This window comes from Pseudomonas sp. LBUM1643, assembly GCF_059716215.1.
The window spans coordinates 690,068-746,764 of the sequence record NZ_CP166813.1; the positions used below are offsets into that span (position 1 = coordinate 690,068).

50 protein-coding genes, 2 tRNA genes, 2 rRNA genes and 2 pseudogenes (2 of these 56 only partly in view) are annotated in these 56,697 nt (G+C 59.2%); 29 read left to right on the top strand and 27 right to left on the bottom strand.

Features of this window, described 5'->3' with window-relative positions:
• The 6 genes from ACA063_RS02985 to ACA063_RS03010 form a co-directional block, all read left to right on the top strand.
• Positions 1–65 carry the end of an NUDIX hydrolase gene (locus tag ACA063_RS02985; protein WP_497664734.1) on the top strand. It extends 484 nt beyond the left edge of the window, so the window shows 65 of its 549 coding nt (coding positions 485–549); its start codon lies beyond the left edge, outside the window; it ends in the stop codon at positions 63–65.
• A gap of 384 nt (positions 66–449) precedes the next feature.
• Positions 450–821: a translation initiation factor Sui1 gene (locus ACA063_RS02990; protein ID WP_090176030.1), complete on the top strand. Its 372-nt coding sequence runs from the start codon at positions 450–452 to the stop codon at positions 819–821.
• A 213-nt stretch (positions 822–1,034) separates the two neighbouring features.
• Positions 1,035–2,948, top strand: coding sequence for an arginine decarboxylase (gene speA / locus ACA063_RS02995; RefSeq protein WP_497664735.1), 1,914 nt, complete (start codon positions 1,035–1,037; stop codon positions 2,946–2,948).
• Between the two features lie 234 nt (positions 2,949–3,182).
• Positions 3,183–4,499 (top strand): type VI secretion system Vgr family protein, encoded by a 1,317-nt coding sequence (locus ACA063_RS03000; RefSeq protein WP_497664736.1) that lies wholly within the window; start codon positions 3,183–3,185, stop codon positions 4,497–4,499.
• On the top strand, positions 4,496–5,278 hold the full coding sequence (locus tag ACA063_RS03005; protein ID WP_497664737.1) for a DUF4123 domain-containing protein: 783 nt from the start codon (positions 4,496–4,498) through the stop codon (positions 5,276–5,278). Before ACA063_RS03000 ends, ACA063_RS03005 begins: the two co-directional genes overlap by 4 nt.
• A gap of 62 nt (positions 5,279–5,340) precedes the next feature.
• A complete protein-coding gene (locus ACA063_RS03010) occupies positions 5,341–6,171 on the top strand; it encodes an alpha/beta hydrolase (protein ID WP_497666463.1) in 831 nt (276 codons plus the stop codon).
• Here the strand turns inward: ACA063_RS03010 and ACA063_RS03015 are convergent.
• Both ACA063_RS03015 and ACA063_RS03020 read right to left on the bottom strand, forming a co-directional pair.
• Positions 6,165–7,514, bottom strand: coding sequence for an MATE family efflux transporter (locus ACA063_RS03015; protein WP_497664738.1), 1,350 nt, complete (start codon positions 7,512–7,514; stop codon positions 6,165–6,167). The two genes, ACA063_RS03010 and ACA063_RS03015, sit on opposite strands and share 7 nt — an antisense overlap.
• Before the next feature lie 98 nt (positions 7,515–7,612).
• Complete coding sequence (locus ACA063_RS03020; RefSeq protein WP_162439119.1) at positions 7,613–7,906, bottom strand: hypothetical protein; 294 nt, start codon at positions 7,904–7,906, stop codon at positions 7,613–7,615.
• A 300-nt stretch (positions 7,907–8,206) separates the two neighbouring features.
• On the opposite strand from ACA063_RS03020, the gene ACA063_RS03025 reads away from it, so the two are divergent.
• The 8 genes and pseudogenes from ACA063_RS03025 (at position 8,207) to ACA063_RS03060 (ending at position 13,092) form a co-directional block, all read left to right on the top strand.
• On the top strand, positions 8,207–8,509 hold the full coding sequence (locus ACA063_RS03025) for a MazG-like family protein (protein WP_162439118.1): 303 nt from the start codon (positions 8,207–8,209) through the stop codon (positions 8,507–8,509).
• Positions 8,509–9,258, top strand: a complete 750-nt coding sequence (locus ACA063_RS03030; protein ID WP_194691520.1) for a methyltransferase domain-containing protein — start codon at positions 8,509–8,511, stop codon at positions 9,256–9,258. The genes ACA063_RS03025 and ACA063_RS03030 overlap by 1 nt, the downstream gene beginning before the upstream one ends.
• Positions 9,259–9,270: 12 nt before the next feature.
• Positions 9,271–9,894, top strand: a complete 624-nt coding sequence (locus ACA063_RS03035; RefSeq protein ID WP_497664739.1) for a DUF4136 domain-containing protein — start codon at positions 9,271–9,273, stop codon at positions 9,892–9,894.
• A gap of 54 nt (positions 9,895–9,948) precedes the next feature.
• Positions 9,949–10,506 carry a DUF4136 domain-containing protein gene (locus ACA063_RS03040; RefSeq protein ID WP_497664740.1) on the top strand — a complete coding sequence of 186 codons (558 nt, stop codon included), beginning with the start codon at positions 9,949–9,951 and terminating at the stop codon, positions 10,504–10,506.
• Between the two features lie 391 nt (positions 10,507–10,897).
• Positions 10,898–12,160, top strand: a complete 1,263-nt coding sequence (locus ACA063_RS03045; RefSeq protein WP_497666464.1) for a pilus assembly protein TadG-related protein — start codon at positions 10,898–10,900, stop codon at positions 12,158–12,160.
• A pseudogene (locus ACA063_RS03050) lies at positions 12,141–12,347 on the top strand (response regulator); the annotation flags it as partial. The gene ACA063_RS03045 and the pseudogene ACA063_RS03050, both read left to right, overlap by 20 nt.
• A gap of 58 nt (positions 12,348–12,405) precedes the next feature.
• The gene (locus ACA063_RS03055) at positions 12,406–12,609 is read left to right on the top strand and encodes a Flp family type IVb pilin (protein WP_497664741.1); all 204 of its coding nucleotides are present in this window, start codon (positions 12,406–12,408) and stop codon (positions 12,607–12,609) included.
• Positions 12,610–12,678: 69 nt separating this feature from the next.
• Positions 12,679–13,092 (top strand): response regulator, encoded by a 414-nt coding sequence (locus ACA063_RS03060; RefSeq protein ID WP_497664742.1) that lies wholly within the window; start codon positions 12,679–12,681, stop codon positions 13,090–13,092.
• 135 nt (positions 13,093–13,227) lie between these two features.
• Here the strand turns inward: ACA063_RS03060 and ACA063_RS03065 are convergent, their stop codons facing one another.
• The 4 genes from ACA063_RS03065 to ACA063_RS03080 all read right to left on the bottom strand — a co-directional run bounded on the left by ACA063_RS03065 (position 13,228) and on the right by ACA063_RS03080 (position 19,913).
• Entirely contained in the window at positions 13,228–14,898 is a 1,671-nt protein-coding gene (locus ACA063_RS03065; protein WP_497664743.1) for a ShlB/FhaC/HecB family hemolysin secretion/activation protein, read from the bottom strand.
• A gap of 138 nt (positions 14,899–15,036) precedes the next feature.
• Positions 15,037–16,665, bottom strand: coding sequence for a collagen-like triple helix repeat-containing protein (locus ACA063_RS03070; protein ID WP_497664744.1), 1,629 nt, complete (start codon positions 16,663–16,665; stop codon positions 15,037–15,039).
• 1,037 nt (positions 16,666–17,702) lie between these two features.
• Positions 17,703–18,557 carry a MaoC family dehydratase gene (locus ACA063_RS03075; protein ID WP_497664745.1) on the bottom strand — a complete coding sequence of 285 codons (855 nt, stop codon included), beginning with the start codon at positions 18,555–18,557 and terminating at the stop codon, positions 17,703–17,705.
• A gap of 3 nt (positions 18,558–18,560) precedes the next feature.
• Positions 18,561–19,913 carry a 3-oxoacyl-ACP reductase gene (locus tag ACA063_RS03080; protein ID WP_497664746.1) on the bottom strand — a complete coding sequence of 451 codons (1,353 nt, stop codon included), beginning with the start codon at positions 19,911–19,913 and terminating at the stop codon, positions 18,561–18,563.
• Between the two features lie 354 nt (positions 19,914–20,267).
• Here ACA063_RS03080 and ACA063_RS03085 point away from each other — a divergent pair, with 354 nt between their 5' ends.
• Positions 20,268–21,545 (top strand): acetyl-CoA C-acetyltransferase, encoded by a 1,278-nt coding sequence (locus ACA063_RS03085; protein WP_497664747.1) that lies wholly within the window; start codon positions 20,268–20,270, stop codon positions 21,543–21,545.
• Between the two features lie 108 nt (positions 21,546–21,653).
• Here the strand turns inward: ACA063_RS03085 and ACA063_RS03090 are convergent, their stop codons facing one another.
• Both ACA063_RS03090 and ACA063_RS03095 read right to left on the bottom strand, forming a co-directional pair.
• Positions 21,654–22,421: a methyl-accepting chemotaxis protein gene (locus ACA063_RS03090; protein ID WP_490148251.1), complete on the bottom strand. Its 768-nt coding sequence runs from the start codon at positions 22,419–22,421 to the stop codon at positions 21,654–21,656.
• Between the two features lie 90 nt (positions 22,422–22,511).
• Positions 22,512–23,600 (bottom strand): annotated as a pseudogene (locus tag ACA063_RS03095) (cache domain-containing protein); the annotation flags it as partial.
• Between the two features lie 356 nt (positions 23,601–23,956).
• Here ACA063_RS03095 and ACA063_RS03100 point away from each other — a divergent pair.
• Positions 23,957–24,850, top strand: a complete 894-nt coding sequence (locus ACA063_RS03100) for a PA4780 family RIO1-like protein kinase (RefSeq protein ID WP_497664748.1) — start codon at positions 23,957–23,959, stop codon at positions 24,848–24,850.
• A gap of 143 nt (positions 24,851–24,993) precedes the next feature.
• Entirely contained in the window at positions 24,994–26,211 is a 1,218-nt protein-coding gene (locus tag ACA063_RS03105; protein WP_497664749.1) for an MFS transporter, read from the top strand.
• Here the strand turns inward: ACA063_RS03105 and cueR are convergent.
• The 3 genes from cueR to ACA063_RS03120 form a co-directional block, all read right to left on the bottom strand.
• A complete protein-coding gene (gene cueR, locus ACA063_RS03110) occupies positions 26,165–26,578 on the bottom strand; it encodes a Cu(I)-responsive transcriptional regulator (protein ID WP_497664750.1) in 414 nt (137 codons plus the stop codon). The two genes, ACA063_RS03105 and cueR, sit on opposite strands and share 47 nt — an antisense overlap.
• On the bottom strand, positions 26,578–28,968 hold the full coding sequence (locus tag ACA063_RS03115; RefSeq protein WP_497664751.1) for a heavy metal translocating P-type ATPase: 2,391 nt from the start codon (positions 28,966–28,968) through the stop codon (positions 26,578–26,580). The genes cueR and ACA063_RS03115 overlap by 1 nt, the downstream gene beginning before the upstream one ends.
• Positions 28,969–29,174: 206 nt before the next feature.
• Positions 29,175–29,558, bottom strand: a complete 384-nt coding sequence (locus tag ACA063_RS03120) for a hypothetical protein (protein WP_162440095.1) — start codon at positions 29,556–29,558, stop codon at positions 29,175–29,177.
• 150 nt (positions 29,559–29,708) lie between these two features.
• Between ACA063_RS03120 and ACA063_RS03125 the strand changes: the two genes are divergently transcribed.
• Together ACA063_RS03125 and ACA063_RS03130 are read left to right on the top strand one after the other, a co-directional pair.
• Positions 29,709–29,906 (top strand): heavy-metal-associated domain-containing protein, encoded by a 198-nt coding sequence (locus ACA063_RS03125; protein ID WP_497664752.1) that lies wholly within the window; start codon positions 29,709–29,711, stop codon positions 29,904–29,906.
• 95 nt (positions 29,907–30,001) lie between these two features.
• Entirely contained in the window at positions 30,002–31,198 is a 1,197-nt protein-coding gene (locus ACA063_RS03130) for a multidrug effflux MFS transporter (protein ID WP_497664753.1), read from the top strand.
• 8 nt (positions 31,199–31,206) lie between these two features.
• On the opposite strand, the gene ACA063_RS03135 is transcribed toward ACA063_RS03130, so the two are convergent.
• From ACA063_RS03135 to ACA063_RS03145, 3 genes are all read right to left on the bottom strand, one after another.
• A complete protein-coding gene (locus ACA063_RS03135; RefSeq protein WP_194691499.1) occupies positions 31,207–31,380 on the bottom strand; it encodes a hypothetical protein in 174 nt (57 codons plus the stop codon).
• A 167-nt stretch (positions 31,381–31,547) separates the two neighbouring features.
• On the bottom strand, positions 31,548–32,561 hold the full coding sequence (locus ACA063_RS03140; RefSeq protein ID WP_497664754.1) for a zinc-binding alcohol dehydrogenase family protein: 1,014 nt from the start codon (positions 32,559–32,561) through the stop codon (positions 31,548–31,550).
• A gap of 35 nt (positions 32,562–32,596) precedes the next feature.
• Positions 32,597–32,890: a putative quinol monooxygenase gene (locus ACA063_RS03145; RefSeq protein ID WP_497664755.1), complete on the bottom strand. Its 294-nt coding sequence runs from the start codon at positions 32,888–32,890 to the stop codon at positions 32,597–32,599.
• A 116-nt stretch (positions 32,891–33,006) separates the two neighbouring features.
• Here ACA063_RS03145 and vimR point away from each other — a divergent pair, with 116 nt between their 5' ends.
• Positions 33,007–33,936, top strand: coding sequence for a transcription regulator VimR (vimR, locus tag ACA063_RS03150; RefSeq protein WP_497664756.1), 930 nt, complete (start codon positions 33,007–33,009; stop codon positions 33,934–33,936).
• A gap of 232 nt (positions 33,937–34,168) precedes the next feature.
• Positions 34,169–34,903 carry an ArsR/SmtB family transcription factor gene (locus ACA063_RS03155; protein WP_497664757.1) on the top strand — a complete coding sequence of 245 codons (735 nt, stop codon included), beginning with the start codon at positions 34,169–34,171 and terminating at the stop codon, positions 34,901–34,903.
• A gap of 157 nt (positions 34,904–35,060) precedes the next feature.
• Here the strand turns inward: ACA063_RS03155 and ACA063_RS03160 are convergent, their stop codons facing one another.
• The 3 genes from ACA063_RS03160 to ACA063_RS03170 form a co-directional block, all read right to left on the bottom strand.
• Complete coding sequence (locus ACA063_RS03160; RefSeq protein WP_162440102.1) at positions 35,061–36,014, bottom strand: adenosine deaminase; 954 nt, start codon at positions 36,012–36,014, stop codon at positions 35,061–35,063.
• An 82-nt stretch (positions 36,015–36,096) separates the two neighbouring features.
• On the bottom strand, positions 36,097–37,062 hold the full coding sequence (locus ACA063_RS03165) for an isopenicillin N synthase family dioxygenase (protein ID WP_497664758.1): 966 nt from the start codon (positions 37,060–37,062) through the stop codon (positions 36,097–36,099).
• 143 nt (positions 37,063–37,205) lie between these two features.
• Positions 37,206–38,288, bottom strand: a complete 1,083-nt coding sequence (locus ACA063_RS03170) for a BMP family ABC transporter substrate-binding protein (RefSeq protein WP_497664759.1) — start codon at positions 38,286–38,288, stop codon at positions 37,206–37,208.
• Positions 38,289–38,585: 297 nt separating this feature from the next.
• Between ACA063_RS03170 and ACA063_RS03175 the strand changes: the two genes are divergently transcribed.
• Positions 38,586–39,677, top strand: a complete 1,092-nt coding sequence (locus tag ACA063_RS03175) for a calcium:cation antiporter (RefSeq protein ID WP_497664760.1) — start codon at positions 38,586–38,588, stop codon at positions 39,675–39,677.
• 127 nt (positions 39,678–39,804) lie between these two features.
• Here ACA063_RS03175 and ACA063_RS03180 read toward each other — a convergent pair whose 3' ends face one another.
• The 3 genes from ACA063_RS03180 to ACA063_RS03190 all read right to left on the bottom strand — a co-directional run bounded on the left by ACA063_RS03180 (position 39,805) and on the right by ACA063_RS03190 (position 42,491).
• On the bottom strand, positions 39,805–41,163 hold the full coding sequence (locus tag ACA063_RS03180; protein WP_497664761.1) for an 8-oxoguanine deaminase: 1,359 nt from the start codon (positions 41,161–41,163) through the stop codon (positions 39,805–39,807).
• A gap of 253 nt (positions 41,164–41,416) precedes the next feature.
• On the bottom strand, positions 41,417–42,103 hold the full coding sequence (locus tag ACA063_RS03185) for an SDR family oxidoreductase (protein ID WP_497664762.1): 687 nt from the start codon (positions 42,101–42,103) through the stop codon (positions 41,417–41,419).
• A gap of 22 nt (positions 42,104–42,125) precedes the next feature.
• On the bottom strand, positions 42,126–42,491 hold the full coding sequence (locus ACA063_RS03190) for a MerR family transcriptional regulator (RefSeq protein ID WP_497666465.1): 366 nt from the start codon (positions 42,489–42,491) through the stop codon (positions 42,126–42,128).
• A gap of 83 nt (positions 42,492–42,574) precedes the next feature.
• On the opposite strand from ACA063_RS03190, the gene ACA063_RS03195 reads away from it, so the two are divergent.
• Positions 42,575–42,997, top strand: coding sequence for a hypothetical protein (locus ACA063_RS03195; RefSeq protein WP_497664763.1), 423 nt, complete (start codon positions 42,575–42,577; stop codon positions 42,995–42,997).
• 82 nt (positions 42,998–43,079) lie between these two features.
• Here ACA063_RS03195 and ACA063_RS03200 read toward each other — a convergent pair whose 3' ends face one another.
• The 7 genes from ACA063_RS03200 to ACA063_RS03230 form a co-directional block, all read right to left on the bottom strand.
• The gene (locus tag ACA063_RS03200; protein ID WP_497664764.1) at positions 43,080–44,006 is read right to left on the bottom strand and encodes an ABC transporter permease; all 927 of its coding nucleotides are present in this window, start codon (positions 44,004–44,006) and stop codon (positions 43,080–43,082) included.
• Positions 44,006–45,112, bottom strand: coding sequence for an ABC transporter permease (locus tag ACA063_RS03205; protein WP_497664765.1), 1,107 nt, complete (start codon positions 45,110–45,112; stop codon positions 44,006–44,008). The genes ACA063_RS03200 and ACA063_RS03205 overlap by 1 nt, the downstream gene beginning before the upstream one ends.
• A gap of 11 nt (positions 45,113–45,123) precedes the next feature.
• On the bottom strand, positions 45,124–46,689 hold the full coding sequence (locus tag ACA063_RS03210; RefSeq protein WP_497664766.1) for an ABC transporter ATP-binding protein: 1,566 nt from the start codon (positions 46,687–46,689) through the stop codon (positions 45,124–45,126).
• 553 nt (positions 46,690–47,242) lie between these two features.
• Entirely contained in the window at positions 47,243–47,824 is a 582-nt protein-coding gene (locus ACA063_RS03215; RefSeq protein WP_194691489.1) for an IMPACT family protein, read from the bottom strand.
• Between the two features lie 7 nt (positions 47,825–47,831).
• Positions 47,832–48,482 carry a TetR/AcrR family transcriptional regulator gene (locus tag ACA063_RS03220; protein ID WP_497664767.1) on the bottom strand — a complete coding sequence of 217 codons (651 nt, stop codon included), beginning with the start codon at positions 48,480–48,482 and terminating at the stop codon, positions 47,832–47,834.
• A gap of 87 nt (positions 48,483–48,569) precedes the next feature.
• The gene (locus tag ACA063_RS03225) at positions 48,570–49,964 is read right to left on the bottom strand and encodes a uracil-xanthine permease family protein (RefSeq protein WP_497664768.1); all 1,395 of its coding nucleotides are present in this window, start codon (positions 49,962–49,964) and stop codon (positions 48,570–48,572) included.
• Between the two features lie 124 nt (positions 49,965–50,088).
• A complete protein-coding gene (locus tag ACA063_RS03230; RefSeq protein ID WP_497664769.1) occupies positions 50,089–51,009 on the bottom strand; it encodes a LysR family transcriptional regulator in 921 nt (306 codons plus the stop codon).
• 141 nt (positions 51,010–51,150) lie between these two features.
• On the opposite strand from ACA063_RS03230, the gene aptA reads away from it, so the two are divergent.
• From aptA to ACA063_RS03260, 6 genes are all read left to right on the top strand, one after another.
• Complete coding sequence (gene aptA, locus ACA063_RS03235) at positions 51,151–52,500, top strand: omega-aminotransferase AptA (RefSeq protein WP_497664770.1); 1,350 nt, start codon at positions 51,151–51,153, stop codon at positions 52,498–52,500.
• Between the two features lie 70 nt (positions 52,501–52,570).
• On the top strand, positions 52,571–54,064 hold the full coding sequence (locus ACA063_RS03240) for a CoA-acylating methylmalonate-semialdehyde dehydrogenase (RefSeq protein WP_490148249.1): 1,494 nt from the start codon (positions 52,571–52,573) through the stop codon (positions 54,062–54,064).
• A 568-nt stretch (positions 54,065–54,632) separates the two neighbouring features.
• Positions 54,633–56,169: ribosomal RNA gene (locus tag ACA063_RS03245) — 16S ribosomal RNA — on the top strand.
• A 122-nt stretch (positions 56,170–56,291) separates the two neighbouring features.
• A tRNA-Ile gene (locus ACA063_RS03250) sits at positions 56,292–56,368 on the top strand.
• A 10-nt stretch (positions 56,369–56,378) separates the two neighbouring features.
• A tRNA-Ala gene (locus ACA063_RS03255) sits at positions 56,379–56,454 on the top strand.
• 239 nt (positions 56,455–56,693) lie between these two features.
• A 23S ribosomal RNA gene (locus ACA063_RS03260) occupies positions 56,694–56,697 on the top strand; it runs 2,888 nt beyond the window's last position.
• Together the 16S and 23S rRNA genes with 2 tRNA genes alongside form the textbook arrangement of a ribosomal RNA operon.

The window sequence follows — 56,697 nt, forward strand, 5'->3', positions numbered from 1 at the left end:
ATTGCCCGGACTCCCTGGCTGCATTGAAGCGCTATCTGAGAGCCCGCGGCGATGACGTCGCATAAGAGGCATAAATTGGCGCCGATTGGCTCTTAGCAAGTCGGCTTTTTGTCGTTACACTGCGCGACCTTTTAAAGCTGAACCGGGTTTGCAAGCGTTGTAGGCGGTGTCGGAGCCGTAGGAATTGAAGGAGCTGTAGGACCTGTAGGACCTGTCGAGTGCAACGAGGCTGCGATCTTTTGATCTTGTTTTAACGCTAACGTCAAAAGATCGCAGCCTCGTTGCACTCGACAGCTCCTACAAAGGTCCCACGGTCCCACGGCCTCACGCTTATACGCTCCACAAAGGGTTTTACCGTTTCAGTAGCGCTGCCCCTGCCTGAGTGGGGCTTCGCGGTCGATGGCACCCAAGTGCTGCGGCCAGTCTTTGTCCTCCCAAGAGGATTGCCGGTGGCCAAAAAAGCCGCATCCTTCGCCGCCCTTGGTGGCCTGGTATTTTCCACCGACGCAGGTCGTCATTGCCCGGATTGCAGTAAACCGGTGGATGCCTGCATCTGCAAACAGACCGTTATCCCGGCTGGCGACGGCATTGCTCGCGTGCGCCGCGAAAGCAAGGGCCGTGGCGGCAAGACGGTGACGACCATCACCGGGGTGCCATTGGCTGAAGATGCGCTCAAGGACCTGGCCACGACGTTGAAGAAACGCTGTGGCACGGGTGGGGCGTTGAAAGACGGGATCATCGAAATCCAGGGCGATCATGTCGAGCTACTCTTGGCCGAGCTGATCAAACTCGGTTTCAAAGCGAAGAAGTCCGGCGGCTAGCAGCCTCTGTGAAAACCACCCTCGGCTTGATCCGGTCCTCACAGCAGGTCCGGTGTCGCCCACATGGTTTTCACAGAGCCTGTTCTGACCGGTTTCTAAACTCACTGCGGTCAGCGAGGTCTATCCCTCGTTGACGAACCGTCATTTTCATTCTTTAGACTGCGCCGGCCTGAACCCAGGCGACGCTCTATGACTTCTTTATAGGGGACTTCAATGTCCGTACGACGCACACGCAAAGACGATGGCAGCCAATGGACAGTTGCGGACAGCCGCAGTGTTTACGGGATTCGCCATTGGGGGGCCGGGTATTTCGCGATCAATGACGCCGGTCGCGTCGAAGTTCGTCCGAACGGTCCGACCAGTTCGCCTATCGACCTGTTCGAGCAAGTCGACCAGCTGCGCAAGAGCGGCTTGTCCTTGCCATTGCTCGTACGTTTCCCGGATATCCTGCAAGACCGCGTGCGTCAGCTGACCGGCGCATTCGATGCGAACATCGAGCGTCTGGAATACCAGAGCAAGTACACCGCGCTGTACCCGATCAAGGTTAACCAGCAGGAAGCGGTGATCGAGAACATCATCGCCACGAAGGACGTGTCCATCGGCCTGGAAGCCGGGTCCAAGCCTGAGTTGCTGGCTGTACTGGCGTTGGCACCGAAGGGCGGCACCATCGTCTGCAACGGTTACAAGGACCGTGAGTTCATCCGCCTGGCGCTGATGGGCCAAAAGCTTGGTCACAACGTCTTTATCGTGATCGAGAAAGAATCCGAAGTTGAGCTGGTGATCGAAGAGGCCGCCTCGCTGAAGGTCAAGCCTCAGGTCGGTCTGCGGGTGCGCCTGTCGTCCCTGGCTTCGAGCAAATGGGCTGACACCGGCGGCGAGAAATCCAAATTCGGTCTGTCGGCGGCACAGCTGCTGTCGGTGGTCGAGCGATTCCGCGCCGCGGGGCTGGACCAGGGCATTCGCCTGCTGCACTTCCACATGGGTTCGCAGATCGCCAACCTGGCGGACTACCAGCACGGTTTCAAGGAAGCGATCCGTTACTACGGCGAGCTGCGTAACCTGGGCCTGCCGGTCGATCACATCGACGTCGGTGGTGGTTTGGGTGTCGACTACGACGGTACCCACTCGCGCAACGCCAGTTCGATCAACTACGACATGGACGATTACGCCGGTGTTGTGGTCGGGATGCTCAAGGAATTCTGCGACGCGCAGAGCCTGCCGCACCCGAACATTTTCTCCGAGAGCGGCCGTTCCCTGACCGCTCACCACGCCATGCTGGTGGTGCAGGTCACCGACGTCGAGAAGCACAACGACGACGTGCCGCAGATCGAGAACAAGGAAGCGCTGCCGGAAACCGTGCAGTGGCTGGTTGACCTGCTGGGTCCGACCGACATCGAGATGGTCACCGAAACCTATTGGCGCGCGACGCACTACATGAGCGACGTGGTCACCCAGTACGCCGATGGCAAGCTGACCCTGGCCGAGAAAGCCCTGGCCGAGCAATGCTACTTCGCCGTGTGCCGTCGCCTGCACAACTCGTTGAAAGCCCGTCAGCGTTCGCACCGTCAGGTGCTCGACGAACTCAACGACAAACTGGCTGACAAGTACATCTGCAACTTCTCTGTATTCCAGAGCCTGCCGGACACGTGGGCCATCGGCCAGGTTCTGCCGATCCTGCCGCTGCACCGTCTCGACGAAGAGCCGCTACGCCGTGCGGTATTGCAGGATCTGACCTGCGACTCCGACGGCAAGATCAAGCAATATGTCGACGAGCAGAGCATCGAGACCAGCCTGCCAGTGCACGCGCTGAATGAAGGTGAAGACTACCTGTTGGGGATCTTCCTGGTGGGTGCCTACCAGGAAATTCTCGGTGACATGCACAACCTGTTCGGTGACACCGACTCGGTGAACATCTACCAGAATGCCGACGGCAGCGTGTACCACGCGGGTATCGAAACCCACGACACCATCGAAGACATGCTGCGCTACGTACACTTGTCGCCCGAAGAGCTGATGACCCACTACCGTGACAAGTGCGCCAGTGCGCGCATCACCGCGGCAGAGCGTACCCAGTTCCTCGATGCTCTGCGTCTGGGCCTGACCCGCTCGTCTTACCTGTCTTCTTGAGGTAAGTCTGCGTTTCACCTGGCTGTCTGAAAATTTCCCGCGTACTGCGGGAAACTTCAGACCGCCCGGTGCGACGTTTCTTTTTTGCCTGCCGAAATTTCCTGCTTTCTGGCGATTAAAACCCTATCGTCCTCTTTTCGCGTAGGTCATTTCCTAAGTTGTAATTCGGCACTCTACTCGGCCATGTCTCTCAGCGAGAATCCACGGCCGCCCCCCTCTTGTAGAGAATCGCCGATGTTCAATCCAGTCAACGAACGTTCATTTCGTCTGGATGTAGCAGGTCTGCACCACCCCCTTGAAGTCCTGTCTTTTACCGGTCGAGAAGCCATCAGCGAGCCTTTTGTGTTCGACGTGGAGCTGCGGGTAGATGACCCGGCGCTGGACCTTGCCAGTCTCCTGTACCGCTCGGTTTTTTTGAGTTTTGGTTCAGCGGGTAACGGTATTCACGGACAGCTGCATGAACTGGTTCGGCAGGAACATGGCTCGACGCCGTGGTGCTGTCGGGTGCGTCTGGGGCCGCGGCTCGGTTGTTTGTCCCAGCGCTACAGCCAGCGAATGTTCAGTGCCAACTCGGTGCCGCAAATCCTCAGCCAGGTGCTCCGTGAGCACGGTATTGCCGACGGGGATCGGCGTTTCGAGTTGAGTGGCGATTATCCGCTGCGTGATTTTTGTACGCAGTACCAGGAGTCGGACCTGCAGTTTCTTCAGCGACTCTGCGCTGAAGCGGGACTTCACTATTACTTCGAACATCGCCCGCGTGGGCATTGCCTGGTTTTCGGTGATGCTCAGGGCCGCATTCCAATGGGTGGGCGTGAAATGTTCCAGGCGGCGGGCGAGCAACCGGCGGTGCGTCAGTTCGGACTTCAAGAGGGCCAGGCCCTTCAGGCCGATGCCTACGGTCGTACAGATGTGATGACGTTGCGCAGTGGTCAGTTGATGCAGTTGTGCGCACACCCGATCGCGCGGTGGAATCAGCTCTGGCTGTTGACCCGTATTGAACATCGATGGAGTCGGGAGCCGATGACGCCCTACAGCAACCAGATCCACGCCGTTGACTGCGAGCAACCCCTCGTCGTGCCCAAACCGGCCGTGAAACCACGGATGCACAGCCTCCAACGGGCCTGGGTAGTCGATGTCGATGAAGCACGGCCCGATGCATCCCGGTCAGTGGCCGTGCAGTTTGACTGGCTGTATCAGGGCGAAGGTGCAACGCCCAGCCACTGCTGGCTGCCATTGGCCGAGGAGCTGTGCCCCTCATCCGCAGCACTATTGCCCGAAGGGGCTGAAGTGGTGGTGAGCTTTATCGAGGGTGATCCGGATCAGCCGGTCATCGCGGGATTTCTCCAGGCGCCTGCGACCGCAGAGCACGCGCTAGAGCCCGAAACGGAACAGAAATCCGGAACGGTCGAAAATTTAGCAGCGCTGCTGCACTCGGGCGAGCCTTTAGTGCTGCTTTGCCTGATACCCGGCGGCGGCAGTTTTCACCATTGTGCGCAGACCCTGTGCACCTGTCGGGTCGCAATGGGGACAGGCCGGAGCGACGCCGCATGAGTGGCGCATTGGCGCAATGGCTGTTGTTCGACGGAACCGGTGTGCCACAGACGAGTGCAACGCTGCACAGCTCATTTGCCCATGTGCAGCGTTTCTGGATATTCGAAGGTACGGAACTGCATGCGTTGCGCGAGCAGGGCCCAGTTCTGATTGACCTTGCTGGCTGTCCCCATCTGACTGAGTCATGCCACAGCGAAGCGCACCTGTGGCCCGGCTTGTTGCTGTTCAGTGAGGCTTCGGCTGCGCAGTTGCTTTTCCATCTGCGGCGGATGCTCACGGTGTCGATCGGTCTGCACCATCGAGCCCTGTTGAGTTACTACAACCCGTACACCGCGAGTTATTTTTTCGACGCCTGCGATGCCCGTGAATTGAGTTGCTGGCTGGGACCGGTTCGCCAGTTACGCTGGTTTGGCGGGACGTGGGCCGACCGGGCGATCGGCAGTCAGGGTTGGCAACAACTGAGCAATCCCGGGCTTGTCGTCAGCCCGCTGGGCATTGAGGAAAGCCTCAGCCCGCGCCAGCTGGAGAAGCTGCAAACCTGTTTGCTGGAACAACACACCTGGCATTGGTGCCAATCAACGGGCACCGATTATCACCACCTGTGGTCCCATGTTCAGGAGGGCCTGGCGCTGGGTTTCAGCGAACGCCCGGTACTCGATGACTGGTTGTGGCTACGCTTGCAATACCCCCACGCATTACTGGCAACACCGCTGCCGGGACTGACTCAGCTGGAACGTCTCGAATGCCTGCGTTACCTGTGGCAGAACCATAAACTCTGAACCCGAGGTTCACCTTGATGGCGAGCAAGATCCGACGATTGTTCAACCTGGCCATCGGGGCAATGTTACTGGTGGGGGCGACCGCCTGTTCACCGCTGAAGATGCTCAATGCCCTGACTCCGGACGGTACCTTCGACAAAACCGAAGGCATTGCCTATGGCAGTGATCCCCGGCAAAAACTCGATGTGTATGTGCCACACCACCCCATGGAAAACGCTCCGGTGGTGGTGTTTTTCTATGGCGGCAGCTGGAACAGCGGTTCACGGGCCGATTACGGTTTCGTTGGCGAAGCTCTGGCATCGCGGGGGATCGTGACCGTGCTGGCGGATTATCGCTTGTACCCGCAGGTTCGCTATCCGGCCTTTCTTGAAGATGGAGCGAAGGCCGTCGCCTGGACGCATGAACATATCCGGGAGTATTCCGGCAATCCGCAGCGGTTGTACCTGATGGGCCACAGTTCCGGCGCGTACAACGTCGCGATGCTGGCTCTGGACCCGAAGTTGCTGGAGACGGTTGGGCTGTCGCCACACAACATCAGCGGCTGGATTGGTCTGGCAGGGCCGTACGATTTTCTTCCGATCGAAAATCCTGACGTGCGCCCGGTGTTCTTTTGGCCGAACTCGCCACCCCAGTCACAACCCGTCAATCATGTCAGCCGCGGCGCTCCGCCAGCCTTGCTGATGGCTTCGCGCGACGATGAGCTGGTCAACCCGACCCGCAACACCGGTGGCCTGGCGTTGAAATTACGTGAAGCCGGGGTGCCGGTTCAGGACCTGTATTTTGCGCGCACCGGTCATGCCACGCTGGTGGCGACACTGTCACGACCGATGCGTGGACTGGCGCCGGTGCTGGATGAGGTCACAGGCTTTATCAGAGCGACGCCGACTCAGTGAGTTTTACCCGCGAACCAGCCATCGTCCTTGCGTAAATACCAGGCAAACGCGGCAAGCGTCAGGCTGCGCAGCAACATGAACAAGAGGAACGTGATCCACAGGCCATGGTTGCCCAAGCCTTGCAGCGCCCAGGCAAATGGCAGCAGCAACACCACCGTCAACAGCATCCCGTTGCGCATTTCCCGGGCGCGTGTGGCGCCGATGAATAACCCGTCGAGCAGGTAGCTCCACACGGCAATCAACGGCAACGCGGCCAGGTAGGGCAGGTAGATGAACGCCGTGTCGCGCACGCTTTGAATATCGGTCTGCATCTCGATGAACAAATGCCCGGCGAACAGGAACAGCACGGCAAAGCCCAGGCTCGCCAGCAACGACCAGCCGCAGGCCACCACTAAAGAGCGGCGCAACGCATTCCGGTCCCGCGCACCAATGGCATGCCCGCACAGGGCTTCCACGGCATGCGCCAATCCATCGAGCGCGTGGGCCGTCAACAGCAAGCCATTGAGCAGCAGCGCGTTGGCGGCCACCGTGGCATCGCCCAATCGAGCGCCCTGCACGGTGATCAGGAAAAACACCGATTGCAGTGCGAGGCTGCGAATGAAAATGTCGCGGTTGACCGCCAGCAGTGGCCGCCAGCTCTGCCAGATCGCCAGCGCGGCCCAGGCAATGTGCCCGGGGTAGGCGCGCAAGGCTTTGCGGGTCAGCAGCAGGCCGATGAGCGCGCCTGTCCATTCGGCGATCACCGACGCCCGAGCGGCACCGACCACTCCCCATTCCAGTCCCAACACGAACCACAGGTTCAAGGCGATGTTGACCAGGTTGGTGCTCAGCAGAATCGCCAGCGGCGCCCTGGCATTCTGCGTACCCAGGAACCAGCCGACCAATGCATAACTGGCCAGCGCCGCCGGGAGACCGAAAAGCCGCGTGTGGAAGAACTCGCGAGTCAGCTGATCGAGCTCCGCCGAGGGCTGCATGAAATGCAGCGCGACGCCGCTCAAAGGCACGCCCGCTGCACCCAGGACAATTGCCAGTCCCATGGTCAGCAACAGACCCTGCAATAGAATCTGCCGCAACGCTGCGCCATCACCTCGCCCGGCTGCCTGCGCCGCGAACCCGGTGGTGCCCATACGCAGGAAGCCCATGCCCCACGCGAGAAAGGTGTACAGACTGGCCCCGACTGCAACCGCGCCCAGTTGATGGGCATGGGGCAAGTGGCCGATGACAGTGCTGTCGACCAGCGCCACCAACGGTACGGAAATGTTCGAGAGAATCATCGGGGCGGCCAGTGCCCAGACCCGACGATGGGTCGGGCGGTCGCGCCAGTCAGTGATCAGGTTGGACATGCAGGCTCCTTGGGGGAGCGGGCATTGTAGCGACACATTTGGAATCTACAGCGATCCATTTGTGGGAGCTTGGCTCCCACAGGGGAGGAGGGCGGGGGTTAGTGGATTATCCAGCTCAATAACCAAAGCCCCAGCAGCAACCAGATGATCCCCATGATGATCGACGCATTCATGAACGCCCTGATTGCTGACCACAGCAACATCAGGCCCAGGATCAAGGCAATGATGCTGATGATCGAGGTGTCCATTCCCAGCGCCCGGGAAAGCCCTTCGACGAAGTTGGCGCCAGCATGGCTCAACAGGTTGAACAGACCGCTGAGGCCGTCAACGATAAAGCGGATAACCGAGCCGAGTGCCTGGCCGAGCCATTCGAAAAAGCTTTCTACCTGCATGTGGGCGTCCTTGAAAAAATGATGGAATGATTGCCTTGCTTGAGCCTTGGCCATAGATCGCGGCGTAGGAGCTGCCGAAGGCTGCGATCTTTTGATCTTGATCTTGATCTTGATCTTGATCTTGATCTTGATCTTGATCTTGATCTTGATCTTCATCGTTCAATAGATCAAAAGATCGCAGCCTTCGGCAGCTCCTACAAGGGATGCGACTTTTGATTATGGGGCAAAGTTCTGCTGCGCATCGATACACTTGCCATCGCTGGCCATCCCCCCGAAGCTATACGCCTTCAGGAGAGCCCGATGAACCTTGTTGAACTGACCCAACGCCTGCACGCCATCCGTGATCGCAATGACTGGCGGCAATTTCACAGCCCCAAGAACCTGGCCATGGCCGCGAGCGTCGAAATGTCCGAGCTGGTGGAGATTTTCCAGTGGCTGACCGAGGACCAGTCCCGCCAGCTACCAGCGGACAAGCTCGCCCACGCCGGGCAGGAAGTGGGCGACATCGTGCTTTATCTATTGCTGTTGTGCAGTGAGTTGGGGTTGGACATGAATGAAGTGGTACGCAGCAAACTCGCGGACAGCGAACGGCGGTTCAGCTGATGAGCGACCGTCATTTCGATCAGTTGGCGACGCGCTTCGCTGAAAAAATCTATGGCGGCGCCAAGGGCGCGATCCGTCTCGCCGTGCTGCAGGCGGACCTCGCTGAAACCCTGCCGGACCGCCCCTTGCGCGTTCTCGACATCGGCGCCGGGCTGGGCCACATGTCGTTGTGGCTGGCCCAGCGTGGCCATGACGTCACGCTCGCCGAGCCCGCCGAACCCATGCTCGAAGGTGCTCGCCAGCGCTTCGCCGAGGCCGGCCAGAACGCCACGTTCATTCAAGCACCCTGGCAGGACCTGCTCGGCCAGCTCACCGAACCCTATGATCTGGTGCTGTGTCACGCCGTTCTGGAATGGCTGGCCGAACCCCACGCGATCCTGCCAGTACTGCATCAACTGACCAAACCCGACGGCTGGTTGTCCCTGGCGTTTTATAACCGCGATGCGCTGGTCTATCGCAACCTACTCAAAGGCCACTTCCGCAAAATGCGCAAGAACGACATGGCCGGCGAAAAGCAGAGCCTCACACCACAACAGCCCCTTGATCCGCGCGAACTCGCGGCGCAACTTGAAAGCCTGTGGCGGGTCGAAACACAGAGCGGGGTCCGGGTTTTCCACGACTACATGCCGGTGGAGTTCCAGGCTCGCGTCGAGTTGGTGGACTTGCTTGAAATGGAGCTGGCTCACCGTCGTCACCCAAGCTTTGCCGGGCTTGGGCGCTACTTGCACTGGATCTGTCGGCCAGTCTGATCGGAGCACGAAATGAAAAGTCGTTCAGGGTTACTGGTGATCTGTCTGGGGTTGGCCGCCTGCCAGGGCAGCAATCCTTATGTGGCAACGTCCAAACCCTTGCCGCCCGCACCTCCGCAAGCGGCCACCACTTTCGACCGCAGTGCCTACCCGGCACCCCCTCGTGACTATGGACGCTACCGCAGTTGGGCCTGGTTGAACGGGCAACTGCCGCCGGGAACTGCGTGGGCGGATTCCGCGCAGGTCGCCGAAGCCGTCAGCAACGCCCTCGACCAGCGCGGCTTGCGCCCCTTGCATGACAATCGTCCGGCCGACCTGTTCGTCAGCGCCGATCTGCGCGTGGAAACCCGTTTGCGCCAGGTTCAGGACGACTATTACGGCGGCGGGTACTACGGCGGGGGAGGCGGATACAACCGTTGTTGTGGCAGCGGTTATGGCGTCTACAACAATGTGCCGATCGTGCGGACCTATCAAGAACAGGTCGTGGTTGTGCACGTCGGCCTGTTCGACGCACAAAGCGGCCAGCCGGTGTGGAGCGCCAGCGCTGAAACCAGCGATACGGGCACTCAAAGTGCGCGAGCGGATGCGATCAGGAAGGCTGTGGAAAAGGCCATGTCGGCGTATCCTCCCAGTTAGCTTCTGTAGATAAAAAGCATTGCGCAGGTTCATGCCGTTCACCGGAGAAAAATCATGTTCCGCCGACTCGTTTTACTGGTTGTGGTTGCGCTGCTGAGCGCCTGCGCCTCGGATCAAGTCAATCACGACTTTGACGCCAGCCGCGACTTTGCCGCCTACCGCGGCTGGAGCTGGAAGGAACCCGCCCTGCAATATCGCCCTGATGACCCGCGGATCAAGAGTGACCTTACCGAGCAACGCATTCGCCAGTCGGTAAGCGAACAGCTCGATCAACGTGGCCTGCGCCCAGCGGCTGCTGGCACTCGAGGCGACTTGAACGTGCAGACCTACCTGATCATCGAAGAGCGCCAACAACAGGTGACCACCAATTACGGCGGCGCCTGGGGTGGCCCTTGGAATGGTTACTACGGCGGCCCGATGTACAACGAAACCCGTAACATTACCTACAAAGTGGCGACGATCCAGATCGACATGCTTGACGGCAAGGACGGCAAGTTGGTGTGGCGCGGCAGTGACGAGCAAATGCTCACCCGCTCACCGAACCCGACCGAACGCAGCAATGCGATACGCGAAACGGTCGGTCGGATATTGGCCAATTACCCGCCAAGATAGTCATTTGCCGTAAAGGTTTGTAGGAACCCGTAGGGGCAGGTAGGGGCAGATAGGGGCAGATAGGGACCAGGTTGGGGCAGGTCGGGGCCTGTAGGAGCTGTCGAGTGAAACGAGGCTGCGATCTTTTGATCTTGCTCTTGAAAAACAAAATCAAAAGATCGCAGCCTCGTTTCACTCGACAGCTCCTACAGGTTTCTACAGGTTCTACAGGTTCTACAGGTTCTACAGGTTCTACAGGTTCTACAGGTCCCTACAGGCTCGCATCAGCTCTTGCCACCGACAGGTCTACCAAGATGCCAGCAACGACACCAACCCTTGTCTACACTGATTTTTACCCACGGAGGTAACCCTCGGCAGTACGCCGGCAAAGGAGTGCGCGATGTCTCCCCGCATGCAGTTTCGCGGCCCGACCGCTCAACGCGGCGCGATCGGTTTGATGGCGGCGCTGACCCTCGGCCTGGCGATGATGTTCATGTTGCTGGTGGTCGATAGCGGTCGGCTATACCTGGAGCAGCGCAAGTTGCAACGGGTGGCTGATGTGGCTGCGCTTGAAGCGGTCAGCCGAGGCGGTAACTGCAAAGCTGGCCTCTCGGCGGCAACGTTTGTCCGGCAAAGTGCCGCGCGCAACGACTTTGTCGCCGCTACCGATAAAACACTGGTCACTCAATGCGGCTACCTGCTGACCGGGGCCGACTCTTTGCGCACGTTCAACGTTGACCCGGACAAGTCTTCCGCCGTGCGGGTAGTCGCTGGACATACCGTCCTCACGAGTTTGGCCGCCGGTGTTTTTGCCTTGTTTTCCAGCGGCCCCGTCATTCTCAATACAACACTCAGCGCGACAGCGGTTGCCGCGGCGCCATTGCCACCCACGGCTCAATTGAGTATCCGAAGCACCGTCGCCGATGTCAGTTTGCTGAACCCTCTTTTTTCAGCCCTGCTGGGGAGTTCGGTGAACCTGACGGTGGCCAGTTGGAATGGGTTGTTATCAGCGCACCTCAATTTGCTGGATTACTTGAATCAGCTAGCCGTTGATTTACAGGTGACAGCAGGTGATTACGATCGGCTTCTCGCTGCTGACGCCACGATCAAAAAACTGCTTCAGGCCGCTGCTACCGTTGCGACGCGCAATGGTGCAACCGCTGAAGTCGTCGCAGGACTTAATGCCTTGACCTCCGTGGCGGTCAACCCTGGCACCCTGCATTTAGGCGATATTCTCAAACTTCAGACAGGTGGAAATTCCTCTGCGTTGAATGCCGATCTAAACGTCTTTCAATTGGTTCAAGGGTTCGTCCAGTTCGGCAACAGCCAGAATGCGGTCGCGGCGAATTTGCCGGTCAGCCTGTTGGGACTTGGCTTGGGTGCCACTGCAAAAATAAGAGTCATTGAGCCGCCGCAGTTTTCCGTTATCGGCAATCCGGCGCTTGCCAAGCTGGATCCCTTGGGGGCAAACCGGATTTACGTGCGCACTGCACAAGTCAGGGCGTTGGTGACCATCGATTTATCTCTCGTGACAAACCTGCTGGGCGTAGTGACGGACTTGTTATCCGTCGTCACGGGATTATTAGGTCTGGATTTGCGAGTGCTGCCCGAACCGAACCTCGATATCAGTCTTGAAGCGGGAGGAGGAAACGTTTATGTCACCGACCGATTTTGAGTGGCTGCAAGGCGCCCTCGCCCCGTTGGGGCAGGTTGTCAGTGCCGGCGGGGGCAGCCTCGACGAGCTGTTGGCGCTGGTCGACGTCACCTTCGCCAGCCTCGTCTTCGTCGGCCTCGACCGCGAACACGTGGTGGCCCAAAGCGCGTTGATCGAGGGTGCACTCGAAGCCAAACCGATGCTGGCACGGAGCAATCATGTCACCGCCCGTGATATCGGCGCCCAAGGGCCCAAGGAGTTGTCAGATGTTCCTCAAACTGTATGTGAAAATTCGCGTGTTTTTTGAAAGCACTGAAGGGGCTTCGGCGATTGAGTATGCGATTGTGGCGGCGATGGTTGCAGTCATGGCGGTTGGATTTATGACACCTATTGGAGATCGGGTGTTTGATATCTTCACTGATCTCAATACCGCGCTTAAAGGTACGGCCGTCGTCAAACCGGTGCCTTGAGAAAACCGACCACGCCCGCATTAGTGGGCTACTGTGTTTCAACCTGGTTCATTGGTTTCGGAACACCCTATGACAGTCATTTCAATGCCACGCCAGCAGTTGCTTTTGGTCGACGACGAAGAGGATGCACTGCTGGAACTGGCTGAACTATTGGAGGGCGAGGGCTTCTGTTGCTTTACGGCAACGTCGGTCAAACTCGCCCTGCATCAACTGACCCGCCATCCTGATATCGCCTTGGTGATCACTGATCTGCGCATGCCGGAGGAAAGCGGCATGTCGCTGATCAAGCGCCTGCGCGAGCACACTTCACGCCAGCATCTGCCGGTGATCGTCACGTCCGGGCATGCGGACATGGAGGATGTCAGCGACATGCTGCGCCTTCAGGTGCTCGACCTGTTTCGCAAGCCGATCTATCACGTGCGGTTGCTGGAGACGCTCAATAACCTGTTTCCACAGCCTGTGGTGCAACGGATCTCCAATTGAACACAAATCCCCTGTAGGAGCTGCCGAAGGCTGCGATCTTTTGATCTTGTTCTTAAAAAGCAAGATCAAAAGATCGCAGCCTTCGGCAGCTCCTACAGGGGATCATCACGATCATCACGATCAACGATTCTCGATTCACAACTGATAACTGAAACTGATGCTGTACCTCGGTTTGCGGTTGAACGTGTCCAACGCTTCGTCCGACATGGGCTTGGCCGCTTCCAGGGCAATGTTGTAATACCTGGCGTCGCCAAAACGCAGCCCCACTGCCGCCGATGACAGATTGCTGCCTTTGACCGGCAGCTCATTGAACCAGGTTTTTGAACGGTCCAGCACCACGTACGGTTGCACTGTCCGCACCCAATTCCAATCGCGGTTAAAGCTGTAGTTCACCTCATAGGCCACGCCCCAACCCTTGTCTCCGGAAGCCTGATCATCGGGGTAGCCACGGCCGAAATTTTGCCCGCCGAACACGGCGCGTTCGCTGTCGGGCAGGGTGTCGTCGCTCCAGTACAGCGCGGCGGAAAGAACACCCTGCCAGTTCTCGAAAAACCTGTCGCTCTGCACACCGGACAAGCGCAGCCGAAAGAAGTCCAGGTCGAGATCGCTGTTATTGGTTTTTGCTCCCATGCCGTCGATGCCCTCGTACACCCCACCGCTGATGATGCGCAGTTGTTTGGCATCGGCTTTGCGCCAGTCGCTTTCGAAAGCCAGGGCGCGGATGTCGCTGTTGATGTCGACGCTCAGCGGATAGCCGACGACCTGATAGCGGGTCTTGTCGTTGACCGCGTACAACCTCGTGCCGGCGCTGAGCAGTTCGTTGGGGGAGGCAATGAGCGGATGGCTGAAGCCGATGGAATAGCGATCGTTTTCGCGGTGTGGTTTGAGCTCCAGTCCGTTGTCGGTCAACACGTTGGTGTCGGGATCGGCGCGGTAACGCGAGGCCGACAGCGCCAGTTGCGTGCCCTCGGTATTGAGGAACTGGTTGTAGTCCAGGCGGTAGTAACGCTCGTGATCGTCCCCCGGTGGAAAGAGGCCGCTGAGGCTCAATTGTTCGCCCATGGCCGTCTGGGAATTGCTGCTGACGCCGAGCAGCGCCTGGAGGCTGTTGCGATTGTTTTCGGTGGTGCTCAGGGTACTGGTGAACGGTTTGCGACTGGCCTGGGCGACGAGGTAAGCAGCGCCATCAGTGGTGCCCGGCGGCGGCACTTGCGCCTGTAATGTCACGCCGGGGATGCGGCTCATCAGCGTGGTGTAGCGTTCGAAGGTCTTGCGCGTCAGCGGACGTTCGGCCTGCAGTTTGGCCACCAGTTTGTCGAGCAGGCCTTTGACCCGTCCGACGTCACCCTGCAATTGATAATCCTTGATGTAGCCTTCCACCAACACCACTCGCGCCACGCCATTGCTGAACGTTTGCTGCGGCAGGAATGCGTAGGACAGCAGGTAGCCATCCTGTTGATAACGACGGGTGATGCTGCGGGTCGTCTCGATCAGATCGGCGGGGCTGGTTTCATGGCCTAACAAGGGTTGGTAGAGCGTGGCGAGCTCGCTGAGCGGATAAATCGTTCCGCCTTCGATTTGCACGGTTTTGAGGTTGATGCGGGTGTTCATCATCAACGGTTGGTCCTGGGTTGCACCGGGTTCGGGCACCGAGGGCGCAGCGGTGGTGGGGCGGTATGCATCGGCCGGGAGGTTCGGTACGGGAAGGTTGCGGTTGGTTTCGTTGCTGTTGAGAAAGCTGGGAAGGGTGTCGGCGAGAACGCATGAACTGACGGTCAAAAACAGCAGGCTAGCCAAGACGCGCATAGGACGCTCCATGTTCAATTTACAACTTCGCCTGGATCATCATGTTCCAAAGAAAAAGCGGAAGACTCCTTCGAATCTTCCGCCTTCAACCAAGCGTAGGCGCTGTAGATAAGGCCGTCGAATCGGCCGGGTGCAATGTCAACGATTCTTGCCGCTCAGTTTTCCGGTCAGCCCACCCAGCAAGCCGCCAAGCCCCCCGGTTGTGGCAGTGTCACCGGTGCCTCCAGTGACCAGTGTGCCCACGGCGCCGACGGTGCTGCCCACGGTCGTCACGGTGTTGCCGACGGCCGCTACGACGGGGTTCGGTGTGCTGGTGGCGATGGCGCTGCCGAGGTTGCCCACCGCGCCGCCGACCTGAGTGGTCAGCCCGTTGACCGGAGCGCCCAGGCCCGTCGCGGTGCCGATGTTTTGGGTCAGGCCAGTGACGGCAGTCGTGACCGGATTCAAGCCGCTGCCCACCGCGTTGCCCAGGTTGGCCAAGGGGGCGGTGGCGGCAGTGTTGGGTACGCCGGAGCCGCCGAGCGCGGTGTTGACCGAGGCGACGAGACTGCCTGCAGACGCGGCCGTGACTCCTCCGGCACTGACCAGGCCATTGGTGTTGCCAGCGTTCAATCCGCTGCCGACATTGACCACTGCGCCGCCGACGGTTTGCAGCAATCCGGTGCCGCCCAAGCCGCCTCCGGTGCCTGAACCGGTGCCTGAACCGGTGCCATTGGCAACCAGTCCGCCGGCCTTGCCGACCGCTGTGCCGGTGTTGCTCAAGGCGCCGCCGACGGTGTTGGTCAATGCGTTGCCGTTGCCGGCGAGACTGACTTTGTTGCCAACGCCATCGACGGTGTCGCCGACTTTCTTGACGATGCCGTTGAGGGGTTCACCCAGTCCGGTGGCGCTGCCCACCTTGTCGGTGGTGCTCTCGACCAGGGCGATCACGGGCACCAGTTTGTTGCCGACTTCTTTGGTGACTGAACCCAATGGGCCGGTCGTGGTGGCTGTGCTCAAGGTGTCGCCGAGCATGGTGACTTTTTCACCGACGCCATCGAGTACCGGGGTGACTTTTGTCACGACGCCGCCGACTACCGGGATGCTGTTGGTGGCGGTGGCGAGTTTGCCGCTGACGTCGGAAACGCCGTTGCCGACGTCCTGTACCACTCCACCGACCGATGATGCGGTGACGCCCAGGCCGTTGGGGTCGGTGCCCAGTTTGCCGACGCCGTTGGCCACACCATCGCCGAGGGTGGTGACGACGTTGCCGGTGGTGTTGGCGACGCTTTGCACGATGCCGCCTGCAACGGGGACGGTGCTCAGGGAGTCGCCGATCTGGCCAACGCCGTCACCTGCGCCGCTGACGGTTTTGCCTACGTCCTGGAGCAGTGTGGTGGTGACCAGAGGGGTGGTGCCGGGGTTGGTCGGGTTGGTGGGGTCTGTGGGGTTGGTTGGATTGGTGGGGTCGGTGGTGCCGCCGCCCGTGCCACCGGTGCCACCGGTGCCACCGGTTCCGCCAGTACCGCCTGTGCCCGCTGTGCCGCCGTCGGTGTTTCCGGTGCCGCCTGTGCCTGCGGTGTCGCCGCTGGATCCGCCAGAATCGCCTGATCCGCCAGTGCCGGCTGAGTCGCCGGAGCCTCCTGTGCCGGCGCCTGCTGTGCTGTCGGGGGATGAGCTGCCGGAGCTACTGTGGTGGCCGCCACCGCCGCTGCTGCAGGCGCTTAGGCCTACGGTGAGGGAGAGGGCTATTGCGATTGCTGATGTGCGCCAGATGTGTGTGGTCATGGGGGTATTCCTTGCACCTGTTACAACGTTTGTTGTCTTCGATGGCCCGGCGGTTTCTGTTGCCGTCGGTGTCTTCGTCCGTTGTTTGCATGACAGCTTGGAGGGCTTTGGAATGCCATTCTGCAGTTGGTATTAATGCCTTTTGTCAGGGGGTGGTTTTTTGGGTTTTTCTTTTTATATCAGAGGCGTGGGGTGGTTTTTTTTGGTTCAAAAACCTTAGTGATAGTCGTAATTTGGGCGTGGCGGCCTTTGGGCCGACCATGGGATTTTGGGTGGGGTGTATATCCGTTTCTGCGGTAACGGCGGCTTAGGGTTTCGCCCTTACGGCGAGGCACTTTTTTCAAACGCCAAAAAAGTACCCAAAAAGGCTCGCCCCGGCGTACGGCACCTCGCTTAGGCTCGGTGTTCCCTCGCTCCGGTATTCATCTGGGGGCATCGCCTACGGTCTGCTTCGCGACGACCTCCTCTCGATGTGTGCGGCTTCGCCGCACGGCGCTTCGCGCCTGACCCCCAGATGAACACCTCCACTCGGCCTCCCGAAGGGGCGGGTAGATCAAGAGCCAGATCAAGATCAAAAGCATGCAGGCGAGCTAACGCTCGGCCTTGAGTGGTGAAGAGCGACGGCGAGCTAACGCTCGGCCTTGAATGGTGAAGGGCGACGGCGAGCTAACGCTCGGCCTTGAATGGTGAAGGGCGACGGCGAGCTAACGCTCAGCCTTGAGTGGTGAAGAGCAACGCCGAGTTTGCGGGGGGGTTCCGATGATGGCGGTCTGAGACTCGCACTGATCCCGCTGATGCACCAGATCCACTGTGGGAGCTGGCTTGCCAGCGATGGCGGCCTGACAGCCGACCTGATTTCGCGAATGTACTCAACCCATTGTGGGAGCAAGGCTTGCCCGCGATGGCGCCCGAACAGCCGACCTGATTTCGCGAATGCACCCAATCCACTGTAGGAGCGAGCCTGCTCGCGATGGCGATTGATCAGGCTCGAATGAATTCCGGAAAAAACTTCACCTCTCACTGCATCGATTTGATCTTCATGCAACCGGCCGCCAATGCCCAACCATGTGCTCAAGATCCCCCGCGCCCAGTAACTGAAAATCTCCACTGGACCCTGCCGCGCTCGCCAGGAGTGTCACCTCGCTGGGCAGTCGCACCGGTTTCCTGAATTGCACGGCGATTTCGACGTTCGCTGTTGGCAGGTGATCGGCGAGTGCTGCGAGGGTGCGTGCTTTGTTCCATAGGCCGTGGGCGATGGCGGTCGGGAAGCCGAAGAGTTTGGCGCTGACTGCGCTGAGGTGGATGGGGTTGTAGTCGCCGGAGACTTTGGCGTATTGCCGGCCGATGTCTGCGGGGGCTTTCCATTGGGCCACTTGGGTCATGGTCAATGACGGTGTGAGTACGTCTTCAACCGGTTCGCCCTCGAGCTTGACGCCGCGGCAGAGCATTTGGCTTTCGGCTTCCCACAACGGCCCCAGTTGATCGTCCAGGGTTGTGACGACGTCAAAGGTTGCGCCTTTGGCGTGAGGTTGCAGATTCTGCACTTGTACGCTGACTCGCACGCGGCCTACGCCGCCCATTGGGCGCAGCATGCGGATGCGGTTGCTCAGGTGGATCAGGCCGAGCAGCGGGAACGGGAATTCCTTGGCGGTGAGGAGTTGCATCTGCAAGGCGAACGCGAGGACGTGCGGGTAGGTCGGCGGTAACAGAGCGTTGTCGGTGAATCCGCAGACTTTGCGATAGGCCGCCAACCGTTTCTGATCGACATCGACCCAGCAGCGCAGTCCTGAGTCGGGGAGGGTGGTGCCGGTGATTTTGCGTCGTGTCGCCGCCCGTACATACAGCTCGGTCAGGCCCGGTTCGCTGTTGAGTGTGTGCCAATCGGTAATCATGGCTTATGCCCCCAAAACGCTTTGCCCGCAGACGCGCAATGCTTGTCCGGTGAACGCGCCTGTGCCGGGTTGTGCCAGCCAGGCCACCGCTTCGGCGACGTCCTGCGGCAGGCCGCCTTGGCCCAGCGAGCTCATGCGCCGTCCGGCTTCGCGCAGGGCGAAGGGGATGTGTGCGGTCATCTGGGTTTCGATAAAGCCCGGTGCCACGGCGTTGATGCTGATACCGCGCTCACTGAGCAGCGGCGCCCACGCTTCGGCAAGACCGATCAGCCCGGCTTTGCTCGCCGCGTAGTTGGTTTGCCCGCGATTGCCGGCGATGCCGCTGATGGACGCGAGCAGGATCACGCGTGCGTTGTCGCGCAGGGTGCCGCTGTCGAGCAATGCCTTGGTCAGGACTTGCGGCGCGTTGAGGTTGACCGCGAGCACCGCGTCCCAGAATTCCGGTGTCATGTTGGCCAGGGTTTTATCCCGGGTGATGCCCGCGTTGTGCACCACGATGTCGATGCCATCGGGCAATTGTTCGATCAACTGCGCGGCGGCGTCTTCGGCGCAAATGTCCAGGGTGATGCTGCGTCCGCCGAGGCGTGCGGCGAGGGCTTCGAGATCGGTTTTTGCCGGGGGAACATCGAGTAAAACGACGTCGGCGCCGTCACGGGCCAGGGTTTCGGCAATGGAGGCGCCGATCCCTCGTGCCGCGCCGGTCACCAGTGCTTTGCGTCCTGCCAGCGGTCGGGTCCAGTCTGTCACGGGGGTGTCGCAGGCGTTCAAACGTATGACCTGGCCGGACACGAAGGCACTTTTAGGCGAGAGGAAAAACCGCAGCGGCCCTTCGAGCTGATCCTCGGCGCCTTCGCCCACGTAGATGAGTTGCAGAGTGCCGCCGCTGCGCAGTTCCTTGGCCAGGGATCGACTGAAACCCTCCAGGGCACGCTGGGCACTGGCGGCGAACGGGTCGCTCAGGCTCTGGGGGGCACGACCGAGGATGACCAGGTGGGCACTGTGGTCGAGGTTTTTCATCAGTGGCTGGAAAAACTCGCGCAGCTGTTTTAGCTCATCGGTGTGCACCAGGTCACTGGCGTCGAACACCACGGCCTTGAGTTTTGGGCCGTGGCCGGGAATCCACGCGGTGGCCGTTGAAGGCTCGGTGCCGTAGCTGTAGATAGCGTCGGTCAGACGGTTGGCGAAGGCGCTGATTTTTTCTGTCAGCGGGCCGCCGCCAATCAACAGTGCCCCTTCCACAGGCCGCAGCCGGCCCGCTTGCCAGCGCTCAAGGCGGACGGGAGCCGGCAGACCCATGGCACCGACCAGACGATGGCCGATGGACGAATTGGCGAAGTCGATATAGCGGTCAGACATGGAACGCTCTCCAGTAGCTGGGGTTCAAAGTGTGGACCACGAATGGCGATCAGTCGTTCGATCCACGAGATAAGGCCTACGCTTGATCACAGCAGATTAGTTTGTTGCAGGACTTTCAGGAGATAGCACGTCGCCAATTGAAATGCATCGCCTGTGGGAGTGAGCCTTTGTGGCGAGGGGACTTGTCCTCCTTGGGTTGCGAAGCAACCCGATCTTGAGTCTGTTGTACCTGACACACCAGTCGTTAAAGTTCGGGACTGCTGCGCAGTCCAACGGGGACAAGTCCCCTCGCCACAAAGGCCCGCCGCCACATGGGCAACGGTTTGGTTTCAAAACTTTCATCAGGAGCTTTTCATGACTCAGCTGCGCCGCGTCGCGATCATCGGCGGTAACCGAATTCCCTTCGCCCGCTCCAACGGGCCATACGCCACGGCCAGTAATCAGGCGATGCTCACGGCAGCCCTCGAGGGGCTGATCGAGCGCTATAACCTGCATGGGCTGCGTATTGGCGAAGTGGTTGCGGGAGCCGTGCTGAAATTGTCACGAGATATGAACCTGACGCGCGAATGCGTGCTCGGTTCGCGACTGTCGCCCCTCACCCCGGCCTATGACATCCAGCAAGCGTGCGGCACGGGGCTGGAAGCGGCGCTGCTGGTGGCGAACAAGATTGCCTTGGGCCAGATCGATTGCGGCATTGCCGGTGGCGTCGACACCACGTCCGATGCGCCGATCAGCGTCAGTGAAGGGTTGCGCAAAATTTTGCTGCAGGCCAATCGCGCCAAGACCACCGGTGACAAACTAAAAACCTTTTTGCAACTGCGCCCCAAGCATCTGATCCCCGAGTTCCCTCGCAACGGCGAACCGCGCACCGGTTTGTCCATGGGGCAACATTGCGAGTTGATGGCGCAGACCTGGAACATCCCTCGGGAAGAACAGGATCAGTTGGCGCTGGAAAGTCATCACAAACTGGCCGCGTCCTACACCGAGGGCTGGCACAACGACCTGATGACGCCATTTCTTGGACTGACGCGCGATAACAATTTGCGCCCGGACCTGACCCTGGAAAAGCTCGCCGCGTTGAAGCCGGCATTCGAGAAAAGCGCCAAGGGCACGCTGACGGCGGGCAACTCCACGCCCCTCACCGATGGCGCATCGCTGGTGCTGCTGGGCAGTGAAGAATGGGCGAAGGAACGAGGCTTGCCAATTCTTGCGTATCTGCGGGACGGCGAAGCGGCGGCGGTGGATTTCGTCAATGGTGCGGAAGGTTTGCTGATGGCACCGGTGTATGCCGTGCCGCGCTTGCTGGCGCGCAATGGCTTGACGCTGCAGGACTTCGATTACTACGAAATCCACGAAGCGTTCGCTGCTCAGGTGCTCTGCACATTGAAGGCCTGGGAAGATCCGGAATACTGCAAAACCCGCCTCGGCCTCGACACACCGCTGGGTTCTATCGACCGTAGCCGGCTCAACGTCAAAGGCAGCTCATTGGCCGCAGGGCATCCATTTGCTGCGACTGGCGGGCGTATTGTTGCCAACCTGGCGAAGTTGTTGGACGCGGCGGGCAAAGGGCGTGGGTTGGTGTCGGTTTGCGCGGCGGGAGGGCAGGGTGTGACGGCGATTATCGAGCGTTGAGAAGGGGGGTGCCTCTTTAAAAGATCGCAGCCTCGTTCCACTCGACAGCTCCTACAGGAGAGATCGCATTTCAATGTAGGGGCTGTCGCAGGCTGCGATCTTTTGATCTTACGTCCTGAACCGCCGAACCAACCCGTCCAGCTCGTTCGACAACCCGGCCAGGCTCTGCGAATCGACCCGCGCAGAGTTCGCAAGATCGGCCACCAACTGCGCATCGCCATGGATCTGGCTGATGTGCCGGTTGATGTCTTCAGCCACCTGATGCTGTTCTTCCGCCGCGGTAGCGATCTGCGTGTTCATGTCGCGAATCACGTCCACCGATTCGCGAATCAACCCGAAGCTGCTGCGGGCTTCACCGATACGGCTGACCGATTGCTGAGACACTTCCAGGCTCGCGTGCATCTGCTGCGTGACCTGGCTGGTGCGCTTGGCAAGGTTACCCAGCAAGCCGTCGATTTCCGCGGTGGAATCGGCGGTGCGTTTGGCCAGCGCCCGGACTTCATCCGCCACCACCGCAAAGCCGCGTCCTTGTTCGCCTGCCCGCGCCGCTTCGATGGCCGCGTTCAGTGCGAGAAGGTTGGTCTGTTCAGCAATCGAACGAATGGTGCCGAGGATCGACTGAATGTCGTTGCTGTCGCGCTCAAGCTGTTGCATCGATTGGGCGGACTGTTCGATTTCCTGGCTCAGGCGATCGACGCTGGTGACCGCTGCATCGATTTGTTGCTGACCTTCGCGGGCCTGACGCTGGCCACTGTCCGCCGACTCTGCGGCCTGACTGCAAGAGCGCGCCACTTCGTTGGCGGTGGCGACCATTTCGTGGAAGGCGGTGGACACCATGTCCACGGCTTCACGCTGGCGTCCGGCGGCTTCGGCCATGTCACTGGACACCCGGGTCGAGCTCTGGGACGTGGCGAGGATCTTGGTGGCGGCGCCGCCGATGCTTTGGATCAGCGTGCGAATGGCCGCCAGGAACTGGTTGAACCAGCTGGCCAGTTGCGCGGTTTCGTCCTTGCCCCGCACGTCGAGACTCTTGGTCAGGTCGCCTTCACCTTGAGCAATGCCTTCCAGGCCGCTGGCGACGCTGCGGATCGGACGCACGATAAGGCTGGCGAAACTGGCGCCGACGATGGCGAAGAATACAGCCAGTACGGCAGCGATGATCGCGATCAGCCAGGTCAGTTGGGTGGCCGCGCTCATCACGTCGGCTTGTTTGATAAGGCCGACAAACGTCCAGCCCAGTTGCTCCGACGGCCACACGTTGGCCATGTATCGCTCGCCGTTCAGCTCGACTTCCACCAGGCCTTTGCCGGCCTTGGCCAGTTGCGTGTAGCCATCGCCGAGGCTGCTCAGTGCCTTGAAGTTATGTTCCGGCTGCTTCGGATCGACCAGGACGGTGCCGTTGTTCTCCATCAGCATCAGGTAGCCGGTTTCACCGAGTTTGATCTGCTTGACGATTTCGGTGAGCTGCTTGAGCGAGACGTCAATATTCACCACGCCGCCCTGCGTGCCGAGCTGATTGGCGACCGCGCGCACGGTGCTGACCAGCACCGCGTCATCGCCGGCCCAGTAATAGGCCTCGGTGCGCAGGGTCTTGCCAGGGTTGGCCATGGCGGTTTTGTACCAGGGACGAACACGCGGGTCGTAGTTGGACATTTTCGGATCGCCCGGCCAGAACGCGTAAGCGCCGTTGCTCATGCCGTACGACACATAGGCGTACGCCGGGTGGCTGGCGGCCAGGCTGGCGAACAGGTCGAACAGTTGCTTGTCGAGTTCGCTGTCCGGCAGGTCGCCGGCATTGGCGCCGACCCGACTTTTGACGCTGGCGTCCGCCGCTTTGACCAGCGGCTGGGCCGCCAGGTAATCAACGTTCTGGCTGATGCCTTCAAAAAACAGCTGCATGGCGTTGCTGACCTGGCGGATTTCGCGACCGCTGCCGTCAATGAATTCGTTTTTCGCATCGCTGCGCAGGTTCAGCACCACCAGAGTGGCGACCACGATCACCGGTACGCAGGCAATGACTGCAAACGCCCAGGTCAATTTTTGTTTTATGTTCATCCGCGCTCCGGATTGTCAGTGGCGTCGTTGATCCGATTGTCGGACAAAATGTTTGTCCCTAAAGGAATCGGCCATAGGCGGCGGAAATTGAGGGGGAACGGGAAATATCCTGTGAAGGAACGAGCGTCCGAACTTAACGTCTGTGCTAAAGGCCCTTGCTTGCACTTGAGCTATGATCTTCGGCGCCGATAACAGTAGGGTTGTCAGATTTATCCGGCACATTGTGTGCTTCTTGCGGTACATCTTGCGGTAAATAGGAACGTTCATAGGTCGGCAACCCTCCCACCCGCGAGTGGATTGCCGTATAACGAATGACTTTCGCGTGTTTGGTAATAAAGGACCCACAATAAAAGCTGATGAAGACTCCAAAACGCATTGAACCCCTGATCGAGGACGGTCTGGTCGACGAGGTGCTGCGCCCACTCATGAGTGGTAAAGAAGCAGCTGTTTATGTGGTGCGCTGCGGCAACGAGTTACGTTGCGCGAAGGTCTACAAGGAGGCGAATAAACGGAGTTTCCGCCAGGCGGCCGAGTATCAGGAAGGCCGCAAGGTGCGCAACAGCCGCCAGGCCCGGGCGATGGCCAAGGGTTCCAAGTTCGGCAAGAAAGAAACCGAAGACGCCTGGCAGAACGCCGAAGTGGCGGCGCTGTTTCGTCTGGCCGGTGCTGGCGTCCGGGTGCCCAAGCCCTACGACTTCCTGGAAGGCGTGCTGTTGATGGAACTGGTTGCCGATGAGTACGGCGATGCTGCACCCCGTTTGAACGACGTGGTGTTGGAGCCGGACCAGGCGCGCGAGTATCACGCGTTCCTGATTTCGCAGATCGTGCTGATGTTGTGTACCGGTCTGGTGCACGGTGACCTGTCCGAGTTCAACGTACTGTTGACCCCGACCGGGCCGGTGATCATCGACTTGCCTCAGGCGGTGGATGCGGCGGGCAATAACCACGCGTTCAACATGCTGGAGCGGGACGTGGGCAACATGGCTTCTTACTTCGGGCGGTTCGCGCCGGAATTGAAAAAGACCAAATACGCCAAGGAAATGTGGGCGTTGTACGAAGCCGGCACTTTGCACCCGGCCAGTATCCTGACCGGTGAGTTTGATGAGCCGGAAGAGTTGGCCGACGTAGGCGGAGTTATTCGCGAGATCGAGGCGGCACGCCTGGATGAAGAGCGCAAGCAAGCAGTGCGCGCGGCGGATGATGCACCACCGAACAAAACCGAAGAGCCGCCTCCACCCTGGATGCAGTGATCGGTTGACGAAAAACCCGGCGCAAGTCGGGTTTTTTGTGGGTGCGTATTGTCTTGTAGGAATTGCCGAAGCCTGTGATCTTTTGTTTGATCCAAAGCAAGATCAAAAGATCGCAGCCTCCGGCAGCTCCTACAGGACTGAATGTGAACACCTCCACCCGCAATGCCCGGCTCATTGTCAGTGCCCGTCTGGTCTCGGACTTCGGGGCCTTTCTCAACATGGTCGCCCTGGCCACCTACGTCTATCTGCTCAGCAACAGCCCCATGAGCGTCGGCATTTTTCTTGCCAGCCGCGTGGCTGGGGGTGTATTTGCCAGCCTGATCGGCACTGCGTTTTATCGCCGTTGGGCCGGGCGGATGCCGTTGATTGTTTTTGATCTGTTGCGAGCAGGATTGCTGGGTCTGTTGCTGGTACTGCCGGTTGCCCAGCAAGCGCTGCTGTTGCCGGTGATTGCCTTCGGTCTGGGGTTCGGCAACTCGATGTTCGCCATAGGCCTCAACAGCCAGCTACCCAACCTGATCAAGAGCGAACAGCTGCTCAAGACCAACGCCTGGATCACGTCTGCCTCGTCTGCGGCCATGGTTGCAGGCAGTCTGGTGGCAGGCTTGTTAGTGGCTGCGTTTGGTTTTGAAACGGTGTTTGCGTTGAACGTCGTCACGTATCTGCTGGCCGCGCTGTTTATCGTGCCGCTACGGTTTTCCAAACCAGCGCATGACGCCGGGACTAATCATGAACAGGGCGAATGGTCAGCCTTGCGCCAGGGCCTGCGCGGTACGCCTGTCGTGGCGGCCATGCTCGCCGTCACCATGGCCGATACCTTGGGCAGTGCCGCACACAACGTAGGCTTTCCAATCATTTCCAAACTGCTGACCCCTGATTCGGCCAGTACCACCTTGGGCCTGATGCTGGCGGTCTGGGCCGGTGGCAAGTTCATCGGTGCGCGCATCGCCAGCCGCCTGAAGGGCTCGGACAACATCAACCTGGAGCGCCGGTTTTTCTTCGGCGTGTTGCTCATGTCCTGCGGTTTCATCCTGATGTTCCAGCAGCAAACCCTGTATGGCCTGCTGCTGTTTTCACTGCCGGCGGGGTTGGGGGATGGTTTCTCGGAAGTCGGACTGATGTCGCGCCTGCAGCGGGAGCCGGAGAATCTGCGCTTGCCGATTTTCAGCTTTCTGACGCTGCTGCAAATGACCGGTTTCGGCGTCGGCATGCTGATTGCCGCGCCGTTCTATTCGTGGTGGACGCCCGGTGCGGTGGTGTTGCTGTTCCACGGCATTCCCCTCACCACCTTGTTGGTGGTGATGGGGCTGTCGATCAGGAATGGGCAGGCTCGGCGCAGCAACCTGACGCCAGGTTCTTGAGAATCGGACAGTCGGGGCGTTGGTCGCCCTGACAGTGCTCGACCAGATCCTGCAGGGTGTCGCGTAACTGGCCCAGTTCGAGGATCTTCTGGTTCAACTCTTCGATGTGCTGGCGGGCCAGGGCCTTCACATCGGCGCTGGCGCGTTGACGGTCTTGCCAGAGGGTCAGCAGCTTGCCGACCTCTTCCAGTGAGAATCCCAGGTCCCGTGAGCGCTTGATGAATGCCAGCGTGTGCAGGTCGTCGTCGCCATAGACGCGGTAACCGCTGTCGGTGCGATGGGCGGCCTTGAGCAAGCCGATGGACTCGTAGTAACGGATCATCTTTGCGCTCAGCCCGCTGCGGCGGGCTGCTTGGCCGATGTTCATCAATTGTCCTCCAGGTCCTTGGGTTTCCAGGTTTTCAACAGTAGCGCATTGCTCACCACGCTGACGCTCGACAGTGCCATGGCCGCGCCCGCCAGTACCGGATTGAGAAACCCGAAGGCAGCCAGGGGAATACCGATCAGGTTGTAGACAAAGGCCCAGAACAGATTCTGGCGGATTTTCGCGTAGGTTTTGCGGCTGATCTCAAGGGCCGCCGGTATCAGGCGCGGATCACCGCGCATCAGGGTGATTCCCGCTGCGTGCATGGCCACGTCGGTGCCACCGCCCATGGCAATGCCGATGTCGGCTGCGGCCAAGGCCGGTGCGTCGTTGATGCCGTCGCCGACCATCGCCACCACGCCGGTTTTTTTGAGTTCGGCGACGGTGGCCGCTTTGTCCGCTGGCAGGACTTCGGCATACACATCGGTGATGCCTAGCGCTTCGGCAACCACTTTGGCGCTGCCGCGGTTGTCGCCGGTCAGCAGGTGGCTGCTGATGTTGCGTGCGCTGAGTTGTTGCACGGCTTGCAGCGCACCGGATTTGAGCGTGTCACCGAAGGCGAACAGGCCAAGCACCTTGGGTTCGGGGCTTTGTTCGATCAGCCATGACAACGTCCGGCCTTCGGTTTCCCAGGCGCTTGCCGACTCGGCCAGCGAACCTGTGGTCAAACCACTTTCTTCGAGCAGGCGACGATTGCCCAGCGCCAACCGACGACCGTCGAGCGTGCCGGCAATGCCGCGCCCGGTCAGGGACTGGCTGTCGGTGACGTCGGCGACAGTCAGTTTGCGCTCGGTGCAGGCATCCAGCACGGCTTTGGCCAATGGATGCTCGCTGCCTCGTTGCAGGGCGCCGGCGTTTTGCAGCAAGGTATTTTCGTCTCCCTCGATGGCGCTCAGGTGAGCGATACGCGGTGTGCCTGAGGTCAACGTGCCGGTCTTGTCGAACACCACGGCGCTGACTTCATGCGCACGCTCCAGCGCTTCGGCATCCTTGATCAAAATCCCGTAGCGCGCCGCGACGCCGGTGCCCGCCATGATTGCGGTCGGTGTTGCCAGGCCCAGGGCGCAGGGACAAGCGATGACCAGCACGGCGACGGCATTGATCAGCGCCATTTCAATCGACGCACCGTAAAGCCACCAACCGATCAGCGTTGCCAACGCAATCAGCAGGACCGTGGGCACGAATATCTGACTGACTTTATCCACCAGTTTCTGGATCGGCGCTTTCGCGGCTTGAGCGTCTTCGACCAGGCGGATGATGCGCGCCAATACGGTTTCGGCGCCCAGCGCCTGAGTGCGAACCAACAACCGACCTTCACCATTGATCGCGCCGCCGGTAACCTTGTCGCCGGGTTGCTTGGGGACCGGCAGGCTTTCGCCGCTGATCAACGCTTCGTCAGCGTGGCTCTGGCCTTCAACCACTTCACCGTCCACGGGGAAGCGCTCACCGGGTTTGACCATCACCAGGTCATTGAGGCGCAGGGCGCTGATGGCGACGTCGAGCTCGCGGCCATCGATCACCTGAATTGCTCGTTCCGGACGCAGGGCTTCAAGGGCGCGGATGGCGGAGGCGGTCTGGCGTTTGGCGCGGCTTTCCAGGTACTTGCCCAACAGGACCAGGGCGATCACCACCGCCGAGGCTTCGAAGTACAGATGCGGCATGCGCCCGGCGGCAGTGGCCCACTCATAAATACTCAGGCCATAGCCGGCGCTGGTGCCCAAGGCGACCAAGAGGTCCATGTTGCCCGCGCCGGCGCGCACGGCTTTCCAGGCGGCGACATAAAACCGTGCACCGAAAATGAATTGCACCGGGGTCGCCAGCATGAATTGCGCCCAGGCCGGGAGCATCCAGTGCACGCCGAACGGTTGCAGCAGCATCGGCAAGACCAGCGGCAGGGCAAGGGTGAGGGCCATGATCAATATCCAGCGCTCACGCTGCAGGCGCTGTTGTTGATTGTCGGCAGTCGGGTGTTCGACTTCCCAGACGCTGGCGGAATAACCGGCCTTGTCGACAGCCGCGATCAAGGTTTGCGGATCGACCTGGCCGAGTAATTCGAGGTGGGCGCGTTCGTTGGCCAGGTTGACGCTGACGCTTTTCACGCCGGGCACCTTGGCCAGCGCACGTTCGACCCGGCCGACGCACGATGCGCAGGTCATGCCGTCGATGCTCAGTTCAATGCTCTGTTGCGGCACGCTGTAACCGGCTTTGTGCACGGCGTCCATCAGGGCCGGCAGGCTGTCACTGGGTGCCTGGATCCGGGCCTGTTCCGTGGCGAGATTGACACTGACTGCCGTGGCGCCGACGACTTTGCTCAATGCGCGCTCGACGCGCCCGGCGCAACTGGCGCAGGTCATGCCGGCAATCGGCAGATCGAACGTAGTGGATTCGGACATGGGTAACGCTCCCTGTAGTGGATGACTACAGGATCAACCTTGACATGCTGGCAAGGTCAAGCGTCATGTTTCGAAATCAAAAGATCAAAAGATCAAAAGATCAAAAGATCAAAAGATCAAAAGATCAAAAGATCGCAGCCTGCGGCAGCTCCTACATTGACCGCGTATCAACACAATCCCGCGGGCTGCGATCTTTCAAGGGCGATTCAGTACCCCAACGCGGCGGGTTTGAGGTACATCCCTTCCTGCGTCATCGCAATGCGGAACTTCAACACATCACCGGCCTTCAGCGTGATGGTCTGCGATCCCGGTGCGAGCATGCCCGGATTGCACCCCGGTGCCTGGCCTGGCAGCAGTTTGAGGCGCAACGACACGTCACCCGGTGGCAGGTTGAATGAAGTGCTTTGTTCCTGAAACAGTCGCGCGGACAGCTGATCCTGGAGATAAACGCCGATTTCGCAGTTGGTCGACACTTCCAGGCGCTCGCGGGAAATGATCAGCACACCGTAGTCCTCCCCGGCGGCGTAGACCGAAGGCGCGGCGGCGAAGAGGCTGAGAAAGCCAAACAGGCTGAGAGCTGACCAGCGCATGGCTGAATCTCCTGATGTCGAAGTCATTGATGTACGCAGCTTGGCCGAGCCCGGCAGCGAATGCCAGCCCGGCCGATGATTTCAGATCTTGACCTTGTCATGGTGGCAAGCTTGAGACTGCTGTCAAACCTCATCTACAGGAGTCATCCCATGCAAGTATTCAACGTTCAAGGCATGTCCTGCGGTCACTGCGTCAAAACCATCACCCAGGCCTTGCAAGCGAAGGATCCGGCAGCGAGCGTGCGCATTGATCTCGCGGCAAAAGAAGTCGGGGTTGAGAGCGCCTTGTCAGTCGAGCAGGTGATCGCCGCGATCACCGAAGAGGGCTATGAGGCGAAAGTAGCCTGAGGCTTTTTATTAGTTAGCGACCTATCGGAATGTTCAAGGCGTCCATGCGCAGCTAGACTGTGGGGCTGTTGCTTTCTTGTCCCACTGGATGCCTGATGAACTTCCGTAGCATTTTGATACTTGGCGCGCTGAGCGCTTTCGGGCCGTTGGCGATCGATTTCTACTTGCCTGCTTTCCCGGCGATGGCTTTGGCTTTCGGCACCGATGAGCAGCATGTGCAGTTGACGCTGGCGGCCTACTTCCTTGGCTTGTCTATTGGTCAACTGGTCTACGGTCCGATCGCGGATCGGTTCGGGCGCCGCGTTCCTTTGTTGAGCGGTGTCGTCCTGTTTACCCTTGCCTCGTTGGCTTGTGCCTTCGCACCGAATCTTGAATGGCTGATGGGCGCGCGCTTTATCCAGGCGTTGGGTGGATGCGCGGGAATGGTGATCTCGCGGGCGATCGTCAGCGACAAATGCGATGCGGTGGGCTCGGCAAAAGTCTTTTCACAGCTGATGCTGGTGATGGGCCTGGCGCCGATTCTCGCGCCGATGCTGGGCGGATTGCTGGTTAATACCACGGGCTGGCAGTCGATATTCCTGGTGCTCACCGGATTCAGTGCGCTGGCGGCGTTGGCTGTGGCGCTTGGCTTGCCGGAGAGCATGCCCGCTCATCTGCCGCGGCAACCACTGTCGGGTGCATTACGCCAGTACGGTCGTTTGTTGATGGCCCCGGTGTTCCTCGGCCACGCCTTGACCGGAGGCATCGCCATCGCCGGGATGTTTGCCTACATCGCCGGTTCTCCGTTTGTTTTCATCAAGCTCTATGGTGTGCCACCCGAACATTTCGGCTGGCTGTTCGGCACCAATGCGGCGGGGTTCATTCTGGTCGCGCAGGTGAATGCCCGGTTGTTGGCCAAGCGTGGTCCGGCGTTCCTGCTGGTACGAGCGGTGTGGGTCTACTTGGCCGCCGGACTGGCGCTGTTGGCCGTTAGTTCGCTGCACACCGAGGACTTGTGGCCGCTGCTGATTCCGCTGTTTATCTGCATCGCCAGCCTTGGCTGCATTCTCCCGAACGCGTCGGCGTGTGCGATGAATGGACAGGGTGCCCGCGCTGGCAGTGCGTCGGCGTTGCTCGGTTGCCTGCAATTCAGTGTTGCCGCCGGGGCTGCAGCGCTGGTGGGGATTTTATACGACGGCACCGCCGTGCCGATGGCCATGGTCATCAGTTTGTGCGGGATTCTGGTGGTGAGTGCAGCGATGCTCACCTGGCGTCTGCAAAATGCCCGGACGCTGGCGCAGGCCAAGGCCTGAGGCCGAACTCAACCAGCCGCGCGCTGCTGCTGGTTCTGGGGAAATTGATGAGGGGCATGCAGACGCGCTTCGAGTGTGCGCGTGAAGGCCAGCGCTTCAGCTTCGCTGCGGAATGTCACGGCGTGCTGGTCGAGACGAACCTGCCATTGGGACTTGGCCACTTCTTTTATCAGGATATTCATTGCTGACCTCCTATCGGTAAAAGACTGCATCGCAGAGGACTCGATTGTAGTCCTGAATACGATCGCAATTGTGACGAGGGTCAAGCTTCGGACTGACGGTTTGAGCATCAAAACATCGCAGCCTGTGGCGGTGTCCGCATCAGGCTGCAATGTTTTGAATTATATTTTTAGAACCCTTCCAGCACGATCTTGCCTTTGGACTTGCCGCTTTCCAGCAGTTCGTGAGCGCGGCGCAGGTTGGCCGCGTTGATGGTGCCGAAGTGCTCGCCGACCGTGGTCTTCAACGTTCCGGCATCGATCAGCTCAGCGATGCGGTTGAGCAGTTTGTGCTGCTCGATCATGTCCGCGGTTTCGAACAGCGAGCGGGTGTACATGAACTCCCAGTGCAGCGACAGGCTCTTGCGCTTGAGCTTGGTCACATCCAGTGCTTTCGGATCGTCGATCAACGCCAGCTTCCCTTGGGGCGCCAGCGCTTCGACCAATTGATCCAAATGAGCATCAGTCTGGGTCAGGCTGGCGACGTGAGTGACGTGCTCGACACCCGCACGCTTGAGCTCTTCGCCCAGCGGCTGACTGTGATCAATGACCAGGTCAGCCCCCAACTCGCGCACCCAGCTTTGAGTTTCCGGGCGCGAAGCGGTGCCGATCACTTTCAAACCAGTCAGTTGGCTGGCCAGTTGCGTGAGGATCGAACCGACACCGCCGGCGGCACCGACGATCATCAGGCTCTGGCCTTCGTCGGTTTGGCCTTCGCGTACCTGCAGGCGTTCAAAGAGCAATTCCCAGGCAGTGATGGCGGTCAGCGGCAGGGCAGCCGATTCGGCGAAGCTCAACGTGGTCGGCATATGGCCGACGATCCGCTCGTCCACCACGTGCAGCTCGCTGTTGCCGCCAGCGCGGGCAATGGAGCCTGCATAGAACACGTTGTCGCCAGCCTTGAACAAGGTCACTTCACTGCCCACGGCCTTGACCACGCCCGCCACGTCCCAGCCCAGCACTTTCGCCGCGCCTTCTTCTGGCTGGACGTTCTGGCGGACCTTGGTGTCCACCGGATTGACCGAGATGGCTTTGACCTCCACCAACAGGTCCCGCGGCCCGGCGACGGGCTCTGGCAGTTCGATGTCTTGCAGGGACTTAGCGTCGGTGATCGGCAGTGAGGCGTAGTAGGCGATGGCTTTCATGGGTAACTCCAAAAAGTGGGTAATAAAAGAAGGACTCAGGCCACGAAACGCAGGCGCTTGAGTTCGAAGAGTTCGATCAGGTCGCCGGCTGTTGCGCGGAAATTCTGGATATGGTCGCTGGCGTCGTGGGCCTGCAACGCTTCGTCGCTACTCCACTTTTCGATCATGTAGAAGGCCTGCGGATTGGCGAGGTCCAGGTGCAGATCGTATTGACCGCAACCCGCCTCGGCACGGGTCGGTTCCAGCAGCGCACGCAGATGCTTTTCGAGGGCGTCCTGCTGTCCGGCTTTGGCGACGAGGGTGGCGATGGCGGTAAAGGGCTGGGACATGGTCGACTCCGGAACGGGCTGTTTTTGATGGGACAGATGATTGGCTATTTCTACACAAGATAAAACCCGCTAAAAGAGCAGTCTCTTTCAATATTTTTTTGATAATCGGTGGAGAGATGCTGCGTTTCGATGACTTGCAGTTGTTCGTCCGGGCGGCGGATCTGGGCAGCCTTTCGGCGGCGGCGCGCGTAATGGACATGTCGGCAGCGGTGGCCAGTGCGGCCTTGAAGCGGATCGAACAGCAGCTCGGTGCCCGCTTGCTGGCTCGTTCTACGCGCAGCCTGCGCCTGACGGCCGAAGGTGAAGGGTTTCTCGAGTACGCCCGTGCCGCCCTGAGCAATCTCGATGAGGGGCGGCGTTTGTTGGCCAGCGGCCAGGATCAGGTCAGCGGCATTTTGCAGCTGTCGGCACCTTCGGACTTCGGCCGTAACCTGTTGCTGCCCTGGCTGGACGAGTTCCAGCGCGAACATCCGAAGCTCTCGGTGCGCTTGCTGTTGGGAGACCGTATCGCCGACCTGTTCCGCCAGCCGGTAGACATCGCCCTGCGTTACGGCGAGCCGGAAGACTCCAGTCTGGTGGCGCTGCCCATCGCCCCCCATAACCGCCGTGTACTGTGCGCCGCGCCGGATTACCTGGCGCGGCATGGCGAGCCACGTCAACTCGAGCAACTGGCTCAGCACAATTGCCTGCTTTTCATGCTCGGCAGCCGGGTTCACGATCACTGGAGTTTCCATGACGGCAAGCGCGAAGTCGGGCTGACGGTCAGTGGTGATCGTTTCAGTGATGATGCCGATGTCGTGCGTCTGTGGGCTGTGGCGGGAGCGGGGATTGCCTATAAATCCTGGCTCGATGTTGCCGCGGATGTATTGGCCGGTCGTCTGAAGCTGCTGATCCCGGAGCTGACCTGTGAGCGTGCGCCGCTGAATCTGTTGTGCGCTCATCGCGCACAACTGAGTAAGCCCGTGAACCTTTTGCGAGAAATGCTTGCCAGTCGATGCGCCACGTTGAGCGGGCAATTTCCGACTTTAGCCGCAGGTGATCATTAGTCGCAGTTAAATAGAGAAATTTCCCACAGGAACTATCACCACCCAGGGTTTCCGGGACGACAGGAAGTGGCGTCCCGCCTGCTTATACTTGCATCCCCCTTTGTCAGACATGGCGTACGCGGGTGGCCGAAGTTGCCCCGGAGCAGGGTGTTTTCGACGCCTTGGCCGAGAAAACAATAAGGGTCAAGATGTCTGCGAGCAGTCGACAAACGATTCAACAGGGAGTGAATACATGGAACATGCACCTTGCATCAGCCAGATTGCCACGTTGCTGGCTGACCCAAAGCGCAGCGCAATGATGTGGGCCTTGATGGACGGTTCCGCACGCCAGGCCGAAGACCTGGCGCTTCTGGCTGGCCTGTCGCCCTCTTCAGCCAATGCCCATTTGGGGCGGTTGTCTGCCGGAGGTCTGTTGAAAGTCGAGGTTCGTGGACGCAAGCGGTTTTTCCGTCTTGCTGCGCCGGAAGTGGGCGCCGCGGTCCAGGCTTTGGCCAGCGCCACGCTGGCCAGCACTCCTCAGCCAATTCCAGATGTATTCAAACGCTCGGTACCTGTGGCCAAACCCCAGGCAGTGCCTTCGCCATTGTTGCGTGCAAGGCTTTGCGAGGAGCATTTGGGCGGTACCCTGGCCGCCGATCTGTATCAACGCCTTGTGGATGCCGGATGGATCGAGCAACACGACAAGCGAGTGTCCATCACGCACAAGGGCGCAACGCAGTTGGCCTTGCGGGGTGTGTACATTCAGGCACTGGCTCATCAAAACGGTAAAGTTGCCTGCGCATGCCCTGACTGGAGCGAGCGACGTCCGCACATGGGCGGTCCACTGGGTGCGGCTTTATTGCAACTGTTCATGCAATCCGGATGGCTGAGCCTGCCGAACGATTCACCCGCGTTGCTGGTGACGGTAACGGGGCAACGTGAAATCCATCGTTTTGCCAGGGAAACCGAGCTGGAAATGGCTGTTTAACGCGCGATTGCCGCGACGCCCGGGACTTTGGGATTCTGGTTACAACCCTTGTGGGAGCGAGCCTGCTCGCGATGGCGGTGTGTCAGTCAAAATCATTACCGACTGATATACCGTCTTCGCGAGCACGCTCGCTCCCACATTTGGTGGGCGGTGAGTCTTAAGGTTTTACCAACCGCGCATCCAGGCTGTTCTGAGCCAGGCGTTTGGCCTGATCCTGGGTCATGCCCAGATCGGTGTACAGCGCGTGGAAATTCTCGGTGACATAGCCGCCAAAGTACGCCGGGTCATCGGAATTCACGGTGACTTTTACCCCACGTTCCAGCATGTCCAGAATGTTGTGCTGAGACATGTGATCGAACACGCAAAGCTTGGTATTCGACAACGGGCAAACGGTCAGCGGAATCTGCTCGTCAATGATTCGCTGCATCAGGCGTTCATCTTCAATGGCGCGAACGCCATGGTCGATGCGCTGGATTTTCAGCAAGTCGAGGGCTTCCCAAATGTACTCGGGCGGGCCTTCTTCACCAGCGTGGGCCACGGTCAGGAAGCCTTCGTGACGGGCGCGGTCGAATACCCGCTGGAACTTGCTTGGCGGGTGACCCATTTCCGAGCTGTCCAGGCCGACAGCCACAAACGCATCCCGGAACGGCAACGCCTGGTCGAGGGTCTTTTCGGCTTCTTCTTCGCTCAGGTGGCGCAGGAAACTCAGGATCAGACCGCTGGTAATGCCCAGCTGCTGCTCGCCATCCTTCAGTGCGCTGGCGATGCCGTTGAGTACCACTTCGAATGGCACGCCACGGTCGGTGTGGGTCTGTGGATCGAAGAACGGTTCGGTGTGAATCACGTTCTGCGCCTTGCAGCGCAACAGGTACGCCCAGGTCAGGTCGTAGAAGTCCTGGGAGGTGCGCAGTACGTCGGCGCCCTGGTAATACAGGTCGAGAAACTCTTGCAGGTTATTGAAGGCGTACGCCTTGCGCAGGGTTTCAACGTCGCTCCACGGCAGCGCGATCTTGTTGCGCTCGGCCAGGGCGAACAACAGCTCAGGCTCCAGCGAACCCTCGAGGTGCAGGTGCAGTTCTGCCTTGGGCAGGGCGTTCAGCCAGTCGTACATAGTCTTTTCTCATCAGGTGCAGATGCCGGGCATTCTACAGATGCCCACGGCAACAATTGGTAAAACCTGACCAGCCGGTTCATCACACCCCTTCGGGTTCCCGTCGATAGGCGTAGGTGTCAGCGAAGCGCGACAACAGGAACTCGGCGCACGTGGTGGTCGGATACTTCGCGGGATGCCGTGCATCCTGGCAGCCGGGCAAGCATTCAATCACGGTGTCCGGATGCGGTTCGGCGAAGAACGGCATCGAGTAACGGTCCACACCCAGCGGGCTGATCACCCGGTGTGGCGTGGACAGGTAACGGTCGTTGCTCCAGCGCGCCATCATGTCGCCGAGATTGACCACGAACGTGCCGTCGATGGGCGGTGCGTCGATCCACTGGCCCTTGACGTTGCGCACTTGCAGGCCGCCGGCGGCATCCTGATACAGCAAGGTGATACAGCCGTAATCAGTGTGCGCACCGGCGCCTTGTTGCTCCTCGGAACTGGCGGTGTGACGGGGCGGATAGTGGATCATTCGCAATACGCTGACGGGTTGATTGAAGCGGGTGTCGAAGAAGTCGGGCTCGATCTTCAGCGCCAGCGTCATGGCCCGCAGCAGGGTTTGGGCGAGCGCCTGCATGTCGAGGTAATGCTGCTCCAGAAGGGGTTCCCAACCAGGTATCGATGGGTGACGGTTGGGGCCGCGCAAGGGTTTTTCTGCCAGCACGTCAGGGTGGTCATCTGGCAGGTGCAGTCCCATGTCGAAGGTTTCCTTGAGGTCGCTGGGTCTGCCTGGATCGAGTTGCTCGGTGGCGATGGCGCCGTAGCCGCGGTGGTGGCGGGTCCGGGTGATGTCGATCTGCAGTTTTTCGGTAGTGGGGAGGGCGAAGAATTGTTTGGCCCGAACGAGCAAGGCGTCGATGCGCGATGGGCTGATCGGGTGGCCCTTGATGTAGAAAAAGCCCCATTCGCGGCAGGCGTGGTCGATTTGGCTGGCGACAGATTGCCAGGCGGATTGATCGTCGGTGTAGAGCGGGGCGATGTCGATGATGGGAAGCTGATTCATGCGCAGTCCTTAAGAACGCTGAAGACCCAATGTGGGAGTGAGCCTGCTCGCGATAGCGGTGAGTCAGGCAGCACTGATGTCTACTGAGATACCGCTATCGCGAGCAGGCTCGCTCCCACAGGGGATTGTGTGTAGTGCAAGAATTACTTCGGAATGTCGGCCTTCATGCCTTCGACGTAGTAGTTCATTGAAGCCAGCTCGGCATTGGTCGCTGTCACGCCGGACGGAATTTTCTCCACGCCAGCCTGGTCCTTGATCGGCCCGGTGAAGGGGTGGAACGCGCCGCTCTTGATGTCGGCAATGATCTGCTCGGCCTCGGCCTTCACCGGTGCAGGCACCAGGTCGCTGATCGGCAACTCAACCGTGCCTTCCTTCAAACCGCCCCAGTAATCCTGCGATTTCCATGAATGGTCGAGCACGCTTTGGGTCGCCTGGATGTAGTGCGGTCCCCAGTCGTTGACGATGGACGTCAGCACCGCTTTCGGCCCGAAGTGCGCCATGTCCGAAGCGTAGCCGACGGCATATACACCACGACGTTCGGCGGCCTGGATCGGCGCCGGGCTGTCGGTGTGCTGGAACACCACGTCGACGCCCTGATCGATCAGTGCGTTGGCGGCGTCGGCTTCCTTGCCCGGGTCGAACCAGGAGTTGACCCACACCACCTTGATTTCTGTGCCGGGGTTGTACTTGTTCAGGGCCAGCTGGATGGCGTTGATGTCGCGGATCACTTCCGGGATCGGAAAGGACGCGACGTAGCCGATTTTTTTGGTTTTGGTCATCTTGGCGGCGAGGAAACCGCCGACATAACGCCCTTCATAGGTACGCGCCAGGTAGGTGCCGAGGTTCTTGTCCTGCTTGTACCCCGTGGCGTGTTCGAAGGTCACCTTGGGAAATTGCTTCGCGACTTTCAGGGTCGGGTTCATGTAGCCGAAAGAGGTACTGAAGATCAGGTCGTACTTGTCCTTGGCCATGTTGCGGATCACCCGCTCTGCGTCGGCGCCTTCGGGGACGTTTTCTACGTAGTTGGTGGTGATCTGGTTGCCGAACTTTTCGGCCAGTGCCTTGCGCCCCTGTTCATGCTGATACGTCCAGCCGTGGTCACCGATCGGACCGATATAGACGAAACCGACTTTCAGCGGCTCGACGGCAGTGACGGTCAGGCTGGTGCTCAGACCGATGGCTGCGGCAACGGCGCACATCAGCTTCTTCAACGGACGTTTATGCATGAACTCGAACTCCATTTTATTTTGAGGTTGGCGAGTGCAATGCAAATTGCTGACCAATAAGACAACAAATGGCTAAAGACCGCGTAATGGCCATCGTGGGCAAGCCCGCTCCCACATGACCTGCGCAAATCCTGTGGGAGCGGGCTTGCCCGCGAAGGGGGCCGCTTGGCCAATAAAAGTGCATGGCCTGACGCAGCCGCCATCCACTGGTGCGCTAAGGTGTAACGAAACGTTAGCGCCGTACCGCAGTCAGTAGCTCATCACTCAAGTTTCGCCTCACTCGGTAAAAGGCCCGCAATGCTCACACTCCTCAAGCAAGAAAAGTTTCTGCTGCTGGCCCTGATCGCCGCGTTCGTCGCTTATCCGCTGGAGCACTGGTTACTGCACAGCGGCCAGGTCGTGGCGTTGATCGGTGGTCTGGTGCTGATCGCGTTCATCGTCGCTGCTTCCATGCGCGTCGCCCATCACGCCGAACTGCTCGCGGAAAAGGTCGGCGACCCTTACGGCACGATGATCCTCACGCTGGCCGCAGTGCTGGTGGAAGTGGTGATCCTGGCCATCATGATGAGAAACGAAGCCTCGGCGACTTTGGTGCGCGATACGATTTATTCGGCGGTGATGCTCGACATCAACGGCATCCTCGGCCTGGCGGCGCTGATGGGCGGCCTCAAGCATGGTGAGCAGTCCTACAACGACGATTCGGCGCGTAGCTACAGCGTGATGATCCTTACCGCCATGGGCGTGTCGATGGTGGTGCCGGAGTTCATTCCCGAGGCGAACTGGAAAATTTATTCGGGTTTCACCATTGGTGCGATGGTCGTGCTTTATGCGCTGTTCCTGCGCATGCAGGTCGGGCCGCACAGTTATTTTTTCAGCTACAGCTACCCGGAAAAACGTCGCCGCAAAGAGCCGGTAGAGACTGAACCGGCACCGGTCAGCCTGGCCACTTCCATCGGCACGCTGGTGTTTGGTGTGGTGGTGATTGGGGCGCTGGCGGAGGTGATGTCCAAGACGCTCGATCTGGGGCTGGAAGGGACGGGAGCACCGCCGGTGATCACGGCCATTCTGGTGGCGGCGATTTCAGCGGCGCCGGAGATTTTGACGGCGTTGCGCGCGGCCTTGGCCAATCGCATGCAGTCGGTGGTCAACATCGCCATGGGAGCGTCGCTGTCGACAGTCATCCTGACCGTGCCAGTGATGGAAGCGATGGCGCTCTATACCGGGCAGCCATTTCAGATGGCGATGACACCGGTGCAGACCGTGATGATTTTCCTGACCTTGATCGTCAGCGCGATCAACCTCAACGATGGCGAAACCAATGCCATTGAAGGGATGACGCACTTTGTGCTGTTTGCGACGTTTATCATGTTGTCGCTGCTCGGACTTTAAAACTACCGAAAAACCAATTGTGGGAGCGAGCCTGCTCGCGATAGCGGAGTGTCAGGCGACATCATTGGTGTCCGAAAATCGGCCATCGCGAGCAGGCTCGCTCCCACAGTTATTGATTTTTGTTGTGTCAGGAGCCGGCAATCAGCTGACGGGCCGCCTGGCTGTGATCGGCGATCAAGCCTTTCAGATCCAGCCCCTCGACCTGCCCGTCTATCACGCGCCACTTGCCGGCGATCATCACCCGGTCCGCACGATCCGCGCCGCACAGCAACAACGCTGAAACCGGATCATGGCTGCCGGAGAAACGCAGCTCATCCAGCTTGAACAGCGCCAGATCGGCCTGTTTGCCGACTGCCAGCTCACCGATGTCGGTGCGGCCCAGCAAACTGGCCGACCCTTTGGTTGCCCAGCCCAGGACCAGTTCCGGCGTGATCTTCTCAGCGCCATAACGCAGCCGCTGAATGTAAAGCGCCTGACGGGTTTCGAGCATCATGTTCGAGGCATCGTTGGACGCAGAACCATCCACCCCCAAACCGAGCAATGCGCCGGCTGCGGTCAGGTCCAGGGTCGGGCAAATGCCGGAAGCCAGGCGCATGTTCGAGCTTGGGCAATGGCAGATACCGGTGCCGGCAGCGCCGAGGCGGGTGATTTCATCGGGGTTGAAATGAATGCCGTGGGCCAGCCAGGTGCGCGGGCCGAGCCAGCCGACGCTGTCCAGGTAATCCACGGTGCGCAGGCCAAAGCGCTGCAGGCAGAAGTCTTCTTCGTCGAGGGTTTCGGCCAGGTGAGTGTGCAGGCGCACATCGAGTTTGTTCGCCAGTTCAGCGCTGGCGGACATGATTTGCGGCGTCACCGAAAACGGCGAGCAAGGCGCCAGGGCTATCTGTATTTGAGCGCCGTTGCCCCGTTCGTGGTAGGCGGCGATCAGACGCTGGCTGTCGTCGAGGATGACTTCGCCTTGCTGCACGGTCTGCTGCGGCGGCAGGCCACCGTCCTTTTCACCGAGACTCATGGATCCGCGAGTCAACATGGCGCGCATGCCCAGCTCGCGAACACTCTCGACTTGTACGTCGATCGCGTTTTCCAGGCCTTCGGGAAACAGGTAATGGTGATCGGCTGCGGTCGTGCAGCCAGACAGCAGCAATTCGGCCAGCGCGACTTTGGTGGCGAGGGCGAGCTTTTCCGGGGTGAGGCGAGCCCAGACCGGATAGAGGGTTTTCAGCCACGGAAACAGCGGCTGATTAACCACCGGTGCCCAGGCGCGGGTCAGGGTTTGATAGAAGTGATGATGGGTGTTGATCAGGCCCGGCAGGATCACATGCTCGCGAGCATCGAAGACCTGCTCACAGGGCGAGGAAGGTTGGTGGCCAGCGCCGAGCACTTCGACGATGACGCCGTCTTGCACCACCAGGCCGCCACGGGCATCGAGGTCGTTGGCTGTGAAAATCGCGAGGGGGTTTTTTAACCAGGTACGGGTCGCAGGCATGTTGGCCGGCTCCTCTGAAAATTGGGTTCAGGGTTGCCAGCTCAGTGTTGCCCTGTCTGCTGATCCAGGTTCGCCGCGGGGGCGAGGTGCGGAGTTTCGGATAAAACCGCTTTGCGAGCAAGCCCGGCCCGACCAGACGTTGAACAACTGTGGGCGCCAGGCTTGCTCGCGATGGGTGTGTATCAGTCGCCATGATTTCGACTGAGGTACCGCATCGCGAGCAAGCTCAGCTCCCACAGGTATGGGGAGGGGGTTACCAGGGAATGGTTTCGCCTTTGTAATTGACGAAGTGATGCCCACCCTTGCCGGTGTACGCGTTCACTTGATCGATCAGCCCGCGGGTGCTGGTTTCCACATCGATATCAGCGCCTTCGCCACCCATGTCGGTCTTGACCCAACCTGGATGCAGCGACAGCACGGTGAGTTTCTGATCGCCCAATTGCGTCACAAAGCTGTTGGTCATTGAGTTGAGTGCAGCCTTGCTGGCTTTGTACAACGCCAGTTCTGGCGCGTCAGGCATGGTCACGCTGCCCAGCACTGAGCTCATGAACGCCAGCACGCCACTGTCCGGACGAATCTGCCCGGCGAAACGTTGAGCCAGATTGATCGGCGCCACGGCATTGGTGAAGAACAACTGGCCGACTTCAGCCAATGTAGCGCCGCCCGGCGTCTGAACATCCGGACCCTTGACCCCGGCATTGACGAACAACAGATCAAATACGTCGCCCTTGAGCTGTTGGCTGAGGGCGATGACGGCCTGCTGATCGTCCATGTCGAGTTTTTCGATGCGCACATTGCCCAAGGCTTGCAAGGCCTGGGCGTTCTGCGGATTGCGGACGGTGGCGGTGACTTGCCAGCCATCGGCCAGCAGGGTTTTCACCAGTCCCAGGCCCAAGCCCCGTGAGGCGCCGATGATGAGTGCGGTTTTTGCCGAAGTCATGAGGGTTTCCTTTGAATGGAGATCACGGATTTAACGGAGACTGTTGCAACGGACATTGTTGCCCGAGTCGTTGCTGTAACTCGTGACGCAACGCGCCGAGTTCGGTCATGCGGGCTTCGATCAGCTTGAGCTTGTCTTGCAGCAGTTGTGTAACAGCGCTGTCCGGGTCGGGGGACTGCCACAACGCGGCGACGCTCTTGCCGATTTCGCCGAGGGTGAAACCCAGCCGTTGGGCTGTCTTGATGTAGAGCACCAGTTGCACCATGTCCGCGGGGTAATCGCGGTAGCCGTTGGCGCTGCGTTGTGCGGCGATCAATCCACGCTGCTCGTAGAAGCGCAGCGTGTCACGACTGACCGCGCTGGCCTGGGCTAATTCACCGATGCGCATCATGACGTCTCGAGAGGGGCTTGACCCTGGAGCATACTCCAGGCTTTAGCCTTGTTGCTCCCTGAATTTATGGAGCAAGGCCGATGTGGACTTCATCGCAGTACACCCGATTGGTGCGGGGCAGCGCCTGGTATGACCTGATCGTGACCGCCGCGTTTGCCACGCCGTGGAGTTTTGCTGCATTGCATGGAGTGTTGGCGGGTTTAAGTGTTGCGTTTGATCTGCCCGGGGAGCTGCCGGCATTCGAGCCGATGCACATGCTGATGGCGAATCTGCTGGGGTCGATTGTCTGCGTGTGGGCAGTGCTGCGGATTCGTGATCCGCAGCAGGTGTATGGGCGGTATGACGCTGTCGGGCGATTTCTGTTTGCTGCCTGGCAGTTGTATGCCTTGCTCCATGGTGCCACTTCGTTATTAGTGGTTTTTTTGGTCTTTGAGTTGGCGTGGGGCGTGGTCCAGGTGTTGCCGGTTCGGACGCCTTCGCGGGCAAGCCCGCTCCCACAGTGACCGAGTCGAACCTGGCTTTTGTAATCGACATAAATCCAATGTGGGAGCGGGCTTGCCCGCGAAGAGGCCGGCCCGGTAAACACTAATGCCCGGCCTGCCACGGCTGCCCCAACGACATGGGAGCATACAACCGCGTACGCACCGCATCCCGCGATAGCAGCACCAGCACCACAATGGTCGCGACGTAGGGCAGCATCGCCAGCAGGCTCGACGGAATCGCCAGCCCCAATCCCTGCGCCACCAGGTGCAGGATGCTGGCGAGCCCGAACAGGTAAGCCCCGAGCAACAAACGCCAGACCCGCCAGCTGGCGAAAACCACGAGCGCCAAGGCAATCCAGCCACGTCCGGCGCTCATGTTTTCGGCCCACATCGGCGTGTAAGCCAGGGACAAGTAAGCCCCGGCCAATCCCGCCATCGCACCGCCGAACAATACCGCCAGGGTCCGCACACCCAGCACCGGCAACCCCATGGCGCTGGCGGCGTCAGGGTTTTCCCCGACGGCCTGAATGATCAACCCGACGCGGCTTTTCACGATCAGCCATGCCACCAGCGCAAACAGCACGAACGACAGATACACCAACAGATCCTGGGCAAACAGCATCCGCCCTATCAGCGGGATTTCACTCAGGTAGGGAATGGCGATCGGTTCAAAGCCGGCCAGGGGCTTACCTACCCAGGCAGCACCGACGAAGGTCGACAGACCCACGCCAAAAATCGTCAGCGCCAACCCGGTAGCCACCTGATTGGCGTTGAACACCAGCGCGACCACGGCAAACAGCGACGACAACAGCATCCCGGCAAGCATCGCCAGCAACACGCCGAGCCACAGGTTGCCGCTGTTCAGCGCAACGATAAAACCAATCACCGCGCCAAATAGCATCATGCCTTCCTGGCCCAGGTTGAGGACGCCGCTCTTCTCGCAGATCAGTTCGCCCAATGCCACCAACAGCAGCGGCGTACCACAGCGGACCATGGCGTAGAAAATATTGCTCAGCAGATCGATATCCATCACAGCGCTCCTGCTTGTACGACGGTAGTGGGGGCGCGGCGGGCCCAGCGCAGGTTCAAGCGCGGTCGGTAGAGAATCAGCACGTCACTGGCCAGCAGGAAAAACAGCATCATGCCCTGGAACAATTGAGTGATGGCTTGAGGCAGGTTCATGCTCATCTGCGCGCTCTCGCCGCCGATGTACAGCAAGGCCATGAGCAGGCTGGAAAACAGAATGCCGATCGGATTCAAGCGCCCGAGAAACGCCACGGTGATCGCGGCGTAGCCATATCCGGGAGAGACCTGCGGCACCAATTGGCCGATCGGGCCGGTGACTTCGCACACGCCGGCGAGCCCGGCCAAACCGCCGCTGATCAATAGCGCCAGCCAGATCAGCCGCTTCTCGCGGAAACCGACAAATCCGGCAGCACGCTTGTCCAGCCCGAGCACTTTGATCTGGAACCCGACGAAGCTTTTTTGCAGCAGCACCCACACCGCGACCAGTGCGAGCAAGGCGAAATACACGCCGGCGTGGACTCGCCCGTCTTCCATCAGCAGCGGCAATCGGCTGGCGTCGCCGAACATGGCCGACTCCGGGAAGTTGAACCCGGCGGGGTCTTTCAGCGGCCCATGTACGCAGAACAGCAGCAGGTTCAGGGCGATGTAGTTGAGCATGATGCTGGTGAGAATTTCGTTGGCATTGAAACGTGTGCGCAGCCACGCCGTCAGCCCGGCCCACGCCGCGCCGGCCAGGGTCCCGGTGAGCAGGATAAACACCAATGCCCAGCGGCTTTGCAGGTCGATGATGTTCACTGCCAATGCACTGCCAGCCAGCGCCCCGAGCAGCAATTGGCCTTCGGCACCGATGTTCCAGATTCGCGCCTGATACGCGACTGCCAGGCCCAAGGCACACAGCAGTATCGGCAGCGCCTTGACCAACAGTTCGGAAACGCCATACAGATCGCTGATGGGCGCGATCAGCAACGTGTGCAATGTCAGCAACGGGTCGTGCCCGAGCGCAATGAACAACAGCGAGCCACAGCCCAGCGTCAGGACAGCCGCCAGTAAGGGCGAGCACCACAGCATCAGGCGTGATTGCTGACCACGGGGTTCTAGAGAAAGCAGCATGTGTGACTCCGTTAAACCGTTGCGGGTGCAGGTGATTGAGGGGCGTCGAACTGACCGGCCATCCAGCGACCGACATCGATCAGTCGGGTGTCGGCGGTGGCCTTGAGCGTTGACATCTGGCCGCTGCACAAGGCACCCAACCGGTCGCTGATCTGGAACAGTTCGTCGAGGTCTTCGGAGATCACCAGAATCGCCGCACCGGCATCGCGCAAGGCAATCAGCGCTCGGTGAATGGTGGCGGCTGCGCCGACGTCCACGCCCCAGGTCGGGTGCGCGGCGATCAGCAGTTTCGGTTGTTGAAGGATCTCCCGACCGAGAATGAATTTCTGCAGGTTGCCGCCGGATAAGCTGCGGGCCGGGGTTTGTGTATTGGGTGTTTTCACACCGAAGCGGTGGATGATCTCTTCGGCCAAGGCTTCGACCTTGCTGCGTTGTATCAGGCCGTTGTTCACCAGACCGCGCTGGAAGGCAGTCAGCAGTGCGTTGTCGGCCAGGCTGAGTTCCGGCACCGCGCCGTGGCCCAGGCGCTCGGCGGGAACGAAGGCCAGGCCGAGTTTACGTCGCGCATCGGGTCGCAGATGGGCCACGGGTTGGCTGCCGAAACGGATCCTGTCGGCGTCGTTGTGGTGCAGCCGTTGCTCACCACTGAGCAAGGCGAGCAACTCATCCTGGCCATTGCCGGCGACACCGGCGATGCCGACGATTTCGCCGCCGCGCACTTCAAGATTGATGGCCTTGAGCGAGCAACCAAACGGGTCCGGATTGTGCCAGGACACACTCTTCACGTTGAGAAAGACATCACCGCCAATGACCTTTGGGTAATCGGTGATCAGCTCGGTGGTTTCTCCGACCATCAACCGCGCCAGTTGCTGATCGGAGCATTCGGTCGGCATGCAATGCCCGGCCACTCGACCGCCGCGTAATACTGTGGCGCTGTGGCACAACGCACGCACTTCACTGAGCTTGTGGCTGATAAACAGGATACTGCAGCCTTCCGACGCCAGGCGCCGCAAGGTGACGAACAAATCGTCGGCCTCTTGAGGTGTCAGCACCGACGTCGGTTCATCGAGAATCAACAGGTGGATGTCCTGCATCAGGCAGCGAATGATCTCCACCCGTTGCCGTTCGCCGATGGACAGGCTGTGGACAAGTCGCTCGGGTTCCAGCGCCATGCCATAGCGCTGGGATACTTCACGGATTTTGGGTTCGAGCTGTTTAGGCGTACCGGCAGCCGCGCCCATGGCCAAGGCAATGTTTTGCGCCACGGTCAGGGTTTCGAACAAGGAAAAATGCTGGAACACCATGCCGATCCCCAAACCGCGGGCCTGGCCTGGATTGCGCATGTGTACCCGCTGCCCTTGCCAGATGATCTCTCCCGAGTCGGCCTGGGTGACGCCATAAATGATCTTCATCAGAGTACTTTTGCCCGCGCCATTTTCGCCGAGCAGGGCGTGGATTTCGCCCGGTGCGATGCTGAGGTCGATGGCGTCGTTGGCCAGGCAACCGGGATAACGCTTGGAGATTTTGCGCATCTGCAGGCGGGGTGTTGGGTCGGAGATCGGCACGGGGTTGGGCATGACAGGCTCGGGTCGATTGGAGTTATGCCTGTGGATAAAGCAATTTCCTGGCCATTGAGTCAGGAAAAGTCGAAAATGCTCAGGGTAGGGGCGTTGAGGACGGTACTTCGAGCGAGATTGTGTATTGCCCCGGCACTACTTAAGGGCGGAACCATTGAACAAGCACCGTTTTTGCCCTGGTTTGGCTGGTCAAAAAACGAGCAACGCATCGCAAGCCATGCAGGATATGGGGCAGCGACAGGCATGAACGGGTTATCCACAGATTGCTCCACAGTATTTGTGCGCAAGCTCTCGCGACGGGCATAAGCACTGATCGGCTTTCTTCTAACGGCGATATACGACGCTAACTGATTGTTTTTACATCGATTTATTTGTTTTCATAGCAAATTGGGCAAAAAATGTACAAAGCCCGCAAAGCCGCATGACAGAAGGGTTACAGCCGAGTGTGCTCAGGTTATCCACAGCCGGATGCACAGTAGATGTGGGCAAGTGTCGGGAGCATGAGGGTTGGGCGATGCTCCAAAAGATCGCAGGCTGCGCTCCTCTGAGCTTCTTAACGTTGCAACAAAATGCGCCCGCGACTGAGATCTGCCAGCAGCGTCTGAAGGGTATCGATCTGAGCTTCACCTACCGCCAATTGCAGTTCCACGCCATTGGCGGTGAATGTCTCCTCGGTCACCAGGCCTCCCAGCTCTGCCACACGAAGTTTCACCAATGGCAGCTCGGCAAACCCACAGGCACAGCTCAGGGGCACCCGGCTGATCAACTCGACTTTCGGCGCGTTTTGCAGGCATTTGTTTGCCCCGCCGCCATACGCCCGGGCGAGGCCGCCGGTGCCGAGTTGAATCCCGCCGTACCAGCGAATCACCAAGACCACGACCTGATCACAGTCCTGTGCGTCGATGGCCGCCAAAATCGGACGACCCGCTGTGCCGCCCGGCTCGCCGTCATCGGTGCTGCGGTATTGATCACCCAGCTTCCACGCCCAGCAGTTGTGCGTGGCATTCAAGTCGCTGTGCTGCTCGATGAATGCCTGGGCTTCAGCCGGGCTACCGATCGGTGCGGCGAAAGTGATGAAGCGACTTTTGCGAATCTCTTCGCGGTATTCGCAAAAACCGCTGAGGGTAAAAGGCATAGGTATCTTAAATAGTGGGCGTCAGGCCGCAGCCCTTGAGGATGATGCGGATCAGGTTGTTGCCGGCGTCTTCCATGTCCTGCCTGGTCAACTTGGTGCGCCCGCTGACACGGCAGATCTGCGTGGCAAAGTCAGCGTAATGCTGGGTGCTGCCCCACAGGAGAAAGATCAGGTTGACCGGGTCGACCGGGTCCATTTTGCCCGCATCGATCCACGCCTGGAACACCGCAGCGCGGCCCTGGAACCAGGCACGGTAGTCCTGATTGAAGTACTCGGTCAGGCATTCGCCTCCACTGATGACTTCCATCGCGAAAATCCGCGAGGCTTGCGGCTGACGTCGCGAGAATTCCATCTTCGCGCGGATGTACCGCGTCAGCGCTTCGGCGGGATCGTCCTCGGCTGTCAGGGTGTTGAAGGTGCTATCCCACAGTTCGATGATGTTGCTCAGCACCGCGACGTACAAACCAAGTTTATTGGTGAAGTAGTAATGCAGGTTCGCTTTTGGCAACCCGGCATTCAGGGCGATGGTGTTCATGCTGGTGCCTTTGAAACCGTGACGCGCGAATTCGTCTTCAGCGGCTTTGATGATGGTCTCTTCGTTCTTCTGACGAATGCGGCTGGCAGGTTTTCCGCCGTGAGCTGGGACTTCAAAGGTCATAGGCACTTCCGAACTGGTAGGTGGGTGCAACCAGTGCGTTGATAGCGCACCCACGTGTATCAGACAAGTCCTGTCACGATAAAAGCCCTACACCTGCTCGATCGGCTCGGCTTTCAGTGCCTGATTGGCAGCAGCGGGGATTGTTTTGGTTTCAGGGAGCAGAAGGCACATCAGGATCGCGGTCAGTCCTCCACTGGTAATCGCCGAATCGAACAGGTTCTGTACCAGCTTGGGCATCAGGTGCAAGAGGTTGGGTTGCGCCGCTATGCCCAAGCCCACTCCGAAGGACGTGGCGATAATCAACATGCTGCGTCGGTCCAGTGGCGCCTGGGCAAGGATACGTACGCCGGCGGCCGCGACGCTGCCGAACATCACCAGCGTTGCACCGCCAAGCACCGGTTTGGGGATCTGCTGCAGCACCGCGCCTATCAGGGGAAACAGCCCGAGACAAAACAGCACTGCGCCGATGTATAACCCGACGTAACGGCTGGCCACGCCGGTGAGCTGAATCACACCGTTGTTCTGCGCGAACGTGGTGTTGGGGAACGCGCTGAAAGTGGCGGCGATGACGCAACTGACGCCGTCACCGAGTACTCCTCCCTTCAACCGATTGATATAGGAAGACCCCGTGATGGGCTGGCGCGCGAGCATGCAATTGGCTGTCAGGTCGCCGACGGTTTCGATGGTGCTGATCAAGTAGATAAGTGCGACTGGCAGGAACGCGCTCCAGTCGAAGTTGAAGCCGAACTTGAATGGGATTGGGAGACTGATCAGCGGGACGTCAGGCAATGGCTGCGGCACCAGTTTTCCGCTGAACCAGGCAGCCAGGCTGCCAAGTACCAGGCCGATGATAATGGCAGAGAGTCGGACCCAGGGGGTGTTCGAACGGTTAAGCAGGATGATCGTCAACAGCACGAATACGCCCAGGGCGAGATTGCCCGGCGCCCCGAAGTCCGCTGCGTTGAAGCCGCCACCCAGGTCGGTGATGCCGACCTTGATGAGGCTGATGCCGATCAGCGTAATCACGATCCCGGTCACCAATGGCGTGATCACCCGGCGCAGTTGGCCGATGAAGCGGCTCAGGACTATCTGCACCACGGCGCCAAAGAAGCACACGCCGAAAATCATCGCCAGGATATCTTCCGGGCTGCCACCGCGCTGTTTGACCAGAAATCCTGCCGACAACACCGCGCCCAGGAACGCAAAACTGGTGCCTTGCAAGCAGATCATCCCGGCCCCGATGCCAAACGGCCTGCGTGCCTGAATGAAGGTTCCGGCACCCGAAACCATCAACGCCATGCTGATCAGGTAGGGCAAGTGGGCGGTGAGTCCCAGCGTTGAACCGATGACCAGCGGCGGGGTAATGATGCCGACAAAACTGGCGAGTACGTGTTGCAGGGCGGCCAGGATAGCGGCGAGTGGTTTCGGACGATCGTTGAGGCCATAGATCAAATCGCTGGGGCTTGAGGATTCTGGCTGCATGGGCGTTGGTCTTCTTTTTAGCGGGGATGACGGTTCTCATGCCCTGCAAAAAGCTGTCCAAGTACTCAAGATATTTTGCGTTGTGAGGCCTGTAGGCCTTTGATTACAACGCTTTGGTGATTTTTCATCTCGTTGCGGCCAGGCTTTCCAGAAAGCTTTCGAGCACTAAATGGGGGCGGCGGCCCTTGCGTGTGACCGATGCGAGACTCAGGTCATAGAAGCGTGCTTTGGACTTCAATGCTCGCAAGCGGCCTTGTTGCACCCAAAGGGCGGCGTAGTGGTCCGGCAGATAGCCGATGTAGCGTCCGGTCAGGATCAGGAAGGCCATGCCTTCACGGTCGGACGCGCTGGCGGTGCAGTTCAGCGCCTGGTAATGAGCCTGGATGTCGGCGGGTAAACGGAAGGTGGGGGCGATGGCGTCCTGGCTATTGAGGCGTTCGTCGTCCAGTTGTTTGTCGTCGACGTAAAACAACGGGTGGCCGACCGCGCAATACAGCAGGGAGCGTTCGCTGTAGAGCGGCTGATATTCCAGTCCCGACAGGGCGCTGGCTTGGGGCACCACGCCGACATGCAGACGACCGTCGAGCACACCTTGTTCGACTTCGTTGGGCGCGATCATGCGGATCTGGATCTGCACGTCGGGGCCACGTTCCTTCAGTTGTGCGAGGGCGTGGGTAATGCGCATGTGGGGGAGGGTGACGAGGTTGTCGGTCAGCCCGATGGTCAATTCACCACGCAGGTGCTGGTGCAGGCCGTTGACCTCGGTGCGAAAACTTTCCAGTGCACTTAATAGCTGCAACGCGGATTGATAGACCTCCCGGCCTTCTTCGGTCAGGGAAAAGCCTGCGCGACCGCGTTGGCATAGTCGTAATCCGAGGCGCTGTTCCAGATCGCTCATTTGCTGGCTGATGGCTGAACGGCCTATGCCCAGCACTGACTCCGCGGCGGAGAAGCCGCCGCACTCCACCACGCTACGAAAAATCCTCAGCAGTCGGATATCAAAGTCGCTGACTTGCGCCAGAGGATCGGGGCGGCGAGTGCTCATGCTGTTAATTACTCAAAGTTTAGTGTGGGTCAGACTGAAGGTTAGAAAAGTTGGATTTCACAGACTTTATCCTCGTGGCAATTTAGCTGCAAGAACGCTTTTTGATCTCTATGCCGCTTATTGCCCTGCGAGGTTTTGCTCATGAACATGCCCGAAAACGCTCAGTCTTCCCTGGCCAGCCAGCTGAAGCTTGACGCTCACTGGATGCCTTACACCGCCAACCGTAACTTCCAGCGTGATCCGCGACTGATTGTTGCTGCTGAGGGCAGTTGGCTGACTGACGACAAGGGCCGCAAGGTGTATGACTCGCTGTCCGGTCTATGGACTTGCGGCGCAGGGCACACCCGCAAGGAGATTCAGGAAGCAGTCGCCAAACAACTGGGCACTCTTGATTACTCCCCGGGCTTTCAGTACGGCCACCCGCTGTCGTTCCAGCTCGCTGAAAAGATCACTGATCTGACGCCGGGCAATCTGAACCACGTGTTCTTTACGGACTCGGGCTCCGAGTGTGCGGATACGGCTGTGAAGATGGTTCGCGCTTACTGGCGCCTGAAAGGCCAGGCCACCAAGACAAAAATGATCGGCCGTGCGCGTGGTTATCACGGTGTGAACATCGCCGGTACCAGCCTTGGCGGTGTGAACGGCAACCGCAAAATGTTTGGTCAGGCGATGATGGATGTCGATCACCTGCCGCACACGCTGCTGGCGAGTAATGCCTATTCCCGTGGCATGCCGAAAGAGGGTGGTATCGCTTTGGCGGATGAGCTGCTGAAGTTGATCGAACTGCATGACGCTTCCAACATCGCTGCAGTGTTTGTCGAGCCGATGGCCGGTTCCGCCGGTGTGCTGGTTCCGCCAGAGGGTTACCTCAAGCGCCTCCGTGAGATCTGCGATCAGCACAACATTCTGTTGGTGTTCGATGAAGTGATCACCGGTTTCGGTCGCACCGGTTCGATGTTTGGTGCTGACAGCTTCGGCGTGACCCCGGATCTGATGTGCATCGCCAAGCAAGTCACCAACGGCGCGATCCCAATGGGTGCGGTGATTGCCAGCTCCGAGATCTACCAGACCTTCATGAATCAGGCGACGCCTGAGTACGCGGTCGAGTTTCCGCATGGCTACACATATTCTGCGCACCCAGTGGCTTGTGCCGCTGGCCTGGCGGCACTCGACCTGCTGCAGAAAGAAAACCTGGTGCAGAGCGTGGCCGAAGTGGCGCCGCATTTCGAAAATGCGCTGCACGGTCTGAAGGGATCGAAGAACGTTATCGACATTCGCAACTACGGCCTGGCCGGTGCGATCCAGATCGTTCCGCGTGACGGAGATGCCATCGTGCGTCCGTTCGAAGCGGGCATGGCACTTTGGAAGGCAGGGTTCTACGTACGCTTTGGCGGCGACACTCTGCAGTTTGGCCCAACTTTCAATAGCAAACCGCAGGACCTTGATCGTTTGTTCGATGCGGTCGGCGAAGTGCTGAACAAGATCGACTGATTCCAAACGCTATCTATATATAGAGGGCGCCCTGAGCAGGGCGCCTGTGGACAATTTTCAGGAGCCCCGCATGAGCCTTATCCCGCATTTGATCAATGGTGAGCTGGTGACCGACAACGGTCGCACTGCTGACGTGTTCAACCCGTCGACCGGTCAGCCCATTCATAAAGTGCCATTGGCCAGCCGCGAAACCATTCAACAGGCGATCGATGCTGCCAAGGCTGCATTCCCGGCCTGGCGCAATACGCCACCGGCGAAACGTGCCCAGGTGATGTTTCGCTTCAAGCAGTTGCTGGAACAGAACGAAGCGCGTATTTCCCAGCTGATCAGCGAAGAGCACGGCAAGACCCTCGAAGACGCGGCAGGTGAGCTGAAGCGCGGTATCGAGAACGTCGAGTTCGCTTGTGCCGCTCCGGAAATCCTGAAGGGCGAGTACAGCCGTAACGTCGGCCCGAATATTGATGCCTGGTCGGACTTTCAGCCGCTGGGTGTAGTGGCGGGTATCACGCCCTTCAACTTCCCGGCGATGGTGCCGCTTTGGATGTATCCGTTGGCGATCGTCTGCGGTAACTGCTTCATCCTCAAACCGTCCGAGCGTGATCCGAGCTCCACATTGCTGATCGCGCAGTTGCTGCTGGAAGCCGGTCTGCCGAAAGGTGTGATGAGCGTGGTGCATGGCGACAAGTCGGCAGTGGACGCGCTGATCGAAGCGCCGGAAGTCAAAGCGCTGAGCTTTGTCGGTTCGACGCCGATTGCCGAATACATCTATGCCGAAGGCACCAAGCGCGGCAAGCGCGTGCAGGCACTGGGCGGCGCGAAGAATCACGCGGTATTGATGCCGGATGCGGATCTGGATAACGCGGTCAGTGCGTTGATGGGCGCTGCCTACGGTTCTTGTGGCGAGCGTTGCATGGCGATCTCGGTGGCCGTGTGTGTGGGCGATCAGGTAGCAGATGCGCTGGTGGCCAAGCTCGTACCACAGATCAAGGCGCTGAAGATCGGTGCAGGTACTTCTTGCGGTCTGGACATGGGGCCGCTGGTCACAAGTCAGGCGCGGGACAAAGTCGGCGGTTATGTGGATGACGGTGTTGCTGCCGGCGCCACGCTGGTGGTCGATGGTCGTGGTTTGAGTGTGGCAGGCCATGAAGAAGGCTTCTTCCTGGGTGGCTGCCTGTTCGACAACGTCACGCCAGAGATGCGCATCTATAAAGAAGAGATCTTTGGGCCAGTGCTGTGCGTCGTCCGCGTCAACAGCCTGGAAGAGGCAATGCAGCTGATCAATGATCACGAGTATGGCAATGGCACCTGCATCTTTACCCGTGATGGGGAAGCGGCGCGGTTGTTCTGCGATGAGATCGAAGTCGGAATGGTCGGCGTCAACGTTCCGCTGCCAGTTCCGGTTGCGTATCACAGCTTTGGTGGCTGGAAGCGTTCGTTGTTTGGTGACCTGCATGCTTATGGTCCGGATGGGGTGCGCTTCTATACCCGTCGCAAGGCTATTACGCAGCGCTGGCCGCAACGTGCGAGTCATGAAGCTTCGCAGTTCGCGTTCCCTAGCTTATAAGTAGAAGAGAAGAAGGCCGCCTTTATAGGGCGGCCTTCTCGTTTTCGGGGCTTTTTTGACCTTTGTGACAGAATTATGAAAATAGAGGTTGACGGCAGATCCAGGATGTCTATAATTCGCCCCACTTCCGGCGCAGTCGAAACGGAAAACTCCTTGGTAAACAAAGAGTTACGCAGTTTTCGGCAGTGAGTTGCTTCAGGTCATCGAAGCGCGAAAGGAGTTGAAAAAGAGGTGTTGACAGCAGCGAGTAACGCTGTAGAATTCGCCTCCCGCTAACGAGAGATCGAAAGCGCAAGTGGTTGAAGTTACAAAGGAAACTTTGAAAACTTCTGAAAATAACCGCTTGACAGCAACAGAGGCTGCTGTAGAATGCGCGCCTCGGTTGAGACGAAAGATCTTAACCAACCGCTCTTTAACAACTGAATCAAGCAATTCGTGTGGGTGCTTGTGGAGTCAGACTGATAGTCAACAAGATTATCAGCATCACAAGTTACTCCGCGAGAAATCAAAGATGTAACCAACGATTGCTGAGCCAAGTTTAGGGTTTCTTAAAAACCCAAAGATGTTTGAACTGAAGAGTTTGATCATGGCTCAGATTGAACGCTGGCGGCAGGCCTAACACATGCAAGTCGAGCGGTAGAGAGAAGCTTGCTTCTCTTGAGAGCGGCGGACGGGTGAGTAATGCCTAGGAATCTGCCTGGTAGTGGGGGATAACGCTCGGAAACGGACGCTAATACCGCATACGTCCTACGGGAGAAAGCAGGGGACCTTCGGGCCTTGCGCTATCAGATGAGCCTAGGTCGGATTAGCTAGTTGGTGAGGTAATGGCTCACCAAGGCGACGATCCGTAACTGGTCTGAGAGGATGATCAGTCACACTGGAACTGAGACACGGTCCAGACTCCTACGGGAGGCAGCAGTGGGGAATATTGGACAATGGGCGAAAGCCTGATCCAGCCATGCCGCGTGTGTGAAGAAGGTCTTCGGATTGTAAAGCACTTTAAGTTGGGAGGAAGGGCATTAACCTAATACGTTAGTGTTTTGACGTTACCGACAGAATAAGCACCGGCTAACTCTGTGCCAGCAGCCGCGGTAATACAGAGGGTGCAAGCGTTAATCGGAATTACTGGGCGTAAAGCGCGCGTAGGTGGTTCGTTAAGTTGGATGTGAAATCCCCGGGCTCAACCTGGGAACTGCATTCAAAACTGTCGAGCTAGAGTATGGTAGAGGGTGGTGGAATTTCCTGTGTAGCGGTGAAATGCGTAGATATAGGAAGGAACACCAGTGGCGAAGGCGACCACCTGGACTGATACTGACACTGAGGTGCGAAAGCGTGGGGAGCAAACAGGATTAGATACCCTGGTAGTCCACGCCGTAAACGATGTCAACTAGCCGTTGGGAGCCTTGAGCTCTTAGTGGCGCAGCTAACGCATTAAGTTGACCGCCTGGGGAGTACGGCCGCAAGGTTAAAACTCAAATGAATTGACGGGGGCCCGCACAAGCGGTGGAGCATGTGGTTTAATTCGAAGCAACGCGAAGAACCTTACCAGGCCTTGACATCCAATGAACTTTCCAGAGATGGATTGGTGCCTTCGGGAACATTGAGACAGGTGCTGCATGGCTGTCGTCAGCTCGTGTCGTGAGATGTTGGGTTAAGTCCCGTAACGAGCGCAACCCTTGTCCTTAGTTACCAGCACGTAATGGTGGGCACTCTAAGGAGACTGCCGGTGACAAACCGGAGGAAGGTGGGGATGACGTCAAGTCATCATGGCCCTTACGGCCTGGGCTACACACGTGCTACAATGGTCGGTACAGAGGGTTGCCAAGCCGCGAGGTGGAGCTAATCCCAGAAAACCGATCGTAGTCCGGATCGCAGTCTGCAACTCGACTGCGTGAAGTCGGAATCGCTAGTAATCGCGAATCAGAATGTCGCGGTGAATACGTTCCCGGGCCTTGTACACACCGCCCGTCACACCATGGGAGTGGGTTGCACCAGAAGTAGCTAGTCTAACCTTCGGGAGGACGGTTACCACGGTGTGATTCATGACTGGGGTGAAGTCGTAACAAGGTAGCCGTAGGGGAACCTGCGGCTGGATCACCTCCTTAATCGACGACATCAGCTGCTCCATAAGTTCCCACACGAATTGCTTGATTCATTGAAGAAGACGATAGAAGCAGCTTTAAGCTCCAAGCTGATAGCTCTTAGCTAATCAGTTGCGCTCGAAATTGGGTCTGTAGCTCAGTTGGTTAGAGCGCACCCCTGATAAGGGTGAGGTCGGCAGTTCGAATCTGCCCAGACCCACCAATTTTGTTATGGGGCCATAGCTCAGCTGGGAGAGCGCCTGCCTTGCACGCAGGAGGTCAACGGTTCGATCCCGTTTGGCTCCACCATTAACTGTTTCTGCTGTTAGAGTTTAGAAATGAATATTCTGAAGTGAATATTGATTTCTAGTCTTTGATTAGATCGTTCTTTAAAAATTTGGGTATGTGATAGAAAGATAGACTGGACGTTACTTTCACTGGTAACGGATCAGGCTAAGGTAAAATTTGTGAGTTGCTCTTAATTGAGTATTATCGAATTTTCGGCGAATGTCGTCTTCACAGTATAACCAGATTGCTTGGGGTTATATGGTC

Excerpts from the sequence above, each read along its gene's own strand:
- speA (WP_497664735.1), top strand. The coding sequence starts at position 1,035 with ATGTCCGTACGACGCACACGCAAAGACGATGGCAGCCAATGGACAGTT.
- ACA063_RS03000 (WP_497664736.1), top strand. The coding sequence starts at position 3,183 with ATGTTCAATCCAGTCAACGAACGTTCATTTCGTCTGGATGTAGCAGGT.
- ACA063_RS03005 (WP_497664737.1), top strand. The coding sequence starts at position 4,496 with ATGAGTGGCGCATTGGCGCAATGGCTGTTGTTCGACGGAACCGGTGTG.
- ACA063_RS03010 (WP_497666463.1), top strand. The coding sequence starts at position 5,341 with ATGTTACTGGTGGGGGCGACCGCCTGTTCACCGCTGAAGATGCTCAAT.
- ACA063_RS03015 (WP_497664738.1), bottom strand. The coding sequence starts at position 7,514 with ATGTCCAACCTGATCACTGACTGGCGCGACCGCCCGACCCATCGTCGG.
- ACA063_RS03020 (WP_162439119.1), bottom strand. The coding sequence starts at position 7,906 with ATGCAGGTAGAAAGCTTTTTCGAATGGCTCGGCCAGGCACTCGGCTCG.
- ACA063_RS03025 (WP_162439118.1), top strand. The coding sequence starts at position 8,207 with ATGAACCTTGTTGAACTGACCCAACGCCTGCACGCCATCCGTGATCGC.
- ACA063_RS03030 (WP_194691520.1), top strand. The coding sequence starts at position 8,509 with ATGAGCGACCGTCATTTCGATCAGTTGGCGACGCGCTTCGCTGAAAAA.
- ACA063_RS03035 (WP_497664739.1), top strand. The coding sequence starts at position 9,271 with ATGAAAAGTCGTTCAGGGTTACTGGTGATCTGTCTGGGGTTGGCCGCC.
- ACA063_RS03040 (WP_497664740.1), top strand. The coding sequence starts at position 9,949 with ATGTTCCGCCGACTCGTTTTACTGGTTGTGGTTGCGCTGCTGAGCGCC.
- ACA063_RS03045 (WP_497666464.1), top strand. The coding sequence starts at position 10,898 with ATGCAGTTTCGCGGCCCGACCGCTCAACGCGGCGCGATCGGTTTGATG.
- ACA063_RS03055 (WP_497664741.1), top strand. The coding sequence starts at position 12,406 with ATGTTCCTCAAACTGTATGTGAAAATTCGCGTGTTTTTTGAAAGCACT.
- ACA063_RS03060 (WP_497664742.1), top strand. The coding sequence starts at position 12,679 with ATGACAGTCATTTCAATGCCACGCCAGCAGTTGCTTTTGGTCGACGAC.
- ACA063_RS03065 (WP_497664743.1), bottom strand. The coding sequence starts at position 14,898 with ATGCGCGTCTTGGCTAGCCTGCTGTTTTTGACCGTCAGTTCATGCGTT.
- ACA063_RS03070 (WP_497664744.1), bottom strand. The coding sequence starts at position 16,665 with ATGACCACACACATCTGGCGCACATCAGCAATCGCAATAGCCCTCTCC.
- ACA063_RS03075 (WP_497664745.1), bottom strand. The coding sequence starts at position 18,557 with ATGATTACCGATTGGCACACACTCAACAGCGAACCGGGCCTGACCGAG.
- ACA063_RS03080 (WP_497664746.1), bottom strand. The coding sequence starts at position 19,913 with ATGTCTGACCGCTATATCGACTTCGCCAATTCGTCCATCGGCCATCGT.
- ACA063_RS03085 (WP_497664747.1), top strand. The coding sequence starts at position 20,268 with ATGACTCAGCTGCGCCGCGTCGCGATCATCGGCGGTAACCGAATTCCC.
- ACA063_RS03090 (WP_490148251.1), bottom strand. The coding sequence starts at position 22,421 with ATGGCCGAAGCCGCCGGACGCCAGCGTGAAGCCGTGGACATGGTGTCC.
- ACA063_RS03100 (WP_497664748.1), top strand. The coding sequence starts at position 23,957 with ATGAAGACTCCAAAACGCATTGAACCCCTGATCGAGGACGGTCTGGTC.
- cueR (WP_497664750.1), bottom strand. The coding sequence starts at position 26,578 with ATGAACATCGGCCAAGCAGCCCGCCGCAGCGGGCTGAGCGCAAAGATG.
- ACA063_RS03115 (WP_497664751.1), bottom strand. The coding sequence starts at position 28,968 with ATGTCCGAATCCACTACGTTCGATCTGCCGATTGCCGGCATGACCTGC.
- ACA063_RS03120 (WP_162440095.1), bottom strand. The coding sequence starts at position 29,558 with ATGCGCTGGTCAGCTCTCAGCCTGTTTGGCTTTCTCAGCCTCTTCGCC.
- ACA063_RS03125 (WP_497664752.1), top strand. The coding sequence starts at position 29,709 with ATGCAAGTATTCAACGTTCAAGGCATGTCCTGCGGTCACTGCGTCAAA.
- ACA063_RS03130 (WP_497664753.1), top strand. The coding sequence starts at position 30,002 with ATGAACTTCCGTAGCATTTTGATACTTGGCGCGCTGAGCGCTTTCGGG.
- ACA063_RS03135 (WP_194691499.1), bottom strand. The coding sequence starts at position 31,380 with ATGAATATCCTGATAAAAGAAGTGGCCAAGTCCCAATGGCAGGTTCGT.
- ACA063_RS03140 (WP_497664754.1), bottom strand. The coding sequence starts at position 32,561 with ATGAAAGCCATCGCCTACTACGCCTCACTGCCGATCACCGACGCTAAG.
- ACA063_RS03145 (WP_497664755.1), bottom strand. The coding sequence starts at position 32,890 with ATGTCCCAGCCCTTTACCGCCATCGCCACCCTCGTCGCCAAAGCCGGA.
- vimR (WP_497664756.1), top strand. The coding sequence starts at position 33,007 with ATGCTGCGTTTCGATGACTTGCAGTTGTTCGTCCGGGCGGCGGATCTG.
- ACA063_RS03155 (WP_497664757.1), top strand. The coding sequence starts at position 34,169 with ATGGAACATGCACCTTGCATCAGCCAGATTGCCACGTTGCTGGCTGAC.
- ACA063_RS03160 (WP_162440102.1), bottom strand. The coding sequence starts at position 36,014 with ATGTACGACTGGCTGAACGCCCTGCCCAAGGCAGAACTGCACCTGCAC.
- ACA063_RS03165 (WP_497664758.1), bottom strand. The coding sequence starts at position 37,062 with ATGAATCAGCTTCCCATCATCGACATCGCCCCGCTCTACACCGACGAT.
- ACA063_RS03170 (WP_497664759.1), bottom strand. The coding sequence starts at position 38,288 with ATGCATAAACGTCCGTTGAAGAAGCTGATGTGCGCCGTTGCCGCAGCC.
- ACA063_RS03175 (WP_497664760.1), top strand. The coding sequence starts at position 38,586 with ATGCTCACACTCCTCAAGCAAGAAAAGTTTCTGCTGCTGGCCCTGATC.
- ACA063_RS03180 (WP_497664761.1), bottom strand. The coding sequence starts at position 41,163 with ATGCCTGCGACCCGTACCTGGTTAAAAAACCCCCTCGCGATTTTCACA.
- ACA063_RS03185 (WP_497664762.1), bottom strand. The coding sequence starts at position 42,103 with ATGACTTCGGCAAAAACCGCACTCATCATCGGCGCCTCACGGGGCTTG.
- ACA063_RS03190 (WP_497666465.1), bottom strand. The coding sequence starts at position 42,491 with ATGCGCATCGGTGAATTAGCCCAGGCCAGCGCGGTCAGTCGTGACACG.
- ACA063_RS03195 (WP_497664763.1), top strand. The coding sequence starts at position 42,575 with ATGTGGACTTCATCGCAGTACACCCGATTGGTGCGGGGCAGCGCCTGG.
- ACA063_RS03200 (WP_497664764.1), bottom strand. The coding sequence starts at position 44,006 with ATGGATATCGATCTGCTGAGCAATATTTTCTACGCCATGGTCCGCTGT.
- ACA063_RS03205 (WP_497664765.1), bottom strand. The coding sequence starts at position 45,112 with ATGCTGCTTTCTCTAGAACCCCGTGGTCAGCAATCACGCCTGATGCTG.
- ACA063_RS03210 (WP_497664766.1), bottom strand. The coding sequence starts at position 46,689 with ATGCCCAACCCCGTGCCGATCTCCGACCCAACACCCCGCCTGCAGATG.
- ACA063_RS03215 (WP_194691489.1), bottom strand. The coding sequence starts at position 47,824 with ATGCCTTTTACCCTCAGCGGTTTTTGCGAATACCGCGAAGAGATTCGC.
- ACA063_RS03220 (WP_497664767.1), bottom strand. The coding sequence starts at position 48,482 with ATGACCTTTGAAGTCCCAGCTCACGGCGGAAAACCTGCCAGCCGCATT.
- ACA063_RS03225 (WP_497664768.1), bottom strand. The coding sequence starts at position 49,964 with ATGCAGCCAGAATCCTCAAGCCCCAGCGATTTGATCTATGGCCTCAAC.
- ACA063_RS03230 (WP_497664769.1), bottom strand. The coding sequence starts at position 51,009 with ATGAGCACTCGCCGCCCCGATCCTCTGGCGCAAGTCAGCGACTTTGAT.
- aptA (WP_497664770.1), top strand. The coding sequence starts at position 51,151 with ATGAACATGCCCGAAAACGCTCAGTCTTCCCTGGCCAGCCAGCTGAAG.
- ACA063_RS03240 (WP_490148249.1), top strand. The coding sequence starts at position 52,571 with ATGAGCCTTATCCCGCATTTGATCAATGGTGAGCTGGTGACCGACAAC.